This is a genomic window from Sediminicoccus sp. BL-A-41-H5 (genome assembly GCF_050632405.1).
Taxonomy (GTDB): domain Bacteria; phylum Pseudomonadota; class Alphaproteobacteria; order Acetobacterales; family Acetobacteraceae; genus Roseococcus.
In genome coordinates this window covers 2,338,544-2,392,317 of the sequence record NZ_CP192601.1, presented here as the reverse complement: position 1 = coordinate 2,392,317, position 53,774 = coordinate 2,338,544, and the positions used below count along the sequence as shown (strand labels likewise).

61 protein-coding genes and 1 other RNA gene (2 of these 62 running past the window's edge) are annotated in these 53,774 nt (G+C 69.3%); 28 read left to right on the top strand and 34 right to left on the bottom strand.

All coding sequences use genetic code 11. The annotated features are described in order from the left end of the window. The 3 genes in view from ACQ860_RS11745 to ACQ860_RS11735 are tightly spaced (at most 1 nt apart) and all read left to right on the top strand, a layout consistent with a single transcriptional unit that may run on beyond the window. A protein-coding gene (locus tag ACQ860_RS11745; RefSeq protein WP_431303544.1) for an MFS transporter crosses the window boundary here: on the top strand, positions 1-1,040 show its 3' portion. 172 nt of this gene lie to the left of the window's left edge; only the last 1,040 of its 1,212 coding nucleotides appear in the window; its start codon lies beyond the left edge, outside the window; it ends in the stop codon at positions 1,038-1,040. Between the two features lies 1 nt (position 1,041). Further along, entirely contained in the window at positions 1,042-2,373 is a 1,332-nt protein-coding gene (locus ACQ860_RS11740) for a TrkH family potassium uptake protein (RefSeq protein ID WP_431303543.1), read from the top strand. Further along, entirely contained in the window at positions 2,366-3,031 is a 666-nt protein-coding gene (locus ACQ860_RS11735) for a potassium channel family protein (protein WP_431303542.1), read from the top strand. The genes ACQ860_RS11740 and ACQ860_RS11735 overlap by 8 nt, the downstream gene beginning before the upstream one ends. A gap of 116 nt (positions 3,032-3,147) precedes the next feature. Here ACQ860_RS11735 and ACQ860_RS11730 read toward each other — a convergent pair whose 3' ends face one another. Then, positions 3,148-4,116, bottom strand: coding sequence for a sialic acid TRAP transporter substrate-binding protein SiaP (locus tag ACQ860_RS11730; RefSeq protein WP_431303541.1), 969 nt, complete (start codon positions 4,114-4,116; stop codon positions 3,148-3,150). A gap of 111 nt (positions 4,117-4,227) precedes the next feature. Between ACQ860_RS11730 and ACQ860_RS11725 the strand changes: the two genes are divergently transcribed. Together ACQ860_RS11725 and ACQ860_RS11720 are read left to right on the top strand one after the other, a co-directional pair. Continuing rightward, entirely contained in the window at positions 4,228-5,751 is a 1,524-nt protein-coding gene (locus ACQ860_RS11725) for a UxaA family hydrolase (RefSeq protein ID WP_431303540.1), read from the top strand. 58 nt (positions 5,752-5,809) lie between these two features. Then, positions 5,810-6,634, top strand: a complete 825-nt coding sequence (locus ACQ860_RS11720) for a hypothetical protein (RefSeq protein WP_431303539.1) — start codon at positions 5,810-5,812, stop codon at positions 6,632-6,634. Here the strand turns inward: ACQ860_RS11720 and ACQ860_RS11715 are convergent. Then, a complete protein-coding gene (locus ACQ860_RS11715) occupies positions 6,631-7,170 on the bottom strand; it encodes a hypothetical protein (RefSeq protein WP_431303538.1) in 540 nt (179 codons plus the stop codon). The genes ACQ860_RS11720 and ACQ860_RS11715 overlap by 4 nt on opposite strands. A gap of 84 nt (positions 7,171-7,254) precedes the next feature. Between ACQ860_RS11715 and ACQ860_RS11710 the strand changes: the two genes are divergently transcribed. Genes ACQ860_RS11710 through ACQ860_RS11695 form a run of 4 tightly spaced genes read left to right on the top strand, consistent with a single transcriptional unit; the run spans position 7,255 to position 9,319 of the window. Next, positions 7,255-7,539 (top strand): hypothetical protein, encoded by a 285-nt coding sequence (locus ACQ860_RS11710; RefSeq protein ID WP_431303537.1) that lies wholly within the window; start codon positions 7,255-7,257, stop codon positions 7,537-7,539. After that, complete coding sequence (locus tag ACQ860_RS11705) at positions 7,487-8,122, top strand: hypothetical protein (RefSeq protein ID WP_431303536.1); 636 nt, start codon at positions 7,487-7,489, stop codon at positions 8,120-8,122. The genes ACQ860_RS11710 and ACQ860_RS11705 overlap by 53 nt, the downstream gene beginning before the upstream one ends. Continuing rightward, on the top strand, positions 8,097-8,273 hold the full coding sequence (locus ACQ860_RS11700) for a hypothetical protein (RefSeq protein ID WP_431303535.1): 177 nt from the start codon (positions 8,097-8,099) through the stop codon (positions 8,271-8,273). Before ACQ860_RS11705 ends, ACQ860_RS11700 begins: the two co-directional genes overlap by 26 nt. A gap of 32 nt (positions 8,274-8,305) precedes the next feature. Further along, positions 8,306-9,319, top strand: a complete 1,014-nt coding sequence (locus ACQ860_RS11695) for a C-terminal binding protein (RefSeq protein WP_431303534.1) — start codon at positions 8,306-8,308, stop codon at positions 9,317-9,319. Positions 9,320-9,373: 54 nt separating this feature from the next. Here ACQ860_RS11695 and ACQ860_RS11690 read toward each other — a convergent pair whose 3' ends face one another. The 6 genes from ACQ860_RS11690 to ffs form a co-directional block, all read right to left on the bottom strand. Next, positions 9,374-10,933 carry a DHA2 family efflux MFS transporter permease subunit gene (locus ACQ860_RS11690; RefSeq protein WP_431303533.1) on the bottom strand — a complete coding sequence of 520 codons (1,560 nt, stop codon included), beginning with the start codon at positions 10,931-10,933 and terminating at the stop codon, positions 9,374-9,376. Then, entirely contained in the window at positions 10,930-12,075 is a 1,146-nt protein-coding gene (locus ACQ860_RS11685) for an HlyD family secretion protein (protein ID WP_431303532.1), read from the bottom strand. The genes ACQ860_RS11690 and ACQ860_RS11685 overlap by 4 nt, the downstream gene beginning before the upstream one ends. 73 nt (positions 12,076-12,148) lie before the next feature. Continuing rightward, positions 12,149-12,739 (bottom strand): recombination mediator RecR, encoded by a 591-nt coding sequence (gene recR, locus ACQ860_RS11680; RefSeq protein ID WP_431303531.1) that lies wholly within the window; start codon positions 12,737-12,739, stop codon positions 12,149-12,151. A gap of 147 nt (positions 12,740-12,886) precedes the next feature. After that, positions 12,887-13,210, bottom strand: coding sequence for a YbaB/EbfC family nucleoid-associated protein (locus ACQ860_RS11675; protein WP_431303530.1), 324 nt, complete (start codon positions 13,208-13,210; stop codon positions 12,887-12,889). Then, positions 13,211-15,100 (bottom strand): DNA polymerase III subunit gamma/tau, encoded by a 1,890-nt coding sequence (locus tag ACQ860_RS11670; protein ID WP_431305749.1) that lies wholly within the window; start codon positions 15,098-15,100, stop codon positions 13,211-13,213. 25 nt (positions 15,101-15,125) lie between these two features. After that, an RNA gene (gene ffs, locus ACQ860_RS11665) (signal recognition particle sRNA small type) lies at positions 15,126-15,222 on the bottom strand. Positions 15,223-15,325: 103 nt separating this feature from the next. Here ffs and ACQ860_RS11660 point away from each other — a divergent pair. Then, positions 15,326-15,754 (top strand): YHS domain-containing (seleno)protein, encoded by a 429-nt coding sequence (locus tag ACQ860_RS11660; RefSeq protein ID WP_431303529.1) that lies wholly within the window; start codon positions 15,326-15,328, stop codon positions 15,752-15,754. 51 nt (positions 15,755-15,805) lie between these two features. Further along, complete coding sequence (locus tag ACQ860_RS11655) at positions 15,806-16,615, top strand: alpha/beta fold hydrolase (protein WP_431303528.1); 810 nt, start codon at positions 15,806-15,808, stop codon at positions 16,613-16,615. Between the two features lie 3 nt (positions 16,616-16,618). Here ACQ860_RS11655 and ACQ860_RS11650 read toward each other — a convergent pair whose 3' ends face one another. Then, positions 16,619-17,530, bottom strand: coding sequence for an ornithine cyclodeaminase family protein (locus ACQ860_RS11650; protein ID WP_431303527.1), 912 nt, complete (start codon positions 17,528-17,530; stop codon positions 16,619-16,621). Between the two features lie 110 nt (positions 17,531-17,640). Here ACQ860_RS11650 and ACQ860_RS11645 point away from each other — a divergent pair, with 110 nt between their 5' ends. The 6 genes from ACQ860_RS11645 (at position 17,641) to ACQ860_RS11620 (ending at position 25,049) form a co-directional block, all read left to right on the top strand. Beyond that, positions 17,641-18,711, top strand: coding sequence for an amino acid ABC transporter substrate-binding protein (locus ACQ860_RS11645; protein WP_431303526.1), 1,071 nt, complete (start codon positions 17,641-17,643; stop codon positions 18,709-18,711). Between the two features lie 217 nt (positions 18,712-18,928). Beyond that, positions 18,929-20,128, top strand: coding sequence for an amino acid ABC transporter permease (locus ACQ860_RS11640; protein ID WP_431303525.1), 1,200 nt, complete (start codon positions 18,929-18,931; stop codon positions 20,126-20,128). A gap of 115 nt (positions 20,129-20,243) precedes the next feature. Next, positions 20,244-21,386: an amino acid ABC transporter permease gene (locus ACQ860_RS11635; protein ID WP_431303524.1), complete on the top strand. Its 1,143-nt coding sequence runs from the start codon at positions 20,244-20,246 to the stop codon at positions 21,384-21,386. Positions 21,387-21,467: 81 nt separating this feature from the next. Further along, positions 21,468-22,250 (top strand): amino acid ABC transporter ATP-binding protein, encoded by a 783-nt coding sequence (locus tag ACQ860_RS11630; protein ID WP_431303523.1) that lies wholly within the window; start codon positions 21,468-21,470, stop codon positions 22,248-22,250. Positions 22,251-22,470: 220 nt separating this feature from the next. Beyond that, complete coding sequence (locus ACQ860_RS11625) at positions 22,471-24,345, top strand: potassium transporter Kup (RefSeq protein WP_431303522.1); 1,875 nt, start codon at positions 22,471-22,473, stop codon at positions 24,343-24,345. After that, positions 24,345-25,049, top strand: coding sequence for a lysophospholipid acyltransferase family protein (locus ACQ860_RS11620; protein ID WP_431303521.1), 705 nt, complete (start codon positions 24,345-24,347; stop codon positions 25,047-25,049). The genes ACQ860_RS11625 and ACQ860_RS11620 overlap by 1 nt, the downstream gene beginning before the upstream one ends. 3 nt (positions 25,050-25,052) lie before the next feature. On the opposite strand, the gene ACQ860_RS11615 is transcribed toward ACQ860_RS11620, so the two are convergent. The 13 genes from ACQ860_RS11615 to ACQ860_RS11555 all read right to left on the bottom strand — a co-directional run bounded on the left by ACQ860_RS11615 (position 25,053) and on the right by ACQ860_RS11555 (position 35,866). After that, a protein-coding gene (locus ACQ860_RS11615; protein ID WP_431302838.1) for an IS630 family transposase occupies positions 25,053-26,011 on the bottom strand; the annotation gives its coding sequence in 2 pieces (ribosomal slippage) (positions 25,053-25,660 and positions 25,660-26,011; 960 coding nt in all). 213 nt (positions 26,012-26,224) lie between these two features. Next, positions 26,225-26,899, bottom strand: a complete 675-nt coding sequence (purQ, locus tag ACQ860_RS11610; RefSeq protein ID WP_431303520.1) for a phosphoribosylformylglycinamidine synthase subunit PurQ — start codon at positions 26,897-26,899, stop codon at positions 26,225-26,227. Positions 26,900-26,968: 69 nt separating this feature from the next. Then, positions 26,969-27,313 carry a hypothetical protein gene (locus tag ACQ860_RS11605; RefSeq protein ID WP_431303519.1) on the bottom strand — a complete coding sequence of 115 codons (345 nt, stop codon included), beginning with the start codon at positions 27,311-27,313 and terminating at the stop codon, positions 26,969-26,971. Further along, entirely contained in the window at positions 27,310-27,543 is a 234-nt protein-coding gene (locus tag ACQ860_RS11600) for a hypothetical protein (protein ID WP_431303518.1), read from the bottom strand. Before ACQ860_RS11600 ends, ACQ860_RS11605 begins: the two co-directional genes overlap by 4 nt. After that, complete coding sequence (locus ACQ860_RS11595; protein WP_431303517.1) at positions 27,537-27,776, bottom strand: hypothetical protein; 240 nt, start codon at positions 27,774-27,776, stop codon at positions 27,537-27,539. The genes ACQ860_RS11600 and ACQ860_RS11595 overlap by 7 nt, the downstream gene beginning before the upstream one ends. 26 nt (positions 27,777-27,802) lie before the next feature. Continuing rightward, a complete protein-coding gene (gene purS / locus ACQ860_RS11590) occupies positions 27,803-28,045 on the bottom strand; it encodes a phosphoribosylformylglycinamidine synthase subunit PurS (RefSeq protein WP_431303516.1) in 243 nt (80 codons plus the stop codon). 159 nt (positions 28,046-28,204) lie between these two features. Next, positions 28,205-28,969: a phosphoribosylaminoimidazolesuccinocarboxamide synthase gene (gene purC / locus ACQ860_RS11585; RefSeq protein WP_431303515.1), complete on the bottom strand. Its 765-nt coding sequence runs from the start codon at positions 28,967-28,969 to the stop codon at positions 28,205-28,207. A 95-nt stretch (positions 28,970-29,064) separates the two neighbouring features. Further along, positions 29,065-29,775: an NRDE family protein gene (locus tag ACQ860_RS11580; protein WP_431303514.1), complete on the bottom strand. Its 711-nt coding sequence runs from the start codon at positions 29,773-29,775 to the stop codon at positions 29,065-29,067. Positions 29,776-30,156: 381 nt separating this feature from the next. Next, positions 30,157-31,668 carry a Do family serine endopeptidase gene (locus tag ACQ860_RS11575; protein WP_431303513.1) on the bottom strand — a complete coding sequence of 504 codons (1,512 nt, stop codon included), beginning with the start codon at positions 31,666-31,668 and terminating at the stop codon, positions 30,157-30,159. A 279-nt stretch (positions 31,669-31,947) separates the two neighbouring features. Further along, positions 31,948-33,273 carry an ATP-binding protein gene (locus ACQ860_RS11570; protein WP_431303512.1) on the bottom strand — a complete coding sequence of 442 codons (1,326 nt, stop codon included), beginning with the start codon at positions 33,271-33,273 and terminating at the stop codon, positions 31,948-31,950. Next, positions 33,270-33,953: a winged helix-turn-helix domain-containing protein gene (locus ACQ860_RS11565; protein WP_431303511.1), complete on the bottom strand. Its 684-nt coding sequence runs from the start codon at positions 33,951-33,953 to the stop codon at positions 33,270-33,272. The genes ACQ860_RS11570 and ACQ860_RS11565 overlap by 4 nt, the downstream gene beginning before the upstream one ends. Before the next feature lie 6 nt (positions 33,954-33,959). Further along, positions 33,960-34,700, bottom strand: a complete 741-nt coding sequence (locus ACQ860_RS11560; RefSeq protein WP_431303510.1) for an SDR family NAD(P)-dependent oxidoreductase — start codon at positions 34,698-34,700, stop codon at positions 33,960-33,962. Then, positions 34,697-35,866, bottom strand: a complete 1,170-nt coding sequence (locus ACQ860_RS11555; RefSeq protein ID WP_431303509.1) for a TMEM43 family protein — start codon at positions 35,864-35,866, stop codon at positions 34,697-34,699. The genes ACQ860_RS11560 and ACQ860_RS11555 overlap by 4 nt, the downstream gene beginning before the upstream one ends. A 94-nt stretch (positions 35,867-35,960) precedes the next feature. Here ACQ860_RS11555 and ACQ860_RS11550 point away from each other — a divergent pair, with 94 nt between their 5' ends. Then, positions 35,961-37,772, top strand: coding sequence for an ABC-F family ATP-binding cassette domain-containing protein (locus ACQ860_RS11550; protein WP_431303508.1), 1,812 nt, complete (start codon positions 35,961-35,963; stop codon positions 37,770-37,772). A 63-nt stretch (positions 37,773-37,835) separates the two neighbouring features. Here ACQ860_RS11550 and ACQ860_RS11545 read toward each other — a convergent pair whose 3' ends face one another. Beyond that, on the bottom strand, positions 37,836-38,237 hold the full coding sequence (locus ACQ860_RS11545) for a general stress protein (protein WP_431303507.1): 402 nt from the start codon (positions 38,235-38,237) through the stop codon (positions 37,836-37,838). Positions 38,238-38,427: 190 nt separating this feature from the next. Here ACQ860_RS11545 and ACQ860_RS11540 point away from each other — a divergent pair, with 190 nt between their 5' ends. Beyond that, the gene (locus ACQ860_RS11540; protein ID WP_431303506.1) at positions 38,428-38,643 is read left to right on the top strand and encodes a hypothetical protein; all 216 of its coding nucleotides are present in this window, start codon (positions 38,428-38,430) and stop codon (positions 38,641-38,643) included. Positions 38,644-38,813: 170 nt separating this feature from the next. Here the strand turns inward: ACQ860_RS11540 and ribA are convergent, their stop codons facing one another. Next, positions 38,814-39,980, bottom strand: a complete 1,167-nt coding sequence (gene ribA, locus ACQ860_RS11535; protein ID WP_431303505.1) for a GTP cyclohydrolase II — start codon at positions 39,978-39,980, stop codon at positions 38,814-38,816. 196 nt (positions 39,981-40,176) lie between these two features. On the opposite strand from ribA, the gene ACQ860_RS11530 reads away from it, so the two are divergent. Beyond that, positions 40,177-40,860 carry a response regulator transcription factor gene (locus ACQ860_RS11530; protein ID WP_431303504.1) on the top strand — a complete coding sequence of 228 codons (684 nt, stop codon included), beginning with the start codon at positions 40,177-40,179 and terminating at the stop codon, positions 40,858-40,860. Between the two features lies 1 nt (position 40,861). On the opposite strand, the gene ACQ860_RS11525 is transcribed toward ACQ860_RS11530, so the two are convergent. Genes ACQ860_RS11525 through ACQ860_RS11515 form a run of 3 tightly spaced genes read right to left on the bottom strand, consistent with a single transcriptional unit; the run spans position 40,862 to position 43,321 of the window. Beyond that, entirely contained in the window at positions 40,862-42,220 is a 1,359-nt protein-coding gene (locus ACQ860_RS11525) for a sensor histidine kinase (protein WP_431303503.1), read from the bottom strand. Beyond that, entirely contained in the window at positions 42,217-42,903 is a 687-nt protein-coding gene (locus ACQ860_RS11520; RefSeq protein ID WP_431303502.1) for a response regulator transcription factor, read from the bottom strand. The genes ACQ860_RS11525 and ACQ860_RS11520 overlap by 4 nt, the downstream gene beginning before the upstream one ends. A 55-nt stretch (positions 42,904-42,958) precedes the next feature. Continuing rightward, positions 42,959-43,321 carry a PepSY domain-containing protein gene (locus ACQ860_RS11515; protein WP_431303501.1) on the bottom strand — a complete coding sequence of 121 codons (363 nt, stop codon included), beginning with the start codon at positions 43,319-43,321 and terminating at the stop codon, positions 42,959-42,961. 198 nt (positions 43,322-43,519) lie between these two features. Here ACQ860_RS11515 and ACQ860_RS11510 point away from each other — a divergent pair, with 198 nt between their 5' ends. Next, positions 43,520-43,747, top strand: coding sequence for a hypothetical protein (locus ACQ860_RS11510; RefSeq protein ID WP_431303500.1), 228 nt, complete (start codon positions 43,520-43,522; stop codon positions 43,745-43,747). A gap of 22 nt (positions 43,748-43,769) precedes the next feature. On the opposite strand, the gene ACQ860_RS11505 is transcribed toward ACQ860_RS11510, so the two are convergent. Continuing rightward, complete coding sequence (locus ACQ860_RS11505; RefSeq protein WP_431303499.1) at positions 43,770-44,360, bottom strand: malonic semialdehyde reductase; 591 nt, start codon at positions 44,358-44,360, stop codon at positions 43,770-43,772. Next, positions 44,361-44,921, bottom strand: coding sequence for a NifU family protein (locus tag ACQ860_RS11500; RefSeq protein ID WP_213615342.1), 561 nt, complete (start codon positions 44,919-44,921; stop codon positions 44,361-44,363). Positions 44,922-45,059: 138 nt separating this feature from the next. Between ACQ860_RS11500 and ACQ860_RS11495 the strand changes: the two genes are divergently transcribed. Continuing rightward, positions 45,060-45,527, top strand: coding sequence for a hypothetical protein (locus tag ACQ860_RS11495; RefSeq protein ID WP_431303498.1), 468 nt, complete (start codon positions 45,060-45,062; stop codon positions 45,525-45,527). A gap of 133 nt (positions 45,528-45,660) precedes the next feature. On the opposite strand, the gene ACQ860_RS11490 is transcribed toward ACQ860_RS11495, so the two are convergent. Then, positions 45,661-46,329, bottom strand: coding sequence for a YggS family pyridoxal phosphate-dependent enzyme (locus ACQ860_RS11490; RefSeq protein ID WP_431303497.1), 669 nt, complete (start codon positions 46,327-46,329; stop codon positions 45,661-45,663). A gap of 61 nt (positions 46,330-46,390) precedes the next feature. On the opposite strand from ACQ860_RS11490, the gene ACQ860_RS11485 reads away from it, so the two are divergent. From ACQ860_RS11485 to ACQ860_RS11475, 3 genes are all read left to right on the top strand, one after another. After that, the gene (locus ACQ860_RS11485; RefSeq protein WP_431303496.1) at positions 46,391-46,951 is read left to right on the top strand and encodes a thiamine phosphate synthase; all 561 of its coding nucleotides are present in this window, start codon (positions 46,391-46,393) and stop codon (positions 46,949-46,951) included. 188 nt (positions 46,952-47,139) lie between these two features. Then, positions 47,140-48,588 (top strand): porin, encoded by a 1,449-nt coding sequence (locus ACQ860_RS11480; protein ID WP_431303495.1) that lies wholly within the window; start codon positions 47,140-47,142, stop codon positions 48,586-48,588. A gap of 99 nt (positions 48,589-48,687) precedes the next feature. Next, positions 48,688-49,230 carry a DUF3576 domain-containing protein gene (locus ACQ860_RS11475; RefSeq protein WP_431303494.1) on the top strand — a complete coding sequence of 181 codons (543 nt, stop codon included), beginning with the start codon at positions 48,688-48,690 and terminating at the stop codon, positions 49,228-49,230. A gap of 3 nt (positions 49,231-49,233) precedes the next feature. Here ACQ860_RS11475 and ACQ860_RS11470 read toward each other — a convergent pair whose 3' ends face one another. Both ACQ860_RS11470 and ACQ860_RS11465 read right to left on the bottom strand, forming a co-directional pair. Continuing rightward, a complete protein-coding gene (locus ACQ860_RS11470) occupies positions 49,234-49,719 on the bottom strand; it encodes a DUF1003 domain-containing protein (protein ID WP_431303493.1) in 486 nt (161 codons plus the stop codon). A 182-nt stretch (positions 49,720-49,901) separates the two neighbouring features. Next, entirely contained in the window at positions 49,902-50,384 is a 483-nt protein-coding gene (locus ACQ860_RS11465) for a peroxiredoxin (protein ID WP_431303492.1), read from the bottom strand. A gap of 101 nt (positions 50,385-50,485) precedes the next feature. Between ACQ860_RS11465 and ACQ860_RS11460 the strand changes: the two genes are divergently transcribed. Then, positions 50,486-51,088, top strand: coding sequence for a YqgE/AlgH family protein (locus tag ACQ860_RS11460; protein ID WP_431303491.1), 603 nt, complete (start codon positions 50,486-50,488; stop codon positions 51,086-51,088). 4 nt (positions 51,089-51,092) lie between these two features. Here ACQ860_RS11460 and ACQ860_RS11455 read toward each other — a convergent pair whose 3' ends face one another. After that, positions 51,093-51,743 carry a TIGR04283 family arsenosugar biosynthesis glycosyltransferase gene (locus tag ACQ860_RS11455; protein ID WP_431303490.1) on the bottom strand — a complete coding sequence of 217 codons (651 nt, stop codon included), beginning with the start codon at positions 51,741-51,743 and terminating at the stop codon, positions 51,093-51,095. Between the two features lie 72 nt (positions 51,744-51,815). On the opposite strand from ACQ860_RS11455, the gene ACQ860_RS11450 reads away from it, so the two are divergent. Continuing rightward, entirely contained in the window at positions 51,816-52,922 is a 1,107-nt protein-coding gene (locus ACQ860_RS11450; protein ID WP_431303489.1) for a PA0069 family radical SAM protein, read from the top strand. A gap of 142 nt (positions 52,923-53,064) precedes the next feature. On the opposite strand, the gene ACQ860_RS11445 is transcribed toward ACQ860_RS11450, so the two are convergent. Continuing rightward, on the bottom strand, positions 53,065-53,406 hold the full coding sequence (locus tag ACQ860_RS11445; RefSeq protein ID WP_431303488.1) for a hypothetical protein: 342 nt from the start codon (positions 53,404-53,406) through the stop codon (positions 53,065-53,067). A 159-nt stretch (positions 53,407-53,565) separates the two neighbouring features. On the opposite strand from ACQ860_RS11445, the gene ACQ860_RS11440 reads away from it, so the two are divergent. Then, positions 53,566-53,774 carry the 5' end (the start) of a LysR family transcriptional regulator gene (locus ACQ860_RS11440; RefSeq protein ID WP_431303487.1) on the top strand. The gene runs 688 nt beyond the window's last position, so only the first 209 of its 897 coding nucleotides appear in the window; it begins with the start codon at positions 53,566-53,568; the stop codon falls past the right edge of the window.

Genomic DNA, 53,774 nt, shown 5'->3' with positions numbered 1-53,774 from the left:
CCTATTTCGGCACAGGCATCGGCGGCGTGCTCTGCGGGCTGCTGGCCGGCCGCTTCGGGCAGCGCTTCGTGGCCATGATGGGCGGTGTCGCGATCCTGGCGGGCCTGGCGCTGGCCTCCATGGCCGAGCCCTGGTCCCTGCTGCTGGGCATCGGCCTCGGCGTCGGCCTCTTCGGCAATGGCGCGCTGTTCCCGCCGATGCTGGCCTATGTCTCGCTCTGGTTCGACAAGCGGCGCGGCACGGCGCTGGCGCTCGTCTCCTCCGGCCAATACATCGCGGGCTTCGTCTGGCCGAGCGTCTTCGAGCGCAGCATCGCGATCTTCGGCTGGCAGCGCACCATGCTGGTCTATGGCGTGCTGGCCTCGGCCGTCATCGTGGCGACGGCCGCGCTCCTGCTGCGCCCGCCCCCGGTGCAACCGAGCGGCCCGGGCACCCTGCGCGCCGTGCCGGGCGCGAAGGTGCTGGGGATGTCGCCCAACCTGGCGCTGGGGCTGATCGCCTTCGCCAGCTTCCTCTGCTGCATTCCGATGGCCATGCCGGCGGCGCATCTTGTCGCCTTCTGCGGCGATCTCGGCATCGCCACGTCGCGCGGTGCGGCCATGCTCTCCGTGCTGCTGCTGGCGGCCTTCCTCTCGCGGCAATTCTGGGGCTGGCTGTCGGACCGGCTGGGCGGGCTCTGGACCGTGTTGCTGGGCGGGCTGGCGCAGACCATCGGCATGATGGGCTTCCTGGTGACCCAGGACGAGGCCGGGCTGTTCTTCGCCGCTGCCGCCTATGGCCTGGGCTTCGCTGGCCTGGTGCCCGCCTATGTGCTGGCGGTGCGCGAGCTGTTCCCCGCGTTGGAGGTGACGTGGCGCGTGCCGGCGCTGCTGCTGTGCAGCCTCTCCGGCATGGCCTTCGGGGCCTGGCTGGCGGGCGTGATCTATGACGCGGTGGGCTTCTACGCCGCCGCCTGGTGGGCGGGCATCGGCTTCAACATCGTGCAGCTCGCGCTGGTGGGCTGGCTGATCGCGCGGATGCGGCGCGTTGCGGAAGCGTGAAATGCCGGCCGCCCTGAAGCACCCCGCGCGCCTTGTTCCCCTGGCCTTCCTGCTGGTCATCGCGCTCGGCACCACGCTGCTCATGCTGCCCATCGCGCGCGCGGGCGATGGCGGCGCGCCCTTCGTCATCGCGCTGTTCACCGCCACCTCGGCGCTCTGCGTCACCGGCCTCATCGTCACCGACACCGCGACCTACTGGACCGCCTTCGGGCATGTCGTGATCCTCGTGCTGGTGCAGGTGGGCGGCTTCGGCATCATGAGCGCGGCCACGCTGCTCAGCATGCTGGTCACGCGGCGCCTGCGCCTCAGCACGCGGCTGACCGCCCAGGCGGAGAGCCGCGCGCTGGCACTCGGCGACGTGGCCGCCGTCCTGCGCCTCGTGGCCGCCGTGGCCATCGTCGCGCAGGCCGCGATCGCCGCGACGCTCGCCCTCCGGCTGCGCCTCACCCATGGCGAGCCCTGGGACGACGCGCTCTGGAACGGCCTCTTCCACGCCATCTCGGCCTTCAACAATGCCGGCTTCTCGACCTGGTCCGAGGGCATGGCCCGCTTCGCGCTCGACCCCATCATGCTCCTGCCGGTCATGCTGGGCGTGCTGCTGGGCGGCACCGGCATGCCCGTCATCTACGATATCCGCCGTGCGCCACGGCAGCCCCGGCGCTGGTCGCTGCACACCAAGCTGACGCTGGTCGGCACCGCCCTGCTGCTGCCGCTCGGCTGGGCGGCGACGCTGCTCTACGAATGGGGCAACCCCGCGACGCTGGGCGCGCTCGACCCCGCGATGCGGGTGCTGCATGCGGGCTTCCATGCGGTGATGATGCGCTCGGGCGGCTTCAATACGGTGGATGTCGGTCAGATGACCGACCAGACGCTGGGCGTCAGCTCCGCCCTGATGCTGATCGGCGGGGGCAGCGCGGGCACGGCGGGCGGCATCAAGATCACCACCTTCGTCATCATGCTGTTGCTCATCCTGGCCGAGGTGAGGGGCGAGCCTGACAGCGTCGCCTTCGGCCGCCGCGTCTCGCCCGAGGTGCAGCGCCAGGCGGTCACCGTCGTTCTGCTGGCGGTCGGCATGGTCGGCCTCGGCACGCTGCTGCTGCTGAGCCTGGCGGAGGTTCACCTGCGCGACGCGATGTTCGAGGTGATCTCCGCCTTCGCCACCGTGGGGCTTTCCACCGGCATCACGGGGCAATTGCCGCCATCGGGCCAGCTGCTGCTCGTCGTGTTGATGTTCGTGGGCCGCGTCGGCACCATCACGGTGGCGACAGCCCTGGCCCTGCGCGGCCGCCGCAATCCCTTCCGCTATCCAGAGGAGCGCCCCATCGTTGGCTGAGGATCATTCGGACAACGGCGTCGTCGTCATCGGCCTCGGGCGCTTCGGCGGCGCGGTGGCGGAATCCCTGGTGCGCCTCGGCCATGAGGTGCTGGCGATCGACCAGAACGGGGAGCTGGTGCAGGCCTGGTCGGAGCGGCTGACGCATGTGGTGCAGGCCGACACGACGGACAGCGAGACGCTGCGCCGGCTGGGCGTGCAGGAATTCGGCCGCGCCGTCGTCGGCATCGGCACCGACCTCGAGGCGAGCGTGCTGACGGTGCTGGCCCTGGCCGAACTGGGTGTGCGGGACATCTGGGCCAAGGCGCTCGGCCCCAAGCATGGCCGCATCCTGGAGCGCACGGGCGCGCATCACGTCATCTACCCTGAAGCCGAGATGGGCGAGCGCGTGGCCCACCTCGTCACCGGGCGCATGATGGACTTCATCGAATTCGATGACGGCTTCGCCATCGTGAAGACGCGCGCCCCGCGCGAGGCGGTGGGGCGCACCTTGGAGGAATGCCGGCTGCGCTCGAAATACGGCGTCACCGTCGTCGGCGTGAAGAGCCCGCGGATGGACTTCGCCCATGCCCAGCCCGGCACCATCATCGCCCGCGACGACCTGCTGATCGTCTGCGGGCCGACGAAGCTGGTGGAGACCTTCGCGGCGCAGACCTGAGGGGCCCGAGCCTGATCGCCTCTGGCCACCTGGCATAGGCGTGAATCAGCCTCGCAGTGCCGAGCCTGATCGCCCTTGGCCCTTCGCCAAGGGCGTGAATCAGCCTCGCAACACGCTTACAGCGCCTGCAGGCGGTCGTATTGCGCGCGCGTCCAGCCCACATTCTCGTTGTGCAGCGGCACGCAGGCGGCGCGGAAGGCGGCGCGGTCGGGCTGCTGCACCGTCTTGCCCTGGGCGCGGAACCAGGCGGCCAGCTCCTGCTCCTGCGTGCGGATCGCCGCGCCGCAGCGATCGGCGGCCTGGGCCAGCACCTCGCGGAAGATGCCGCGCTCATTCTCGTTCAGGCGCCGCATGGTGCCGCCGCCGATGATGGTCAGCAGGCTGTCCGTGATGTGGCCGGTGAGCGAGATATGGCTCTGCACCTCGAAGAACTTCTTGGCCTGGATGGTGGGCAGCGGGTTCTCCTGCGCGTCCACCGTGCCGTTCTGCAGGGCCAGATAGACCTCGGCGAAGGCGATGGGCGTGGCGTTGGCGCCGACCGCGCGCGCGAACATGAGGAAGGAGGGCGCCTGGGGGACGCGCAGCTTGAGGCCGCGCATGTCGCCGGGCTGCATGACGCTGCGGTTCGCCGTCACCATGCGGTCCCCGTAATAGGTGAGTGCCACGGCGTGATGGTTGGTCTGCCGGTCATAGCCGGCCACCAGCTCGCGATGCAGGTCGCTCGCGCGATAGGCCTGGAAATGCGCGTAGTCCCTGAGCGCATAGGGCGCGTGGCTGATGGCGATGGGGCGGAAGCTGGCGCCGGCGAAGGCGACGCCGGTGTAGATCATGTCCACCGTGCCCAGCGTCAGCGCCTGGTTGATCTGCGGCTCATTGCCCAGCGCCGAGGCGGCGAAGACCTCGATGTTCCAGCGGCCATTGGTGCGTTGCTGGATCTGCTGCGCGGCCCAGAGCGCCTCGGTGTGGTAGGGCTCGTTCACCTCATAGACATGCGCCCAGCGCAGGCGCGTGCCCTGGGCCAGGGCGGCATTGGCGATGAAGGGGGCGGTGAGGGCGGAGAGCCCCAGCGAGCGGCGGCTGATCATGGAAACTTCCTCGGTATGGTTTTTTCTGGACGGGATGCTGCGCGTTTTCATGCACCTTTCGCAACGGGAAATCGCGGGGCAGGATGCCCGGAACCAAAGGAGGAAGCTGCCATGGATGCCCCCGTGATCCGCCTGCATGAGGAAGACGGCGTTGTGATCGCCCGCCGCGCGCTGCCCGAGGGCACGCCCGTCGCGCCCAATGTGGTGGCGCGTGCGCGCATCCCGGCCGGGCACAAGGTGGCGGTGCGCGGCCATGCGCCGGGGCAGGAGATCCGCCGCTACGGGCAGATCATCGGCTTCGCGACCCAGCCCATCGCGCCCGGGGAATGGGTGCACACGCAGAACTGCGCCATGGGCGATTTCGCGCGCGACTATGCCTGGGGCGTGGATGCGAAGCCGACCGAACCCGCCGCCGTGCCCGAGCATTTCATGGGCATCCGCCGCGCCGACGGGAAGATCGCCACGCGCAACTACATCGGCATCATCACCAGCGTGAACTGCTCGGCCCATGTGGCGGACCTGATCGCGCGCAGCTTCACGCGGAACCCCTTCACCGACGGGCCGGACCCGCTGGCGGAGTTCGGCGCGGTGGATGGCGTGGTGGCGCTGACGCACAAGACCGGCTGCGGCATGACGGAGGGCGAGCCGCTGCGCGTGCTGCGCCGCGTGCTGGCCGGCTTCGCGCGCCACCCGAATTTCTCCCACGTCATCGCCATCGGGCTGGGCTGCGAGGTGAACCAGCTGGGCGGGTTGCTGGAGGAGCAGCGCCTGGCCGGCCGGCTGCGCACGCTGAACATCCAGGAGAGCGGCGGCACGCGGCGCACGGTGGAGGCCGGGATTTCCTTCGTGAAGGAGGTGCTGGGCGAGGCCAATGCCGTGAAGCGTGAGCCGGTGCCGGCCAGCGCGCTGAAGGTGGCGCTGCAATGCGGCGGCTCGGACGGGTATTCGGGCATCACCGCCAACCCGGCGCTGGGGGCGGCGAGCGACCTGGTGGTGCGGCATGGGGGGACGGTGATCCTCTCCGAAAGCCCCGAGACCTATGGGGCGGAACACCTGCTGACGCGCCGCGCCGTCTCGCCCGAGGTGGGGCAGAAGCTGGTGGATGTGATGCATTGGTGGGAGGAGTACACGGCGCGCGAAGGGGCGGAGATGAACGCCAACCCCTCGCCCGGGAACAAGGCGGGCGGGCTGACCACCATCCTGGAAAAGTCGCTCGGCGCCATGGCCAAGGCGGGGACGACGAATCTGGTGGATGTGGTGCGCTATGCCGAGCCGGTGACGGCGCCGGGCTTCGTCTTCATGGACACGCCGGGCTACGACCCGGTGGGGGCGACGGGCCAGGTGGCCGGCGGGGCGAATTTGATGTGCTTCACCACCGGGCGCGGCAGCGTCTTCGGCTGCAAGCCCGCGCCCTCGCTCAAGCTCGCCACCAACACCGCCATGTTCCAGCACATGGAGGAGGACATGGACATCAATTGCGGGACGGTGCTGGACGGGAGCGAGAGCGTTTCCGAGTGCGGCGAACGCATCTTCCGGCATATGCTGGCGACGGCCAGCGGGGCGCCGACCAAGAGCGAGGCGCTGGGGTTTGGCGATGCGGAGTTCGCGCCTTGGGTGTTGGGGGCGACGATGTAAGCAGAGTCACAACAAAAAATATATTGACGAATATAAATTCTTCTCCTTTCATCCCTTGATGAGCCAGATCGAATTTACTTACTCTTATAAGCCTATCGACGGCAGTCACGAATTGAGTGCCTACGATGCATCGCAAGCTCTTTACGGTATTGCGCGTAGTCTTGCTATAACTTCGCACTATGTCATTCACAATAAAGTTATAAAACAGGCTCCATCCTTGCGTGGAGCGCAAGTTTTTATTCGGCCGCCTAAGGCAGGTAGCTTTGAATTCGTGGCGCCTGTCGTAGAGTTAATTGCAGGTGGGCAGGCCGCGGGTGCAGTAGGTGCCTCGACATTTTCTATAAATTACCTGTCTGATCTGACTCGCTATCTCTATCGCCGAGCAACCGGTTTAGCAGAGATTATTGAAACGCAGCAGCTGAGAGATTTGCTTAGAAGAAGACCTGGCGATGTCGATGCTCTTTCAGAGGCAATTATTGAAGATGTTGTTAGGCTTCATCGCCCAGTAGGTCGCAAAGTACCATCCTTCAATGTATACGATCCAACTCGACAGATTGGAAATTTTGACAAAGAAACGCAGGATTACGCAAACACAAAGGTCGTTGATAATAACATTGAAGAATATTCAGGAAATGTGTCTTCCTTTAATGTGAACGAGACTACAGGTCGATTTTATATAACAAAAGAAGAGAGAACTGTAGCATTTCAAATAAGTAAAAAAGTTCAGATTCCTCGCGAGCAGCGTCAGTTATTGTCTTGGAGTCTTTCTGAGTATGACAATGCGCGTAATGGATACATTATCTTACGCGGAAGGAGCTTAAAATCAAGGCAGGGCCTTCTAAAGACTATCTTTGTTACAGAAATTTTGGAGCCTCCTGATTAGTGTAAACGTTTTGTTTTTTCCCATTCACTCTTCAGAAGAATTAATGATAAATCTTCTATATCAAAGCGATATGTGTTCGCAATATCTATGTTTTCTTTGGTGTACCTGTTCGTGTTAGATGTTATTTTTATCATTTCGTCGATCTTTTCAAGCAGCTCTGATACGATTTTTTCTTTCGGATTTAACTTCAGTCTAATCAGTGTTGCTGCTAAATTTGCCTTTCCAACATCAGATTTATAGATTTTCTTTAATTCTTCTATTTCTTCGTTTTTTGCGTCATTTTTAATGGCCTCAGCAATTTCTATTCTTTGATGGATTAATGAGTATTGGGTTTCGCTAAATGTGGCAATGTCTTTTCTCAATTCTTCGATCCATTTCACCCTATTTTGCGAAACAAGAGTGGATTTAATTTGATTTTTGGCAATCCTGTATGCTACAAATGGGCCAACAATGCCTGAAATTAGCGCTGTTAATGCTGATACGATACCTGTGAATGCTAGTAGTAAATCTTTATGTTCCATCAGTTGTTTCAGCATCGTTTGATCTTCCAGTTTCAAGGCCGTACATCTATTGCTTAGATATATCTTATTGACATCGAGCGCACACATAAAATGAGTAGTATGCTCACCGTCCTCGAACCCGAATCCCTCTACCCCGACACGCTACTGGAGCAGCGCGTGATGGGCTCCACCATCCGCATCCTCCAGGGCCAGGCCAAGAAGGCGCTGATGGAGCTGCCGGATGAGCTTTGCGCCCAGGCCGATGGCCTTACGACGCTGCGCCTGGCCATGCCGAAGGAGGCACTGGCGCGTTTCCCCAAGCTCAAGGTTGTGATCCGCATGAGCGTGGGCTATGGCCGCCAGCAACTGTCGGATACGGCCGTCACCCGCTCGCTTGCCGCCTGATGCGAGTGCCGCCTTGTACCGCCCCGAATACGCCGCCGCTCTGAACCTCCTGGCCCGTGCCTGCGCCATGTTGAAGCGGCGCGGCCTGGCACTTCCCATCCTCGTCGGCGGCGCGGTGGTGGAATTTGACACAGCCGGCCAAATCCACTCCGGCGATTTCGATCTGGTCAGCGTGGCCGATGGGGAACTCAGCGAAGCCCTCCTCGCTGTCGGCTTCCTCACGGAGGACCGCCCCGGCATCAAGCGCGGCGGCTTCTACCACCCCACCCTGCCCATCGGCGTCGAATTCGTTTCCGGCGGATATTTCGAGGGCCAGGCCGACCGTCAGCGCATCCGCGTCATTCCCTTTGCCGAGGGCGAAGTGCTCATGGCCGCGACAGAGGATCTGATCGCGGACCGCCTCGGCCAATGGATCGCCTCCGACCGCCGGGACACCGAATTGCTGATCCAGGCCCAGACGATGTTTCATATCGCGGAGAGCATCGCGACCGATTATCTTGACCAGCGCATCCGGCAGGATACCGCCGGAAACCTGACGCTGGCGGAGTTCCTGAGCCTTGGCCCTGAAGCGCATCACCCTTGAGGAGCGCGCCGCGCAGATCGCGGCCAAGCTCGCTTCCGGCGTGCGCCTCCCGCCGCCCGAACTCATGCGCAACAGCGGCCGCCGCCGCACGCCCGAGAAGAAGGCCCTGCTCGAACGCATCGCCAAGAACCGCGAGAACCAGCCCGGCTAGGCACCCAGCCCCCCGCTGGCTAGCCTCGCCGGATGCAAGAACAACTCACCGTCCTCGAACCCGAATCCCTCTACCCCGACACGCTGCTGGAGCAGCGCGTGATGGGTCCCACCGTTCGCATCCTCCAGGGCCAAGCCAAAAAGGCGCTGATGGAGCTGCCGGATGAGCTTTGCGCCCAGGCCGATGGCCTGATGACGCTGCGCCTGGCCGTCCCGAAGGAGGCGCTGGCGCGTTTCCCTAAGCTCAAGGTCGTGATCCGCATGGGCGTGGGCTATGACCGCGTGGACCGTGCCTACTGCGCCGAGCGCGGCATCACCGTCTGCAACGTGCCCGACTATGGCACGCAGGAGGTGGCGGATACGGCGGTGACGCTCGCCGCCACGCTGCGCCGGGGCATTCCGCTCTATCATGACGCGATGCGCGGGCCCTCGCCCTGCGCCTGGGGCGTGATCCAGAACCCCATCGTCCGCCGCTTCGATGTGCAGACCTTCGGCGTGCTGGGCCTGGGCCGCATCGGCACCGCGGCGGCGCTGCGGGCCAAGGCGCTGGGCTTCCGCGTGGTGTTCTACGACCCCCATCTGCCGAACGGCGCCGACCGCGCGATCGGCGTGACGCGGCTGGAGAGCCTGGAGGCGCTGATGGAGGCGAGCGACGTGCTCTCCATCCACACGCCGCTCACGCGCAACACGCGCGGCCTGGTGGGGGCCGCGCAGCTCGCCCGGCTGAAGGAGGGGGCGGTGGTGATCAACACCGCGCGCGGCCCGATCCTCGACCTCGATGCGCTGGAGGCCGGGCTGCGTTCCGGCCGCATCGCCGCGGCGGGGCTGGACGTGCTGCCGGTGGAGCCTCCCGTGCCGGAGCCGCCCTTGCTGCAGGCCTATCGCGCTGGCGAGGATTGGCTGCGCGGCCGCCTGATCATCCTGCCCCACATCGCCTTCCACAGCCCCGAGGCCTGGGATGATATCCGCCTGAAGAGTGCGGAGACGATGCGCGACGTGTTGGTGCGCGGCCTCCGCACGAACGTGATCCCGCCCGAGAGTGATTGAATGAAGGTGCAGGAAACGAGTTTCCTGCCGGGGTGAAGGGGCAGAGCCCCTTCCTTACTGCCGATACCCCGGCGGTTTCTGCCGCAGCGTCAGCCCCGGCAGCACCGCGACCAGGCAGAGGATGCCCACGATCAGGAAGGCGTCCCGGAAGCCCAGCATCTGCGCCTGGGCTTCCACCATCCGCATCATGAAGTCATGCGCCGCGTCGCGCCGGATCACTTCCGACAATCCGCCCTGGGCGTAGAGGTTTTCCAGCAGGCGGCGGGTTTCGAGGGTGGTGCTGCCGCCATCCACCAGCGGGCCCAGGGTTTCGGCGTGGAACTGCGTCTGCCGTTCGAGATGGACGGCGATGAGGTTGGTCCCGAAGGCCCCACCCAGCATGCGGCAGAAATTGATCGTCCCCGCCCCCTGGCCAAAGAGGGCGGGCGGGAGGGCCCGCATGGCGCCGACATTCATGTTGGGCATGGTGAGGCCGAGGCCCACGCGCCCGATCAGGATCCAGATGGCCAGTTCCCAGAAGGGCGTATCGGTGCCGACCAGGCGCATCAGCCAGCAGGAGAGGGCGAAGATGCCAAGCCCGAGGCAGACCGGAATCCAGGGCGGGATGAAGTCGGCCATGCGCCCGGCCATGAGGAAGACGAAGGCGACGACCAGGCCGCCCGGCATCATGATCAGGCCCGAGCGGGTCGGCGTGTAGCCCTGCACGATCTGGACCAGGAGAGGCAGCAGGTAGGTCGAGCCGAAGATGGCGCCGCCATAGATGAAGGCGACCAGCGCGGCCGCCGTGAAGCCGCCATGGCGGAAGACGCCCAGGTTCATCAGCGGCGCCGGCGTGATCCCCTGCCAGATCAGGAAGGCGAGGGTGGCGACAAGGGCGACGGCAAGCTGGCCCACCACGCGGTCGGAGTTCCAGCCATCATGCTGCCCGTCGGTGAGGCCGGAGAGCAGCGTGCCGATGGCGATGGCCAGCAGCGCGCAGCCCAGCCAGTCGAATTGCCGCGCGGCGCCGGTGGCCAGCCGCCCCGGCATGAAGAAGAAGCTCATCAGCAGGCCAAGGGCGGCCGTGGGCAGGCTCAGGAAGAAGACGGCGTGCCAGGAGAATTCATCCACCAGGAAGCCGCCCAGCGCCGGGCCGATGGCGGGCGCCATGACGACGCCGAAGCTGAACAGCCCCATGGCGGTGCCCCGCCGCTCGGGCGGGAAGACCAGGAAGATCACCTGCATGGAGAGGGGTTGCAGGAGCCCGGCCGCCGCCCCCTGCGCCACGCGGCAGGTGACCATCACGGCGGTGGAGGTGGCCACGCCTGCGAGGATGGAGGAGAGGATGAAGACGCTGATGGCGAAGCCATAGGTGCGGCGAAAGCCGAAGCGCTCCACGGCCCAGGCGTTCAGCAGCATGAAGCCGGTATTGGCGGCGAGGAAGCCGGTGGAGAGAAGCTGGCCCTCTTCGTGCCCCATGCCGAGCGCGCCCACGATGTCCGGCAGGGCCACGACGACGATGGTGGAGGAGAGGATGGTGGAGATGGTGCCGGTCAGCGCCGTCAGCGTCACCCACCAGCGGTAGTTCGGCCCGAAGCGGGCGAAGAGCGCCTCGACGGTCGGGCCGTCCTTCACCCGCCGGTCGCACCCGTCACGCGCACCAGCATTCCGGGGCGGAGAAGGCCGGGCGGGGGCGGCGGGTCGAGCCGCACGCGCAAAGGCAGGCGCTGGGTGATGCGGGTGAAGTTGCCCGAGGGGTTGGCGCTGGGCAGCAGGGCGAATTCGCTGGTCGCGGCCTCCACCATGCGGTCCACCACGCCGGTGAAGACCTGGCCCGGCCAGGCATCCACGGTGACGGTCACGGCCGAGCCCGGGCGGAAATGCCGGACGTCGGTTTCCTTCACGTTCGCCTCGATGCGGATCTGCGCCGGGCTGTGCACCATGATGATGCGCTGCCCGGCCAGCACATATTCGCCCGGGTCCATGAAGATGCGGTCCACCACGCCGTCGAAGGGCATGCGGATGGTGCGGTCGGCCAGGTCCAGCGCGGCGCGGTCGCGCGCGGCGGTGAGTTCGCGCTCCTGGGGCCCGAGGGATTCGAGCTGGCGGGCGATGACCTGCATCTCCTCCCGCGCGGCCTGGGCGAGGGCCATCAGCGCCTCGGCGTTGCGGATCTCGGCGGCGGCGGCGATGGCGCGCTGGCGGGAGGCGTGGAGGGCGGCGCTGAGCATCTCCACCCGCTGGCGGGTGCCGGCGCCGGTCTGGATCAGGCGCTCGGCGCGGCCGAGTTCGGCCTCCGCGAAGTCGCGCTCGGCCTCGGCGGCGGGCAGGGTGGTGCGGGCGGCATCGAGCCTGGCCTCGGCCGCGGCGCGCTGGCTGGCGGATTGGCGGTCCACCATCGCGAGGCGCGCCTCAAGCTCGCCGCGGCGGGCGGCGATGCCGGCGAGGCGGGCGTTGAGCTCCTCCACGGCGAGGGTGGCCTCGCGCGCGTCAATCTGGACGAGGAGCTCGCCCTCGCGGAGCGAATCGCCGGCGGTGACGGGGAGCGCCTGGACCCAACCGGGGACGCGGCTGGCCAGGATCACCATGTCGGAGGCGACTCGGGCATCGTCGAGGACGACATGGGTGAACTGGAAGTGAAGCCAGCGCGCGCCGAAGCCGAGGGCAACGAGGAGGGCGAGGGCCGCGCCCGCGAGCCGCGCCCGCTGGCGCAGCGTCATCCCCCTGACCTGCCGGACGCCGTCGCGTGTTCCGCGATCGGCCGGCGCGATATCCATTGCCGCATCCTTCCTGGCGCGCGCGTGGCGCGACCATTCAGCAGCATAGGCACGCTTTGGTTGTCAGGACAATTCAGCGCCGCGCCTTGAAGGCGGCGGCGAGGGTGCCGTCATCCAGCACATCCAGCGCGCCGCCCATGGGCACGCCCTGGGCCAGGCGCGTGACGGGAACGCCGAGGGGCCGTAGCCGGTCCGCCAGGTAATGCGCGGTGCTGGCGCCCTCGACCGTGGCGGGGAGCGCCAGGATTACCTCGCGGATGCCGGCTGCGCTGGCGCGCTCCAGCAGCGGGGTGATGGAGAGCTCCTCCGGCCCGACGCCGGCCAGCGGCGAGAGCGTGCCGCCCAGCACGTGATAGAGGCCGTGATGCGCATGCGCGCGTTCCAGCGCCCAGAGTTCGCCGACACCTTCCACGACGCAGATCAGCCCCTGGTCCCGGTCGGGCTCGGTGCAGATGCGGCAGGGGTCCGAGGCGTCGAGATTGCCGCAGACCGAGCAGGGTTTCACCGCCTCGGCCGCCGCGCGCAGCGCATCGGCCAGCGGCAGCATGCGCGTCTCCGGCGCCATCAGCATCCGCAGCGCCGCCCGCCGCGCGCTGCGCCGGCCAAGGCCGGGCAGCTTGGCGAGAAGCTGGATCAGATGCTCAACAGGATCATTCGGCCGCACAAAACCCCCGAATCCTTACTGCGGGCGCAGCCCGCCTTCCGCCCCCCGGTGCCCCGAAGCGGCTCCGCCGCGAGGGCAGAGCCACGCTCCCAGGACCAATCCCAACCCGGGGCCCCCGGAAAATCGCGCAGCGATTTTTGGGGAGTATCAGAACGGAAGCTTGAGGCCGGCGGGCAGGCTCATGCCGGCGGTGGCCTTCTGCATCTCCTCCGCCATCATCGCCTCGACCTTCTGCTTGGCGTCGCCATGCGCGGCCACGATCAGGTCTTCCAGCACCTCGCGGTCATCGGCGGTCATCAGCGAGGGATCGATCGCGATGCGGCGCAGTTCGCCCTTGCCGGTCAGCTTCACCTTCACCATCCCGGCGCCCGCCTGGCCCTCGACCTCGGTGGATTCGAGCTTGGCCTGCATCTCCGCCATGCGGGTCTGCATCTGCTGGGCCTGCTTCAACATATTGCCGAGATTCTTCACTCAATCCTCCTCTGGAAAATCAAACCCCGCGGCTTCGGCCTCGGGCGGCGCGAATTCGGGGAAATCGGGTTCTTCGTCGCGGATGATGGGCTTCAGCCCGTATTCATCCACGGTCTCGTCGCGCACGGCGTCGAGCTGCGCGCCGGGGAAGGCGAGCAGGATGGCTTGCACGATGGGGTGGCTCTGCGCCGCGCTGCGCCGGTCGGTCTCGGCGGCGCGGGATTGTTCGGCGAGCGTGGGTTCGCCCTCGGCATTGCTGAGCGCGACCGTCCAGCGCGCGCCGGTCTTCTCCTCCAGCAGCGCCTTGAGCTGCGCGCCCAGGTCGCGCGGCGCCTGGGGGCGGACGCGGATCTCGACCTGGCCAGGTGCCACGCGGACGGGATGCACGTCATGCAGCAGGTGCGCGTGCAGCAGCGCCTGGTTGGCGGCCGACGCCATGGCCGCGATCTCGCGCCATTGCGTCGGCAGGGGGGCGGTCGCCACGGCGGCCACCGCGCCACCGCCTGCCACCATCCGCATATTGCCGCCGCCATTGGGCCCGGGCGCGGGCGCGCCGCCGCCGGCCGGCACGGCGCCGCCCGATTCGAGGCGCTTCAGGATTTCGCCCGGCGTCGGCTGCTCGGCCACATGGGCGAGGCGGATCAGCACCATCTCGGCCGCGGCGCGGCGATCAGGGGCGGCCATCACCTCTTCCAGGCCCTTCAGCAGCATCTGCCAGGCACGCGTCAGCATGGGCACGGAGAGGCGCGCGGCGAGCGCCGCGCCGCGCACGCGCTCATTCTCCGGCAGGCCCATATCCTCGGCCAGCGCCGGGATGGCGGCGAAGCGCGTGAGCATGTGGGTCTGCTCGAGCAGATCCTGCATGATGGTCAGCGGCTCGGCCCCGCGCTCATGCCCCTCGGCCATGCGCTGCATGGCGTGCGGCAGGTCCGCGTTCATCACCGCTTCCAGGATGTCGAAGACCAGCGCGCGGTCGGCCAGGCCCAGCATGTCGCGCACCGATTCGGTGGTGACGGCGCCGCCATCGCCGGCAAGCGCGATCGCCTGGTCGAGCAGGGACAGCCCGTCGCGCACCGAGCCATCGGCGGCGCGGGCCAGCATGGCGACCGCGCCCTCCTCCAGGCTCGCCTGCTCCTTCGCGGCGATGTTCTGAAAATGCCCGCGCAGGCGCTCTTCCGGGACGCGCTTCAGCGAGAAGGTCTGGCAGCGGCTGCGGATGGTGATGGGCACCTTGCGCAGCTCGGTGGTGGCGAGGATGAAGGTGATGTTGGGCGGCGGCTCCTCGAGCGACTTGAGCAGGGCGTTGAAGGCCTGCTCCGTCAGCATATGGACCTCGTCCAGGATGAAGACCTTCTGGCGGCCCTGGGCGGGGCGGAAGCGCAGCGCCTCGCGCAGCTCGCGCACGTCATCAATGCCGCGGTTGGAGGCGGCGTCCATCTCCACCACGTCCGGGTGGCGGTCGGCCAGGATGGCGACGCATTCGGGGCAGACCCCGCAGGGGTCGGCGGTGGGCCCGCCCTTGCCGTCCACGCCCACGCAGTTCAGCGCGCGGGCGATGATGCGGGCGGTGGTGGTCTTGCCCACGCCGCGCACGCCGGTCAGGAGGAAGGCATGGTGCACGCGGCCGCGCGCGAAGGCGTTGCGCAGCGTGCGGACCAGTGCCTCCTGCCCGATCAGGTCATCCAGCACCTGCGGGCGATACTTGCGCGCCAGCACGCGATAGGGCGTGGGCTTCGCGGGCGCTGGGGCGGGCGCCACAGGCGGCGGCGCGGGCGCGGCGGCGGTTGCGGGCGGCGGATCATCGAAGCCGAAGAGGCCCGGCCCCTCGGGCGGGGGCGGTTCGGGCAGGCCCTCCTCGGGGCTGGGTTCGCCGTAGAGATCGCTGGGCATCATCCAACCGGGGGGTGCGAGAGAGGGTGGAAGGCCGGCGGCGACCCGAGCAAGAACCCGTTACGGCTGCTTCCTTCCGGACCTGACCGGGTTGGCGAGGAGCCCGTCCGCACCGACCTTCCGCGACAAGATATAGCACGCGCGGGCGCGCTTGCATCCCGGGGGTCGTAACCTTTGCGCCGGCCCCCCCGTAGTCCGGACATTCCCTTGCGAAGGCTGTCCTCCATGCTGATCCGCCGCGCCCTCTTTGGTCTTGTCCTCGCGTCCCCCGCCGCCGCGCGCAGCTTCGCCGAGCGCGGCGTGGCGGTCCGCGGGGTGGATGTGGTGGCCTATTTCACCGAGGGCCGGATGGTCCGCGGCCGGGCCGAGCATGCGGCCGAGTGGGACGGGGTGCGCTGGCTCTTCGCCGGTGCCGCGAATCGCGCCCGTTTCCTGGCGGACCCGGCCGCCCATGCGCCCGCCTATGGCGGCTTCTGCGCCTGGGCCGTGGCGCAAGGCTACACCGCGCCGACCGATCCCAGCGCCTGGCGCATCGTGGAAGGCCGCCTCTTCCTCAACTACGACCACGCGGTGAAGCGCCGCTGGGAGCGGGACATCCCCGGCCACATCGCGCAGGGCGACACCAACTGGCCGCGCCTCAGCCAGGCCGGGTAGTCAGCGGGTCCTCACCGCCGCAGGATGCCCCCGCTTCAGGGAGAGACATCCATGCCCAGCCTCGAGATCGACGGCTATCCGATTTCCTATGCCGAGGCCGGCGATCCCGCCGCCCCGCCGCTCCTGCTGGTGCATGGCACGCTGGGCGATCAACGCAGCTTCGCCCCGCAGATGGAGGCGCTGGGTGCGGCCTTCCATGTGATGTCGCTCAGCATGCGCCACGCCTGGCCCGGCAAGTGGGAGGAGGGCGGCGACTTCACCATTGATCGCCACGTGGCCGATGTCGCGGGTTTCATCGCGAAGCTCGGGCGTGGGCCGGTGCGGCTGCTCGGCCATTCGCGCGGCGGCCACATCGCCTTCCGCGTGGCGGAGCGGCACCCGGCGCTGGTGCGCGCCCTGGTCCTGGCCGAGCCGGGCGGCGAGTTGGATGAGACGCTCGGCGGCAAGCCGGCCAGCGGCAAGCAGGCCGGCGGATTCGCCGCCGCCGCCGCCCTGGTCGCCGCCGGCGACGAGGAGGGCGGGCTGCGCCTGGTGGCCGAGCAGACCGGCGGCCCCGGCGCCTGGGAGCGCCGGCCGGAGGTGCGCAAATATCTCGGCCGGGACAATGCCCGCACCCTGCTGGGCCAGCTGCATGAACGCCGCGCGCCCTATTCCCGCGCCGCCGCGCAAGCCGTCGGGGCCCCCACCCTGCTGCTGGGCGGCGCCGACAGCCAGCCGCATTTCGGCGTGATCATGGATGCGCTGGAAGGCGCCATGCCCAACACGCGGCGCGTCACCATCGCGCACGCCACGCATGGCCTGAACCACGACAATCCGGAGGATTTCAACGCGGCGGTGCTGGAATTCCTGGCGAAGACGTAAGCGTCACGCCCGCGTGGCGAGGATCGCCGCCGCCAGGTCCTCGCCCGCCCAGCCCACCGACTTGAACAGCGTGACCTGCGCCGGATCGGTCCGCCCCGGATGCACGCCGCGGCACAGCTCCGCCAGTTCCGCCGCCACATGCTCGCGCGTGATGTGCCCTTCCGCGATGGCCTGCACCACGTCGCCCGCCTCGTTGAGTCCGCCGGCATAGGTGTCCACCACCACCAGCGCGCGCGCCACCGCCGCGCCATCCACCTCACGCAGGTCGCGGCGATAGGCGCCGACCAGGTCGAGATGCGTGCCCGGCGAGAGATCGGCCCCATGCACCAGCGGCATGGCGGAGAGCGTGGCGGCGGCGATGATGTCGAAGCCGGCCGGCTCGGGCCGCGCGACCGCATGGGCCGGGACGCCATGCGCTGCGAGGCGCCGGGCCAGCGCCCCGGCATTCGCCGCGCGCGGGGACCAGATGGCGATCTCGGTCAGCGGGAAGCTCGCCGCATAGGCTTCGGCCAGCGCGGTGGCGACGCGGCCCGAGCCCAGCAGCAGCATGCGGCGGGAGTCGGGGCGCGCCAGATGCCGCGCGGCCAGGACGGAGGTGGCGGCGGTGCGCCGGTCGGTCAGCTCGCCGCCATCGAGCAGCGCCACCGGCTCGCCCGTCACGGCGTTGGAGAGGAGGTAGGCGGCATGCACCGCGGGCAGCCCGCGGGGGCCATTGCCCGGCGAGACATGCACGATCTTCACGCCGGAATGGGTGGCGTTGGTGGCCGGCATCAGCAGCAGCGTGCCCGATTCCGGGAGGGGGTGGGCGTGGCGCAGGGGCGCCTCGCAGCCGGTCCGGAAGATCTCGCGCAGCGCCTCGATCAGCGCGGGCCAGGGCAGGCGCGCGGCGATTTCGGTCTTGTCAAGATGCAGCACCGCATGGCTCCCGTCGAATGCGCGATTGATCCCGGACGCTTCCTAGCGCAGCATCGCCCCTGTAACGAGCCGCCCCCTGGAGGAGCGGCATGAGGTCTGGGAGTTTCCGAATGAAGCCGATGCGGCGCAGCCTTGCCACCCTGGTCGGTGTGGCATCCACCCTTTTCGCGGCGGCCCTGCCGGCCCAGGCCCAGGCGCCGGCCGCCCCCGCCGCCCCGGCCGCGGCCGCCCCCGCCAGCACGCTGGATGCGATCCGTGCCCGCGGCACGCTGGTCTGCGGCGTGAGCACCGGCCTCGCCGGCTTCGCGCTGCCCGACAGCCAGGGCAACTGGCGCGGCTTCGACGTGGATTACTGCCGCGCGCTGGCCATCGCGATCTTCAATGATCCGACGAAGGTGCGCTTCGTGCCCACCACGGCCCAGGTGCGCTTCACCGCCCTGCAGTCGGGCGAGGTGGACATCCTGAGCCGCAACACGACCTGGACGCTGAGCCGCGACACCTCGCTCGGCTTCGATTTCGCCGGGATCAACTTCTTCGACGGCCAGGGCTTCATGGTGAAGCGCAGCCTGAACGTGCAGAACGCCCGCCAGCTGGACGGCGCCACGGTCTGCGTGCAGCCCGGCACCACCACCGAGCAGAACCTGGCCGACTGGGCGCGCGGCGCGCGGGTGAACATCCGCCCCGTCGTCATCGAGCGGCTCGAGGACAATGTCGCCGCGTACAACGCCGGCCGCTGCGACGCCTATACGACCGACGTCTCCGGCCTCGCCGCCATCCGCGCCACGCAGCAGAACCCCAATGACCACGTCATCCTGCCCGACGTGATCAGCAAGGAGCCGCTGGGCCCGCTGTACCGCCATGGCGACCAGCGCTTCGGCGACCTGGTGCGCTGGATTCATTTCGGCCTGCTTGGCGCCGAGGAATTCGGCATCACGGCGGCCAACGCGCAGCAGATGCTGGCGAGCGACCCGCGCCCCGAGGTGCAGCGCATCCTGGGCCGCACGGGTGAGCTGGGCCGCATGCTCGGCGTGGACAATGCCTGGATGCTCAACATCATCCGCGGCGTGGGCAATTACGGCGAGATCTTCGAGCGCAACCTGACGCCGATCGGCCTGCAGCGCGGCCGCAACGCGCTCTGGACCACGCCGGGCGGCCTGCAATACGCGCCGCCCTTCCGGTGATCTGAAACCGGCCGTCCCGGAGGTGCGACTGCCTCCGGGGCGGGCAGTTCCGGTCCCACCCGCCCCGGGTGGAGACTCCTTCATGTTTCAGACGGCGCATGTTCTGAGACACTGGCTCTGAGAGATCGGGCCGCAGCGCCCCGGTCATGGCCGGGGCGCCTTCCACCCGCAAGGCGGAACACCGCCACGGGTTTCATTCTTGAGGGGTCAGGCAAACATGTCCGGCGCTACCGATCCACGCCTGCTTCGCAAGGCGCCGCCAAAGCCGATCCGCCTGTCCTGGGCGGATGAGCGTTTCCGCAACATCATCTGGCAGGTGCTGGTGGTGGGGGGCGTCTTCAGCGTCATCTATTGGCTCTGGTCCAACACCAGCTACAACCTGCAAGTCCGCCGGATCGCCACGGGCTGGGACTTCCTCTGGCGCGAGGCGGGGCTGCCGATCGGCGAGAGCCTGATCGAATACGACCCTTCCATGTCCTATTTCCGCGCGCTCCAGGTGGGCGTGCTGAACACGCTGAAGGTGGCGCTGATCGGCATCGTGCTGGCGACGATCCTGGGCACGCTGCTCGGCATCGCGCGGCTGTCGAAGAACTGGATGCTGAACAAGTTCGCCGCCGCCTATGTCGAGATCGTGCGGGACCTGCCGCTGCTGCTGCAGCTGCTCTTCTGGTACGCGCTGCTCCAGGGCCTGCCGGGCCCGCGCCAGGCGCTGAACCCGATGGATGGCGTGTTCCTCTCCAACCGCGGCCTGAAGCTGCCCTTCTTCGTCTGGGAAAGCGCCCATTCCTGGGCCCTGCTGACCATGGTGGCGGGCGTGGTGGCGACCGTTCTTTACCGCCGCTGGGCGCGGGCGGCGCAGGCGCGGGATGGCCAGGCGCGGGCGGTCTGGCCGGCGGCCGTCGCCTTCATCCTCGGCGCGCCGATCGCGGTCTGGGTGGCGATGGGCGCCCCCTTCACGCCGGACGTGCCGGCGCTGCGCGGCTTCAACTTCCGCGGCGGCATTGACGTCAGCCCCGAATTCTTCGCCCTCCTGCTGGGCCTGACGCTCTATACGGCGGGCTTCATCGCCGAGATCGTGCGCGCGGGCATCCAGGCGGTGAACCAGGGCCAGTGGGAGGCGGCGGAGGCGCTGGGCCTGCCGCGCGGCCGGGTGATGAGCCTGATCGTCCTGCCGCAGGCGCTGCGCGTGATCATCCCGCCGATGACCAGCCAGTTCCTGAACATCACCAAGAACTCCTCGCTGGCGGTCGCGATCGGCTACCAGGACATCGTCAGCATCGCGAACACGACGCTGAACCAGACCGGCCAGGCGATCGAGGGCATCGCCATCATCATGCTGGTCTATCTGACGATCAGCCTGAGCATCAGCCTCTTCATGAACTGGTACAACAAGCGCATCGCGCTGGTGGAGCGGTGACCATGCGGGCCTTCCCGAACCCATCCGGCCACCCGACCTCCTGGCCCGGCGCGCCCGCGCTGCGGCGAAGCCAAGGCCGCGGATGCGGCCGCCCGGCGCCTGAGGGCACAAGACAATGAGCGACATCACGGCGGGCACGACCCTGCATGCCTCGACCGCCGCGCGCACGGCGCCGGTGAACCTCGTCGGGCCCGTGGCCTGGATGCGGGCCAATCTCTTCGCCAACTGGTGGTCCACCGCGATCACCCTGGCGCTCGGCTACCTGCTGATCCGCTTCGCGGTCAGCTTCGTGGACTGGGCCTTCATCAACGCCATCTGGTCCGTCCCCGTCAGCCCGCAGGGGGTGGCGAACACCGAGGCCTGCCGCGAGGCCAAGGGGGTGGGCGCCTGCTGGGCCGTCATCACCGAGAAGCACCGCTTCATCCTCTTCGGCACCTACCCCTATGACGAGCACTGGCGGCCGCTGCTGGTCTGCTTCCTCTTCGTGGGCCTCTACATCGTCTCGGCCATGCGGCGCTTCTGGCGCTGGGAGCTGGCGCTGATCTGGGCGGCGGTGCTGACCGCCATCGGCATCCTGATGTGGGGCGGCGTCTTCGGGCTGAGCTATGTCCCGCAGGAGCGCTGGGGCGGGCTGCCCATCACGCTGATCCTCGCCACCTTCGGGCTCGCCTTCGCCTTCCCGCTGGCGATCCTGGTGGCGCTGGGCCGGCGTTCCTCGCTGCCGGCGATCAAGGTGCTCTGCGTGCTCTATGTCGAGCTGATCCGCGGCGTGCCGCTGATCTCGCTGCTCTTCATGGCGAGCGTGATGTTCCCGCTCTTCCTGCCGGAGGGGATGAACATCGACAAGCTGCTGCGCGCGCAGATCGCCATCATCCTCTTCGCCGGCGCCTACCTGGCGGAAGTGGTGCGCGCCGGCCTGCAGGCCCTGCCCAAGGGCCAGTACGAGGCGGCGGACGCGCTGGGGCTGAGCTACTGGAAGAAGACCGGCCTCATCATCCTGCCCCAGGCGCTGCGGCTGGTCATTCCGCCGCTGGTGAACACCTTCATCGGCTTCTTCAAGGACACCTCCCTGGTGCTGATCATCGGCATCTTCGACCTGCTGACGGCCGGCAAGACCGCCATCATCGAGCCCTCCTGGCAGGGCTTCGGCGTCGAGGTTTACATTACGCTCGGGCTTATCTACTTCATCTTCTGCTACGCCATGTCCAAGTATAGTGCCGGGCTCGAAACGGAACTGAACAAAGGGCGGCGTAGATGAGCAACACCAATGCCCACCGGCGGCAAGACCGGAATGCCAAGCGCAAGGCTTTCATCCACCTAGCCCGGAGACCGGACGTCCATGTCGGCTGCTGAAACCCTCGCCTCCTCCGTCCGCGCCGATGCGCCGCCGGCCATCTCGCTCAAGGGCGTGAACAAGTGGTTCGGCGCGCTGCATGTGCTGCGCGACGTGAACCTGGATGTCGCCATGGGCGAGCGCGTGGTGGTCTGCGGCCCCTCGGGCTCGGGCAAGTCCACCCTCATCCGCTGCATCAACCGCCTGGAGGAACACCAGGAGGGCCAGATCATCGTGGACGGCATCGAGCTGTCCAACGACCTCCGCAGCCTGGACGCCATCCGCCGCGAGGTCGGCATGGTGTTCCAGAGCTTCAACCTCTTCCCGCACCTCACCATCCTCGAGAACTGCACGCTGGCGCCCATCTGGGTGCGCAAGATGCCGAAGAAGGAGGCCGAGGAGCTGGCGATGGAATACCTGACCCGGGTGCGCATCCCGGAGCAGGCGAACAAGTATCCGGGCCAGCTCTCGGGCGGCCAGCAGCAGCGCGTGGCCATCGCCCGGGCGCTGTGCATGAAGCCCAAGATCATGCTCTTCGACGAGCCGACCAGCGCGCTCGACCCCGAGATGATCAAGGAGGTGCTGGACACCATGATCATGCTGGCCGAGACGGGCATGACCATGATCTGCGTGACGCATGAGATGGGCTTCGCCCGCACGGTCGCCGACCGGGTGATCTTCATGGACCGCGGCGAGATCGTGGAATCGGGCGAGCCACAGTCGCTCTTCGCCAATCCGAAGACCGAGCGGCTCCAGACCTTCCTGAGCCAGATCCTCAGGGGGCACTGAGCGGGGCGGCCACTGAGTGACCGGAGATGCAGGAACCTGAGGTTCTTGCCCGGGAGCGCGAGGGGCGGAGCCCCTCGCAAGAACCCGCTTTGCGCGAGGGGCGGAGCCCCTCCTTCCCTTCGATATTGATGCGCCGCAAGGCAGCCATGCGGCGCCCATGTTTGTTGTGGAACGGGCGCGGGCCTAACGCTGCGCGCCGTTCCATCACAAGGCCTTCCCCGTGAGCGCCCCCAGCAACAAACTCACCGCCGCCTCGCTGCTCGGTGTGCTCGGTATCGTCTATGGCGATATCGGCACCTCGCCGCTCTACGCCATGCGCGCCGCCCTCCTGCATTTCGACGAGGGCGGCATCGAGCGGTGGGAGATCCTCGGCATCCTCTCGCTCATCTTCTGGGCGCTGATGCTGACGGTCACGCTGAAATACGTGCTGATCATCCTGCGCGCCGACAACCGGGGCGAGGGCGGCATCATGTCGCTCATGGCGCTGGCCCAGCGCTCGGCCGAGACCGCGCGCGGGCGGCTCATCATCGCCATGATCGGCATCACGGGCGCGGCGCTCTTCTTCGGCGACGGCATGATCACGCCGGCCATCTCCGTGCTGTCGGCGGTGGAGGGGCTGAAGGTCATCAACCCCGCCTTCGAGGAGGTGGTGCTGCCCATCACCCTCGTCGTGCTGATCGCGCTCTTCCTCGTGCAGTATCGCGGCACGGGGAGCATCGGCGCCTTCTTCGGCCCGGTCTGCGCGTTGTGGTTCGCCGTGCTCGGCCTGCTCGGGCTGATCGAGGCGCTGCACAACCCCGAGGTCTTCGCGGCCATCAACCCCTGGTATGCGCTGCATTTCGCGGCGCACTATCATTTGGCCGCCTTCATCGCGATGGGCGCCGTGGTGCTGGCCGTGACGGGCGCCGAGGCGCTCTATGCCGACATGGGCCATTTCGGCCGCCGCCCGATCCAGGCGGCCTGGATCTTCTTCGTGCTGCCCGGGCTGGCGCTGAACTATTTCGGCCAGGGCGCGCTGCTGCTGCGCGACGCGTCGGCCATCGAGAACCCCTTCTACCTGCTCGCCCCCGAATGGTTCCGCCCCTTCCTGGTGGTGCTGGCGACGGCGGCGACCATCATCGCCTCCCAGGCCATGATCTCGGGCGCCTATTCCATCGCGCGGCAATGCGTGCAGCTGGGCTTCGCGCCACGCCTCGACGTGCGCCACACCAGCGCGACCGAGGAGGGGCAGATCTACATGCCGCAGGTGAACTTCATCCTGCTGATCGGCGTGCTGATCCTGGTGCTGGAGTTCAAGAACAGCGACAGCCTGGCCGCCGCCTATGGCCTCGCCGTCACCGGCACCTTCCTCTGCACCACCCTGCTCGCGCTGCTGGTCTTCCGCCGGCAATTCGGTTGGAATCCGATCCTGGTGGGGATGGTCTTCCTGCCCTTGCTGCTGCTCGACCTCGCCTATTTCTTCGCCACCGCGCTGAAGATCCCCGAGGGCGGCTATGTGCCCGTCATCATCGGCGGTGTCGCCTTCACGCTGATGTTCACCTGGTATCGCGGGCGCGAGCTTCTGTTCGCACGTTTCCGGCAGGACAGCCTGCCGCTGAAATCCTTCCTCGCCCGTCTGCCGCAGTCGCGCACCACGCGCGTGCCCGGGATGGCCGTCTTCATGACCGGCCAGGCCGACTACCTGCCCGGCGCGTTGCTGCACAACCTCAAGCACAACAAGGTGCTGCATGAGCGCGTGCTCTTCGTGACGGTGGCGAGCGCGGACATCCCGAGCGTCGGCGCCGATCGCCGGGCGGAGGTGACGGAGCTCGGCCCCGACATCCACCGCGTCATCCTGCGCTACGGCTTCCAGGAAAGCCCGAACATCCCGCGCGAGCTGGAGCGCCTGGCACAGCAGGGTCTGATCGGCTTCGAGCCGATGCAGACCAGCTATTTCCTGGGGCGCGAGACGATCGTGGCCGCCGCCGTGCCGAAGATGTCGCGCTGGCAGCAATGGCTCTTCACGCTGCTCAGCCGCAATTCGGTGCCCGCGACGGAATTCTTCAAGATCCCGTCCGACCGCGTGGTGGAGCTCGGCGTGCGCGTGGCGATCTGATGCTCCTCTTCCTCCGGTCGCTCGTCTTCAATGTGCTGTTCTTCGGCGTGGCCGGCAGCTTCGCCGTGCTCGGTTCGCCCCTGCTGCTGGGCCCCAAGCGCTTCCAGCGCCGCGCCATGGGCTGGCTCGCGCGGCTGCTCGTCTGGATCATGGAGAAGACCTGCGGCATCGAGGTGCGGGTCACGGGGCGCGAGCACCTGCCGGCCGAAGGCGCGGCGCTGATCGCGAGCAAGCACCAGTCGGCCTTCGACACGCTGGTCTGGTTCGCCATCGTCCCCGACGTCACCTATGTGATGAAGCAGGAGCTGTTCCGCATCCCCCTCTACGGCGCCTTCGCGCGGCGCGCGGGGATGATCGGCGTGGACCGCGAGGGCGGCGCCAAGGCGATGCGGCAGATGATGCGCGAGGCCCAGGTCTCGGCCAGCGAGGGGAGGCAGATCGTGATCTTCCCCGAGGGCACGCGCACCACCATCGGCGAGCGGAACGAGTGGCATCCGGGCATCGTGGCGCTGGCCTCGGCGACGAAGCTGCCCGTGATCCCGGTCGCCACGAATTCCGGGAGGTTCTGGGCGCGGCACCACTTCATCAAGCGGCCGGGCGTGCTGGTCATCAGCATCCTGCCGCCGCTCGTGGATGTGCCGCGCGACCGGCTGCTGGCCACCCTCGAAGAGGTGATCGAGGCTGAGCAGCGGTTGATTGATTAGAGCTTAATCCCATCCATCTGGATCATACCCTGCTGCGGCGAACATGCGCTGACACTCGCGCGGGGTGACGCGGTCGAGAATGCGCCCGATGGCGTTCCACAGGGTGTCGATGGTCCGCGCAGCCTCGCGGCGCAGCAGCGCCTTCAGCTTGGCGAACAGGTTCTCGATTGGATTGAAGTCCGGGCTGTAGGGCGGCAGGTAGAGCAGATGCGCACCCTTGGCCTCGATGAGGGCCCGCACGGCCGGGCCTTTGTGGCTGCTGAGGTTGTCCATCACCACGATGTCGCCGGCCCGCAGTTCCGGCACGAGCGCTTGCTCCACCCAGGCTTCGAAGATGAGCCGGTTGACTGGGCTGTCGATCACGAAGGGCGCGACCACGCCGCTGCTGCGCATCCCGGCGATCAGCGTGGTGGTTTTCCAATGGCCGTGGGGGATTGCCATGCGCAGGCGCTCGCCACGCGGGCAGCGGCCATGGCGTCGGGCCATGTTGGTGCTGGCCCAGCTCTCGTCGACGAAGATCAGGCGCTCAGGATCGAGGTCGAGCTGCGCCTCGAACCAGGCTTCGCGCCGGCTCAGGACGTCGGGGCGTTGCTGCTCGGCTGCGTGCGCGGTCTTTTTTTGCGCGTGTAGCCGCGACGGTCGAAGAAGCGCCAAAGCGTGCCGTAGCCGAAGCGCAGGCCCCGTTCGGCAAGGGCTACGCGCAGTTCCAGCAGCGTCATGTCGCGCTGCGCGTGAAACACTTCGAGGATCGTCTCAGCCTCGGCCTCCACAACATGGCTGCGCCGATCACCACCAAGCGGACCGTGCATCGGCACCGCACCCTCGGCGGCAAGGGTACGCCAGCGGCTGACGCTGGCTGCGCTGACCTTGAACCGCTCGGCCGCCTGGCGGTGCGTGAGGCCTTCTTCCAACACCGCAGCCAGCGTGCGCTGCCGTAGATCCAGTGAGAGCGCCTTCGACATCCAGCCCGGCCTCCACGCTCCGGAAGACAGCGTGAATCAGAAAACAGCCGTTCCGGGAATCCCCACGATTCAGTCAGACCGGATGACGCTCTAGCTTTTTTTGCCCTCAAGCGCCGGGCGCGCGCGTCCGCGCGCTTGGCTTCGCGGCATAGGCCGCGGGCCGCAGTCGCGGCCTCGGCCCGTCGGGCCGCTGGCTCTTGAGCGCCGCTGCGCTCAGGCCGGGGTCAGCGCCTCGGCGATCGAGGTGAACATGGGCAGGCCGTCGGTGCCGCCCACCAGCGGGTCCACGCAATTCTCGGGGTGCGGCATCAGCCCCATGACGCGCGCATTGGGCGAGCAGATGCCGGCGATGGCGTTGATCGAGCCGTTGCGGTTCTCGCCCTCGTAGCGCAGCACCACGCGGTTCTCGCCTTCCAGCTTCGCCAGGGTCTCGGCATCGCAGAAATAGTTGCCGTCGCCATGCGCCATGGTGGCGCGGAAGGTGGCGCCGCGCTGGAAATGGCGGGTGTAGGGCGTGTCCGTGCGCTCCACGCGCATCACGCAATCCATGGCGAGGAAGCGCAGCGAGGCGTTGCGCAGCAGCGCGCCGGGCAGCAGACCCGATTCGCAGAGCATCTGGAAGCCGTTGCACACGCCCAGCACATGGCCGCCGCGCTCCGCATGGGCGCGGATCGCGGCCATGATCGGCGATTGCGCGGCCATGGCGCCGCAGCGCAGGTAGTCGCCATAGGAGAAGCCGCCGGGCAGGACGACGAGGTCGGTGCCCGCGGGCAGCTCCGTGTCCCGGTGCCAGAGCATGGCGGGCTTCACGCCCGTCACGCGGTGGAGCGCGATGGCCATGTCCCGCTCGCGATTGGTGCCGGGGAACATCACGATGGCTGCCTTCATGCCGAATTCTCCAGAACTGCGATCCCTGGGCCCAGGCTATAGGCCAGGAGGCCCCGCGGGGCCATGGTTTCAATCCTCGGCCGCCGGGCCGGCGGCGCGGTTGGGCAGCAGGTGGCGGAACAGCGCCTGGCGCTCGCGCACCTGTTCCAGGCTGGGCTTTTCCATCTCCGGGATCTCGCGCTCGGGCCCCGTCAGCGCCACGCCCATCACGCCCGAGAGCAGCAGGATGGGGGCCACCAGCATGCAAGCGGGGAAGACGGTGCGCGGCGTCAGGTCCCGCATCCAGCCGGGCGGCAGCAGCCAATAGGCGATCCACATCAGCGGCAGGGCGGCGATGGCCATGGCGCAGAGCATGGCGGAGAGAACGGCGGCCGGGATCACCGGGAAGAACAGCAGGATGCTGCCGCCACTCATCCCAGCAGCATCCTCATCCAATGCAGCCCGCCCAGGATGACGGTGGTGCCGATGGCGGCGATGGCGGCGGCGGTGACCCAGCGGTTGGCCTTGGCCTTCTGCGCCGCGATCCAGCCCTGGCGGGGCTGGGGCTTGCCGCGGGTGAGCGGCAGCCGTTCCTCGCGCCAGCGCAGCCCCATCGCGACCAGCACGGTCAGGACCGCCATGATGATGAGCGAGGCCTTCACCATGGGTAGAAGAGCCAGCCGACCGGGTTGCGCCAACCGTCCAGCAGCAGGCTGATCGGCCAGAAGAGGCCGCCCAGGAAGCCTTTGGAGAGCAGGAAGAAGACCTCGGTCAGCCAGTAGTTCGAGACGATGGGCGGGCCGAAGAGAAGGTAGGCGGCCACGGTCAGCACCCGCCAGCCCGCGAAGCCGAGGGAGAAGAACACGAACCAGCGCAGTGAGGCCGCCCGAACGGTCACCTTGCCTCCGGTTGCCTCACCTCCGCTCACATCACCTCCACGGTGAAGCTCTCGATCACGGTGTTGGCGAGGAGCTTGCGCGCCATGTCCTCGCCGGTGGCCTTGGCCTTCGCGGCGTCCGTCTCGGCCAGTTCGACGATCATGACCTTGCCCACGCGCACCTCGCCCACGCCGGCGAAGTCGAGGCCCGCCAGCGCGCGCTCGATCGCCTTGCCCTGCGGGTCCAGCACGCCGGCCTTCGGAAACACCGTCACCTTCAATCGCGTCATCCAATCCTCCGGCCCGATGGCCCAACCAAAACCCACCGGAAGCTTCCGCCCCCCGGTGCCCTGGTGAAGCTTGGCTTCACCAGGATGAACCCACTCCCCCAGGATCAGCACCAATCCAGGGCCCCCGCGAAAACACCACTTCGGTGTTTTCGTGGGGAGCTACTGCACAGTCTCCGGCCCCTTCATGTCGCGCATGCCGGCCTCGGGCAGGATGCCGAGGCGGCGCGCCACTTCCTGGTAGCCTTCCTCGACCTTGCCGAGATCCCGCCGGAAGCGGTCCTTGTCCATCTTCTCGCCGGTCTTGCTGTCCCAGAGGCGGCAATTGTCGGGGCTGATCTCGTCCGCGACGACGATGCGCATCTCGTCATTGTCGTAGAGGCGGCCGAACTCCAGCTTGAAATCCACCAGCGTGATGCCGACGCCGAGCATGAGGCCCGTCAGGAAGTCGTTCACGCGGAGCGTGAGCTGCACCATGTCGTCCAGGTCATGCGTCGCGGCCCAGCCGAAGGCGGTGATGTGCTCCTCGCTCACCATCGGGTTCTGCAGCGCGTCGTTCTTATAATAGTATTCGATGATCGAGCGCGGCAGGCGCGTGCCCTCCGGGATGCCGAGGCGCGAGGCGAGCGAGCCCGCGGCCACGTTCCGCACCACGATCTCGAGCGGGATGATCTCCACCTCGCGCACCAGCTGTTCGCGCATGTTGAGGCGGCGGATGAAATGCGTGGGGATGCCGATCTCGCCCAGGCGCGTCATCAGGTATTCGCTGATGCGGTTGTTCAGCACCCCCTTGCCGGTGATGGTGCCCTTCTTCTGCGCATGGAAGGCGGAGGCGTCGTCCTTGAAATACTGGACAAGCGTGCCGGGCTCCGGGCCTTCGAACAGGATCTTGGCCTTGCCTTCATAGATCTGGCGGCGGCGAGCCATGGGGCGTGGTCCTTCTGGAATCCGGCAACCTATAGCAGCAATGCCCCCAAGCTGGCACCCGTGCGGGCGCCGGGCCTCCTTGCGCGGGGCGCGGGTTAGAGCGGGACGGGCGCGAATTCCGTCCGGTCCGGCGGGCCGGGGGCGAAGAGCCAATGCCGCGCGCCCTGGCGGCCCAAGGCCAGCAGCGAGGCGCAGACGGTCCCGAAGCCGCCGAGGGGAGGGACGTTCAGCGCCTCGGCCGTCGCACCCTCGGAATCGGCCAGCAGCTCGGGCCAGGCGCCCCAGTCGGGCGGGGAGGGAGGGGCCGCGGCCTGGAAGCGGGGCAGGTGCCGGGCGGTGCGCGGGCTGGTCACGTCATTGGGCGGATGCGCCGTGACCATGGAGATCCCCTCGGGCAGGGCGATGGGCTGCGCGTGGCCCGCACCCAGGCCGGGCAGGAACCAGGCGGTGGCCGCATCGGCCAGCACCAGGTTGAAGGGCCGCCAGAGCGCAGCATCCAGGGCAGCGATGCGTTCCGCGGCGGCGGCCGCACTGACGTCCTCCAGCGCGATCAGCGGCAGGTCGCCGCGCGAGCGCTTGGCCGGATCGGGCCCGAGGCTGCCCACGCGGTTCAGCACGGCGCAGACCACGCCATGGCGGTTCATCGCCATCCAGGTGCCGCCCGCGAGCGTGTCCCGCCCGCCGATGACCCCCGGCCAATGCTCGGCGGGGGGCTGCCAGGCGCGGTCCAGCCGTTCATCCCGGTTGGCGGCCAGCAGCAGCGGCCAATCGGTGCCGGGGCGGCGGAGGAGGATCACGGTGCACATGAGTGGCGTATAGCAAGGCCGGCGCCGCATGCCTCCCGGCCCTCCCGCGCCGGAGCACCCTCCCCAACCCCTTCGGCCGCACAGCGGCCGGCGCCGCCCATCCGCCCTGATGGCCCAGCGCGCCTCTCGGGCGGCGAAGCCAAGCCGCCGGCGGCGGCGCCCGGCGCCTGAGGGCGGCAAAAAAGCTTTTTCCCAACGAAAAAAGCAGGCTCCCGGGGGGGGAGAGCCTGCTCAAGAGGGATGCCCGCGGTTGGGGGGTAGTCGGCGGGTTCATCCCGGATCGGCCGGCCTTGTTCCCAGGCCTGGCCAGGCTGGCCCCGGCGGCCAGCCCCAAGTCACTCGGTATTCGGCTCGATCGGCCCGCCGGTTAGCCTTGCGGGCTCACCCCTGGGCCGGCATCTCCACCGCCACGAAGGCGCTGCGCCCTTCGCGCAGGATCCGCAACGCGATGGCCGCACCCGGGTTGCGCGCCGCCTCGCGGATCGCACCCACCGTGGCCTGCACGTCGGACACGTCGCGGCCGGCGACGCCCACGATCACGTCGCCCTCGCGCAGGCCGGCCTCGGCCGCCGGGCTGTCCGGGCGGATGCCCGCCACCACCGCGCCCGCCGCATTGGCCGGCAGGTTCAGCTGCTGGCGCGCCTGGGGGGTGATGGGGGCGAGCGCCACGCCCACCGGGCCACCGCGGCTCTCGGCCGCCGCGGCCGGCTTGCCGGAGGCGGCCTGGCCGTCCCGCAGCTCGGCCAGCGTCACGCGGACCTCCTGCGCCGTGCCGTCACGCTGCACCGAGAGCTTCACCTCGCTGCCCGGCCGGGCCTCGCCGATCAGGCGCGCCAGGTCCCGCGGGTTGGTCACCGCCGCGTCCCCCACCTTCGTCACCACGTCGCCGGGGCGCAGGCCGCCCTGGGCCGCCGGGCTCTCCGCCTCGACCTGCCCGACCAGCGCGCCTTCCGGCTTCGCAAGCCGCAGCGAGCGCGCCAGGGCGGGCGTCAGCGGCTGCGTGGAAGCGCCCAGAAAGCCACGCTCCACCCGTCCATTGGCCTGGATCTGGGCCACCACCTGGCGGACCATGTTGGACGGGATGGCGAAGCCGATGCCGACCGAGCCGCCGGAGGGCGAGAAGATCGCCGTGTTCACGCCGATCACGCTGCCATCCAGGCCGAAGAGCGGGCCGCCGGAGTTGCCGCTGTTGATGGGCGCGTCGATCTGGATGAAGTCGTCATAGGGGCCGACGCCGATGTCACGGCCGCGCGCCGAGACGATGCCCGCCGTCACCGTGCCACCCAGGCCGAAGGGGTTGCCCACGGCCACCACCCAGTCACCCGGGCGGGCGGCGTTGCTGTCGCCCAGCGCGAGGAAGGGCAGGGGCTGGCCGGCGTCGATCTTCAGCACGGCGATGTCGGTCCGCTCGTCACGGCCCACCACGCGGGCGTTCAGCTCGCGGCCGTCATCCAGCTTCACCTTCACGCTGCTGGCGTTGCGGACGACGTGGTTGTTGGTGATGACCGTGCCGTCCTGGCTCACGATGAAGCCCGAGCCGAGCGCATTGGCGGGGCGCTGCTGCGGCTGGCCGCGCATGCCGGGCTGCTCGCCGAAATGGCGGCGGAAGAGCTGGTCCTGCTCGCTGCCGGGCGGGAAGGGCGAGTTGGTGCTGGCCTGGGTCACGCGCTCGGTCGTCGTGATGGTGACGACGGCGGGGCGGACGCGGGCGGCGAGATCGGCGAAGCCGGGCAGCGCCACGGCGGGCTGGCTGATGGCGGGCACGCTGATCGCGCCGTTCTGGGCGCTGGCGGGGTGGCCCTGCCAGAGGATCATGCCGCTCAGCGCGGTGCCGGCCATGAGGGCGCCGGCGAGGCCGGCACGCAGGCGGCGGGTGTTGATCGGGCTCTTCATGGTGGTCTCCATTTCAGGCGCGGGGCGGAGGCCCCGCCGACGGAGGGAAACTGCCCGGCCGACGCTGGAGGCATTCGGGAAAGAGTGTGACAAGATTGTCAGAGTTCTTTGCCCTCAGGCGCCGGGCGCGATTTTTGCCGCCCTCAGGCGCCGAGCGCGCGCTCCGCGCGCTTGGCTTCGCCGCGCGTCGGTTGCACCGGGCCCACCGCGCGGTTGGGCGGCGCCGGCCGCTTTGCGGCTGGATTCTTCCTGGTTCGTGATGGCTTTGTTCGTCTGGCGCTAGCTCGTGGGCCGCAGGTCCAGCACGGCGCGCAGCCCTTTTCCTGCCGCGCCCGCTTCCAGCCGCAGCGTGCCCCCATGCGCCTTGGCGGCGGCGGAAACGAGCGCCAAGCCAAGCCCCGTGCCCGGTGTGGAGCGGCTGCGGTCCAGGCGGTGGAACCGGCGTGTCACGGCTTCGCGTTCGGCCTCCGGAATGCCCGGCCCGTCATCCTCCACCTCGATCACCGGGCCGGGCCTCAGGCGCAGCGTGATGCTGGGGCCGCCATGGGTGATGGCGTTCTCGATGAGGTTCACCACCGCCTGGCGCAGCAGCCCCGCATCGCCGGCCACGCTCACCCCCGGCGCGATCTCGCGCCTGAGGTTGCGCCCGGCCTCCTCGGCCACCGCTTCCATCACCTCGGCGCATTCGTTCAGCAGGGTTGAGAGATCCACACTCGAGAATCCCTCGCGCAGCACGCCGCTTTCGGCGCGGGCGATGCGCAGCAGCGCGGCGAAGCTCGCCAGCACGGAATCCAGCTCCTCCAGCGCGCGCTCCATCATCGCCGTGTCGCGGTCGGGATCGCGTGGCGAAGCGAGCGCGCCCTCCAGCAATTGACGCAGGCGCGAGAGCGGGCTGCGCAGATCATGCGCGATGTCGTCCGTCACCTGGCGCTGCGCCTGCATCAGCGCCTCGATGCGGCCGAGCAGCGCGTTGAAGGTGGCGGTCAGCCGGTCGAACTCATCGCCGCGCCCCGAGAGGGGCAGGCGGCGCGTCAGGTCGCCCTCCATGACGCCGAGTGCGGCGGTGCGCGCGCCGGCCAGCCGCTGCTCCATCCGCCCCGCCGCGATGAAGCCCAGCAGCAGCGCCACCACGGCGGCGACGCCGCCCGCGATCGGCGGGGTCCAGGCGAGCGCCGAGGCCGCGCGGTCCACCGGCGTCAGGTCGGCGGCCACCAGGAGCGTGGCGCCGCCGGGCAGGTTGCCGCCCAGCACGCGCAGGCTCGGCCGCTCGCCCGTGCCGGGGAGGTTGGCGAAGCCGCGCAAGGCGGGCAGGGCCTCCGGGATGCGGCCGGCGATGGGGCGGCCATCGGGCGCCAGCAGCACGACGAAGAGTGGCCCCCGCCGGCGCGTATAGGCCTCGACGGCCAGCGCCAGGCCGCGCAGGCCGAACTCCTCATATTCGCGCAGGAAGCCATCCGCCTCGGCGGCCAGGGCGAGGTCGAGCTGCTGGCGCAACGCCGCCTCCGCCCGCAGCCAGCCCCAGCCCGAACCCAGCAGCGACAGCACCAGCATGACCACGGCCGAGGCGGTGGCCGCGCGCAGCGCAAAGCTGCTCTTGCGAATCACGGCTCTGGCGCCTGCAAGGCGTAGCCCGCGCCGCGCACGGTGCGGATCATCGGCGCCTCGCCCGGCAGGTCGAGCTTGCGGCGCAGGCGGCTGACATGCACGTCCACCACATTGGTGGTGGGGTCGAAGCTGAAATCCCAGACCTTCTCCAGCAGCATGGTGCGCGTCACCACCTGGCCGGCATGGCGCAGCAGATATTCCAGCAGGCGCCATTCCGTGGGCATGAGGTCGAGCTTGCGTGCGCCGCGTGTCGCCACCCGCGTCAGCAGGTCCATCTTCAACTCGCCCAGCGTCAGCACCGATTGCTCGGCCGGCGGGCCGGCCGGGCGGCGCGCCAGCGCGCGGATGCGCGCGCGCAATTCGGCGAAGGCGAAGGGCTTGGCGAGGTAGTCATCCGCCCCCGCCTCCAGCCCCTCCACGCGCTTCTCCACCTCGCCGAGTGCGGTCAGCACCAGGATGGGCGTCGTGATCTCCGCCATGCGCAGCGCGCGGATGATGGAAAGCCCATCCGGACCGGGGAGCATGCGGTCCGTCACGATGATGTCGAAGGGCTCGCCCATCGCGAGGAAGAGGCCGTCGCGGCCATTGGCCGCGTGGTCCACCACATGCCCCTCCTCGCGCAGGCCCTTGGCGATATAGGCCGCGGTGCTCTCGTCATCCTCGATGAGGAGGATCCGCACGCGAGATCAGCTCAGCATCTGGCCGCCATCCACCACGATGGTGTGCCCCGTGACCCAGCCCGCGAGCGGCGAGGCGAGGAAGAGCACGACGTTGGCGACTTCCTCCGGCTTGCCCATGCGGCCGAAGAGAATCGAGGCCAGCGTCTTGTTGTAGAGGGCGGGATTCTCGGTCTTGCGCTTCTCCCAGCTGCCGCCGGGGAATTCGATGGAGCCGGGGGCCACGCCGTTCACGCGGATGCCGTCGGGCGCGTAGGTCGCGGCCTGGGACTGCGTGTAGTTGATCAGCAGCGCCTTCACGGCGGCATAGGCCGGGCCGCGCACCGAAGGCCCGAAGCCTGAGATGGAGGAGAGGTTGATGATGTTGCCGCGGCTTTCCTTCAGCGCAGGCAGGGCGGCGGCGGTGGCGCGGAAGGTGGCCAGCACGTCCACGTTCAGCGCCGCGGCCCAGCCTTCCTCGGTGTCGGTCATGCCGAAGCCGCTCGCGTTGTTCACCAGCACGTCGCAGCCGCCGAGCGCCTGGATGGCCTCCGCGATGTAGCGCTTCACCGCCGCGCCATCGCCCAGGTCGCAGCTCGCGGCATGGGCTTTGGCGCCCAGTTCGGCCTTGGTGGCGGCCAGCGCCTCGGCGCCGCGCGCGCAGATGGAGACGGCGGCGCCCGCTTGGGCAAAGCCCAGCGCCACGCTGCGGCCGATGCCCTTGCTGCCGCCACAGACGATGACGCGCTTGCCGGTGAAGTCGAAGCTCATGCGGGTTTTCCTTGAACAGCTGCCGGACGGTTCCGGCGGAGACGGGTGAGGCCGTAGGCGAGCGCGATCCCGACCGCGAGGATCGCGATGCCCACCAGCGGGCGGTAGAACAGCCAGGCGATGGCGATGGTGGCCGGCGCCAGGATGAGGGTGAGCACGGCCGCCAGCAAGCCGGTGCCGAAGCCCACGATGCTGCCGATGAAGGGGATCACGTCGGCCAGCACCTTCAGCGGGTTGAAGATGATCAGGAAGCCCAGGAACATCACCACCGTGCCGACCAGGCGCAGGATCCAGGTGAGCGTCACATTGTCCGCCTCGGCCTGCTGGAACATGGCGGCCGCCGGCACGCGGCCGGGCTCGATCATGAAGAGCCGGTCGCCCGCGCGCGTGGCATAGGGGCCGAAGCCATCCCCCACCTGCGCGCCGATGACGGAGAGCGCATCGGGCCGCGCCACCAGCCAGGTGATGCGCAGATCGCCCACGCGCGGGTTCTGCGGGTCCTGCCCGATATAGCGCCCGCCATCCGCATTCCCGCCCGGCACGGCGAGGGAGGTTGTGGCCGGGATCTGGTTCACCTGCGCGTCGGAGATGCGAAAGCCGCCCAGCATCGCCCGCTCGGCGTTGAAGGCGCGCGTCTGGTAGCGCGGCTCGGGATTCTGGTGGCCGTCGGGCTGGCGGAAACGGCTGGAATCGATGCGCCCCTCGGCCCAGACGCGGCGGTAGCTGTAGGTCGTCACCGTCTCCTGTCCGCCGCCCACGCGGGTGCGCGTCTCGCTGCTCGTCTGCTCCTGCCACTGGTACATCTCGACGCGGCGCAGGAGGCGCAGCGTGCCCGGTTCTGGCGTCACGTTGAGATCGGCATCGCGTGGCGCGCCCGTCACGCTGACCGCACCCGCGACATGGACGAGGCGCCCTTCCAAGGCGGGGTCCGGCCGCTCGGGCGAGGCGGATTGCACGAGCCCCGCGCCCTCGGCCAGTGAGCGCGCCGTCTGCACCGCGCGGCCCTCGTTCCAGAAGAGCAGGAAGCCCGCCACCGGCAGCAGGATCAGCCCGACCAGGATGCCCATGAAGGCGCTGCCCAGGCGCTGGAACCAGGATTGCGAGGTGGTCTCGGTGAAGCTGTCGCCGCCGAAGGACGGGCCATCATCGCCTGAACTGCCGGACATCGCGTCTCCCCTCGCGCCACCATGGGAAACAAGACGGCATATGCCGGCTTTGTCCAGCCTTGACCGCGCGCGGCAGGCGGGCCATCGCCCCCGCATGGCCGCCCCTCCGCTTCTCCTGCTCGATGGCATCCGATTCACGCTGGGCAATGCCCCGCTGCTGACCGGCGCCGGCCTCTCCGTCTCGCCGGGGGAACGCCTCGCCCTGGTGGGCCGCAATGGCAGCGGCAAATCCACCCTGCTGCGCATCGCCGCCGGCGAGCTGGAGCCCGAGGGCGGCACGCGCTTCCTCCAGCCCGGCGCTACGCTGCGCTATCTGCCGCAGGAGCCCGACCTTTCCGGCCACGCGACGGTGGAGGATTACGTGATGTCGGGCCTCGGCCCGGCCGATGATCCGCACCGCGCCCGCGCCCTGCTGGAGGGGCTCGGCCTGACGGGGCAGGAGGGCACCGCGCGCCTTTCGGGCGGCGAGGCGCGCCGCGCGGCGCTGGCCCGCGCCCTGGCCCCGCAGCCCGACATCCTGCTGCTGGACGAGCCCACCAACCATCTCGACCTCCCCGCCATCGAATGGCTGGAGGCGGAGTTGGCCAGCCTGCGCGGCGCGCTGGTGCTGATCAGCCATGACCGGCGCTTCCTCTCCCGCCTCTCGCGCGCCACGCTCTGGCTGGATCGGGGCATGACGCGGCGGGTGGATCGCGGCTTCGGCGAGTTCGAGGCCTGGCGCGAGGAGCAGCTCGAACTGGAGGAGCAGGCGGCGCACAAGCTCGGCCGCCAGATCGCCCGCGAGGAGCATTGGCTGCGCCACGGCGTCTCCGCCCGGCGCAAGCGAAACATGCGGCGCGTCGGCGAGCTGCACGCGCTGCGCCAGGCCCGGCGGGACCGCATCAAGCCCACCGGCACGGTGCAGATGCAGGCGGCCGAGGCCAGCGCCTCCGGCCAGCTCGTCATCACCGCCGAGGGCGTGAACAAATCCTGGGGCGAGCGGCATGTGGTGCGGGATTTCGCCACCCGCATCATCAAGGGGGACCGCATCGGCATCGTCGGCGCCAATGGCGCGGGCAAGACGACGCTGCTGAACATCCTGACCGGCGCGCTCAAGCCGGATGCGGGCACGGTGAAGCTCGGCAGCAACATCGCCATGGCGACGCTGGATCAGCTGCGCGCGGCGCTCGACCCGAACCGCACGCTGGCGGACACGCTGACCGAGGGGCGGGGCGACCAGGTCTGGGTCGGCGGCAAGCCGCGCCACGTCATCGGCTACATGCAGGATTTCCTGTTCATCCCGGACCAGGCGCGGACGCCGGTCGGCAAGCTGTCCGGTGGGGAACGGGGCCGCCTGCTGCTGGCCCGCGCGCTGGCCGCCCCCTCCAACCTGCTGGTGCTGGACGAGCCGACCAACGACCTCGACCTCGAGACGCTGGACCTCCTGGAGGAGATGCTGGCCGATTACGCCGGCACCGTGCTGCTGGTCAGCCATGACCGCGATTTCCTCGACCGCGTCTGCACCGGCATCATCATGTCCGAGGGGGATGGGCGCTGGCAGGACTATGCCGGCGGCTACAGCGACATGCTGGCCCAGCGCGGCGAGGGCGTCACGGCGCGCAGCGTGGCGAAGCCGGCGCGCGAGGCCCCAGCGCCCCGGCCGGCCGCCAGCGCGCCCCCCGTGCCCGCGAAAAAGATGAGCTTCAAGGATCAGCACGCGCTGGCCACCCTGCCGGCCACCATGGAGAAGCTGCAGAAGGAGATCGGCGTGCTGCGGAACTGGCTGGCCGACCCCGAGCTCTATGCGCGCGACCCCAAGGGGTTCACCCAACGCACCGCCGCTCTCGCCGAGCGTGAAGCGGCGCTGGCCGCCGCCGAGGAGGAGTGGCTGCGCCTCGAAATGCTGCGCGAGGAGCTGGAAGGCTGAACGCGGAACGGGCGGCCCCCTTTCGGAGCGCCGCCCGTCCTTTTCACTGCCCGGCGTGGCGCGTCAGGAACGCCCGCCACGGCTGGCCTCGCCGCCCTTCCGGCCGGCTTCCGAGGCGCGGTCGCGGTCCTGGGCGAAATTGCCCGAGCCGCCGCGCTGGCCGCTCTCGCCGCCGCCACCGCCGCTGCCACCGGCATCACGGCCACGGCCGCCATGGCTTGCCTCGCCGCCCTTGCGCCCGGCCTCGGCGGCCAGCTCATGGTCGCGCGAGAAGCTGCGATCCTCGGGGGCGACGGCCTTGCCGCCCTTGCGGCCCGCCTCGGCGGCGAGTTCGGGGTCCTTCGAGAAGCTGCGATCCTCGGGCGCAACGCTCTGCCCGCCCTTGGAGGCGATCTCCTGCTGCCTCTTCTCGTCCATCGCGGCGAAGCCACGCTCGCTGCGGCCCTGCTTCTGCTTGTCTGACATGTGCTCGGTTCCCTGATGATTGGGTCTCTCGCCCCACCGGGGTGGTTGCGAGCCGGTAGAACCGCGCCGAAAGCCGAAGGTTACTTGGCTTGACTTCTTAAATCGAAGTCACTGGCAGGGGTAATTCTTGCCGCCTGTAACCTTTCCTCCGCCTATGGGTTCATTGCCTGCATCCAGCAGGAGCAAGATGATGGCGAAGTCCCCCAGCCAGCCCCCAGGACCGGCGCCCGACGCGCCCCCGGCGCCCGCCAGCCCGCATCGCTTGCAGAAGCCCGATGAGCGGAAGGAGGGCGGCCCCGATTTCGGCAAGGCGGAAGGCCAGGCGGAGAAGCAGCACCGTGACGCCGCGGCGGGCGGCCAGGAGCAGCATCCCCGCCTGCGCCGCAAGCCGGGCCGCGCGCCGTGAGCGGCGCCGGCGGGGCCGAAAGACAGTTTCACCGCCGCGTCTTCGCCACGACGGATCGGGCCAGCCTCGTTGAGAGACCGATTCACCGCCGCGCCTTCGCCACGACGGATCGGGCCAGCCTCGCTGAGAGACCGATTCACCGCCGCGTCTTCGCCGCGACGGATCGGGCTCTACTCCTCCAGCATATGTCCGAAGCGTTCGGCCTTGGTGGCGAGGTAGCGGTCATTCACGCCATTGCCGGCGAAGGCGTGCTGCTCGCGCGTCACCACCTCGATCCCGCAGGCGGTGAGGCCGGCCAGCTTGTCCGGGTTGTTGGTCAGCAGCCGCACGCGCGGCACTTCCAGCAGGCGCAGCATGGTGGCGGCGACCAGGAAGTTGCGCTCATCCGCGCCGTAGCCGAGCGCACGATTGGCATCCAGCGTGTCCAGCCCCTGGTCCTGCAGCGTATAGGCGCGCAGCTTGTTGACCAGGCCGATGCCGCGCCCCTCCTGCGCCAGATAGAGCAGGATGCCCGCGCCATCCTCGGCCATGCGGCGCAGCGCGCCCTTCAACTGCGGGCCGCAATCGCAGCGCAGCGAGCCGAGCAGGTCGCCCGTGAAGCATTCGGAATGCAGCCGCGCCAGCGGCGCGCCGCCCTGCGCCAGCACCGCCTCGGGCTCGCCCACCAGCATGGCCAGGTGCTCGATCCCGCCATCGGCGGCGCGGAAGGCCACGATGCGCGTCTCCGGCGCGTCTTCCAGCGGCACCCGCGCCTCGCCCACCCGGCGCAGCGAGGTGGCGGCGGAAGCCGGATAGGCCTGCACTTCGCTGGCCGTGACGCGGAGCAGCCCGGGCGCCTCCGCCGTGGCGGGCAGCGGGCAGGCCACCAGCGCGGGCAGCAGCCGGCCGAGCTTTGCCAGCGCGAGCGCGGGGGCGGCGAGCGCGGGCAGGGCGGCGCGCTCCAGCGCCTGGCCATCGCCCAGCAGCAATTCGGCGGTCGGGTCGGCGAAGGCGCGCAGCCGCTCGGGCGCCGTCAGTCCGGCCGGCAGGCGCAGCGCCACCGCGCCCTCATCCGGGGCGTTCAGCGGCACCGGGCGCTGCAGCACCGCCGCAGCCCGCACCGGGGAGAGCAGCAGAACCGGCGCGGCGCCCGAGAGCGCGGCCATTTCGGCCAGGCCCTGGGCGCCCACGGTCTCCGCCGCGGCCACCAGCAGGCCCGCGCCCTCGCCCTGGATGAGGACGGGCGTGCCGCGCCGCAGCTCGGAGACCGCGCGATGCACGGCGCGCAGTGCGACGGTCTCGGCCGAGGGCGGCCGCGGGGCCGCGAGGCCGGAAGGAAGAAGAGCGGTGTTTCGCATTCAGCGTTTATCCTGCATCGCGCCAAGTCTGCGCTTGCCAATCTACGGTGGAATGTGGCGATTGGATGCCAACTGGCAGGGGGGCGCCACGAAACTTTCTTAACCCCCCGGCCATGCCTAAGGTTGCGCGTCGCGTTTCCCCCGCCCGACGGGAGGTGCTACGCTGTTCAGGAACCGTTCAAGTGATGGCCCCGCCATGCCTGGCAATCGCCGGATCCTTCTGCTGACCGAGGACGCGACCCTGGCCGCCCTCCTGCCGCAGCGGCTGGAGCAGGAATCCGCCAGCGGCCGGCGTTTCGACGTGGAGGCGATCGCCCCCGAGGCGGGGCTGGCCCAGCTCGCCGAGGCCGCGGGCCGCATTGACGCCACCCTGCTGGACGCCGCCGCCGGCCCGGGCCCCGCCCATTGGGGCCCGCCGCTGCGGGCGGCGGGCGGTGGCCGCCCCGTCCTGCTGCTGGGCGGCGAGGCCGAGGCCCCGCTTCCCGAGGGCATCACCGAACGCATCGCCAAGCCGGTCCGCGCGCCGGAGCTGCTGGCCCGGCTGCACGCCGTGCTGGCCACCTTCGAAGCCTCGCCCGAGGCGGCCATCGCGCTCGCCGGCTATGCCTTCCACCCCGCCGCCAAGCTGCTGGAGGGCAAGGGTGGCACCCGCATCCGCCTGACCGAGAAGGAAGCCGCCATCCTGCTCTACCTGCACCGGGCGGGCGGGCGCCCCGTGCCGCGCGCCGAATTGCTGGGCGAGGTCTGGGGCTATTCCAACGCCGTCACCACCCACACGCTGGAGACGCATGTCTATCGGCTGCGCCGCAAGATCGAGCCCGATCCCCAGCAGGCCCGCCTGCTGCTGACCGATGAGGGTGGCTACCGCCTCGGCGCCTGATTCAATCCGGCCCGCGATAGGATTCGGTCGCCAACCGCCCCGGCAGGTCGAGCCGCGCCGCCAGCCCGCCCAGGCGGGTGGACCTGTCCAGCGTCAGATGCCCGTCATAGAGCGCCGCCAGGTCCGAGACGATGGCGAGGCCGAGGCCCGATCCCGGCTTGGCCTCGTCCAGCCGCACGCCCCGCATCAGCGCCGCGCCGTCCTCCCCCTCCGGCAGGCCGGGCCCGTCATCCGCCACCTCGATCGTGATCCGTCCCGGACCCGAGGGCGTGACCCGCACCGCCACCTGGCTGTTCCCGTATTTGCAGGCATTCTCCATCAGGTTGCCCAGCATCTCGGTCAGGTCCTGGCTGTCGGCGCGGATCCGGGCGTCGGCCTCCCCCGTCACGCGGATGGTGATGCCGCGCGCGGCGGTCAGCCGGCGCAGGGCGGTGGCCAGCGCCTCGGCGAGCGCCAGCGGCATGCATTCCGCCCCCGCGCTGCCGGCCAGCGCGCCGGCGCGGGCGCGGCGGAGATGGTGCTGCACCAGGCGCTCCAGCGTCGCCGACTGCGCCCGGGCGCCTGGCAGATCCCCGGCGTCGAGCGCGTTGCGCAGCACGGCGATCGGCGTCTTCATCGCATGGGCGAGGTTGCCCACATGGTTGCGCGCGCGGTCCACCGTCGCGCGGTTCTGCTCGATCAGCGCCTCGATCTCGGCCACCAGCGGCGCGATTTCGGAGGGTGCCACCACATCCATGTGCTGCCGACGCCCCTCGCGCACCTCGGCCAGTTCCTCCTGGGTGCGGCGGAGCGGGCGCAACCCCCAGAGCACCAGCAGCGCCACCACGGCGACGAGGCCGGTGCCCAGCAGCGCGAAGGCGAGGATCACATTCTGCCGGAGCGAGGCGATCTCCTCATCCGTGCCCTCGCGCGCGACGGCGACCTGCACGGTGATGGGCACCAGGCCGAAGCGCCCCTCCAGCTGCACATCGCGCTCCAGCAGGCGCAGCCGCTCGCCGCGCGGCCCTTCCACGTCGCGCGCGCGCACGCCCTCGGGCTCGCGCAGCGGTGGCAGCAGCCGCGAATCCCAGAGCGAGCGGGATGTGGCCTGGCTGCCGCCCGGCCCCGTGATCTGCCAGTAATGGCCGGAGAGGGGGCGCTCGAACTCCGGATCGGTGAGGGGGCGGGTCAGGATCGGCCCGGCCGAGGGGTCGAAGGCCGCGCCGGCCACCACGGCGTCGAGCAGGCTGCCCAGCCGCGCATCGGCCGTGGTCTCGATCTGCCGCTGGTCGGTCTGCACCACGAACCAGCCCATCAGGCCGAGCCCGCTCGCCACCCAGAGGGTGGTCAGCAGCAGCAGCCTCCGGGTGAGGGACTTCAATCGGCCCCGGCGCCGGCGGCCGGCGAGGCGGGAATCAGGCGGTAGCCCTGGCCGCGCACCGTCTCGATCAGCTGATCCCCGAGCTTGCGGCGGAGGCGGGCGACGATGACCTCCAGCGTGTTGGAATCGCGGTCGAAATCCTGGGCATACAGATGCTCGGTCAGCTCGGTCTTGGAGATCGGCCGGCCGGCATGCAGCGCGAGATAGGCGAGCATGCCGTATTCCAGCGCCGTCAGCCGCACCGCCTGCCCCTGGCGCGAAACGGCGCGGGCGGCGGTATCGAGCCGAACCTCGCCGAAGACCAGCTCGGTCTTCGCGACGCCGTTGGAGCGGCGGATCAGCGCATTCAGCCGGGCCACCAGCTCCGCCATGGCGAAGGGCTTGGCCAGGTAGTCGTCGGCACCCGCATTCAGCCCCTCGACCTTTTCGGTCCAGGAATCGCGGGCGGTGAGGATGAGCACGGGCATGGCACGCTCCGCCGCGCGCCAGCGGCGCAGCACGGTCAGGCCATCCACCCGCGGCAGGCCCAGATCGAGTACGACGGCGTCATAGGGCTCGGTTTCGCCGAGGTAGAAGGCCTCCTCGCCATCCATCGCGCCATCCACCGCGAAGCCCGCCTCGGTCAGGCCGGTGCGGAGCTGCTGGTGCAGTTCGGGGCTGTCTTCGACGATCAGGAGGCGCATGGGGCGGAAGATGCGCGGCGGCGGGGCTGGCGTCCAGCAGCGTTCAGGAAGGGCGTCAGCGCAAGGGCTGCCGGGGCTGCGCCTCGCCGGGCACGCGCTCCTGCACCGGGCCGCGCGAACGGACCAGCGCGCCCGTGGCGGCGTCGAGTTCGACGATGAAGATGCGCCCGTTCGGCGGCAGGATCTTCAGCTCATAGAGCCATTGCGTGTCGTCGCGCTCCAGGTCGGCCTCGATGACGCGGCCGCGGAAGCGGCGCTCCACCTCGGCCAGCAGGTCGGAGAGGGGGCGGATCTGCCCGGCTTCCAGCGCGGCGCGGGCCCGCTCATGGTCCCGCCGCTCCTGCGCCGAGGCCTGGGCCGGGACGCCCATCGCCATCGGCGCCAGCACGAGAAGAAGCAGGAGGGAGCGGAAAATCATGCCCGCCACCCTTGGGAGGCGCTGCCTGAATGAAGGCTGAATCATGGCATCAGGGGCGGTTCAGGATGCGAGGCATACAAATGCTCTACCTTGGGTTGTCCAGGCGGCACGAACACCGCCCGAGGCACCACCAGGGCCAGGGGTTACAGTGTTGTCAGCGGTGTCCACGGTGTGGGCGGCAAGGGTTCGGAGTGGGTCATGATGCTCAGCAGTTTCGCGCATATCTCGCCACATCTCCTGGGCCTTTTCATGCTCGCCCTGGCCTGCGTGCCCCTCGTCTTCGTCGTGCAGGACCGCAAGCGCCGCGCCGTGGAACAGAAGCGCATGGCGCAGCTGCGGCGTGAGGCGCGGCTCACGGCGGAACTGCATGGCCGCGGGCCGCAGAAGCCGCTCGTCGAGGGCTGGGTGAGCCAGGCGCCGCGCTGAGCGCCTGGGCCCGGGGCCGGCCTCAGAGAATCCGGCAGGCCTCGTCGAACTCCAGGCGCGGGCCGCGCTCGAAGATGCCGGCCGGGTCGCCATGGCCGAGATTGACCAGGAAGTTCGACTTCCACCCCGTATCGGCGAAGAACAGGTCATCCACCTTCATGTTGTCGAAGCCGCTCATCGGCCCGACATCCAGGCCGAGTGAACGCGCGGCCAGCATCAGATAGGCGCCCTGCAAGGTGCCGTTGCGCATCGCCGTCGTATCCGCGAGCGACCAGTTGCCGGCGAACCAGCTTCGCGCATCCGCGTGGGGAAACAGCTTGGGCAGCTGGTCGTAGAACTTGGGGTCATGCGCCACGATCACCGTCACCGGCGCCGTCATCGTCTTCTCGACATTGCCGGGCGAGAGCGCCTCCTTCAGCTTGGCCTTCGCCGAATCGCTCGTCAGGAAGGCGAAGCGCGCGGGCGAGGAATTCGCGCTGGTCGGGCCCCATTTCAGCAGGTCGTAGAGGGCGCGGAGCGTCTCCTCCGCCACCGGCCTGTCCTGCCACTTGTTCTGCGTGCGGGCCGTGCGGAAGAGCTGGTCCAGCGCGGTCTCGTTCAGCGCCTCGGCCATTTACGCCTCGACCTGCTCGACGCCCATCACCTCGGGCACGTAGTGGCGCAGCATGTTCTCCACGCCATGCTTCAGCGTGGCGCGCGAGGAGGGGCAGCCCGAACAGGCGCCCTGCATCTTCAGCTTCACGATGCCGTCGCGGAAGCCGCGGAAGACGATGTCCCCTCCATCGCCGGCCACCGCCGGGCGGACGCGCTGGTCCAGCAGCTCCTTGATCTGGGCCACCGCCTCGGCATCGGCGGGGTCGAAATCCTCGGCCGCATCCTCGCCCACGCCCTCGATCACGGGCAGCTCGGCCAGGAAATGCTCCATCACCGCGCCCAGCACCTGCGGACGCAGCGCCTGCCATTCCGTCGTGTCGAACTTCGTGACGGTGATGAAATCCGCGCCGAAGAACACCCGCGCCACGCCTTCCAGCGCCAGCAGGCGCGTGGCCAGCGGCGAACGCGAGGCGTCATCGCCTACCACGAAATCGGCTGTGCCCGCCGTGCCCATCACGTCGCGGCCGGGCAGGAATTTCAGCGTGGCGGGGTTGGGCGTGCTTTCGGTCTCGATGAACATGGCGTGTTCCTGGGCGGGTTCCTGGGGCGGGAAATTTTTGACAGGACCTATGTGGTCCTGTTTGCAACCCCGTGCAAGCTGGAGATCTGGCACGAGGCTTGCCCCTTCCGGGGGGCAGACCCGCCCCCGGAGCCCGCGATGCAAGACCCGATCCGCCTGGCCTTCCGCCCCGCCGGCAGCCTCAGCGTCCCCCCGCCCCCCGACCGCGGGCCGGAACTCGGCCCCGACGAGGCCATCCCCATCCCGGGCGAGATGACCTTCGACGAATTCCTCGAAGGGTTGAACCCCCTGCACCATGTGCCGGGGGTGGGCATGATCTACCGGGCCGCCACCGGCACCGAGATCCACCCCACCATGCGCGCCCTCGGCGCCGGCCTCACCGGAGGCGCGCTCGGCATGGCGCTCGCCGGCGTGATGTCCGCCATCGAGATGACCCAGCCGCTCGCGCGCATCCGCGCGGCGCTGAACAATGAACCCGATCCGCTGACGCTGGCCCGCCACCCCGCCAACCCCATGGACGTGGCCCAGGCCTACCAGCGCTGGTCCACCCTCGCGAACCCCACCCAGCTCGCCGCCGCCACCAGCGCCGCCCGCGCGACAGGGTGAGGGCGCGCCTTGGGGAGGACGCTGTCCTCCCCCAACCCCTCCCGCCGAGGGCCCACTCTCGACGGGTCCAGGGAGCTCTGCTCCCTGGCGGTGAGGGTCTGGGAGAGGCAGCGCCTCTCCCAGACCGCCAACCTTACCCGCGTGCGCCGAAGATGGCGGAGCCGACGCGGACATGGGTGGCGCCGTGCCGGATGGCGGTTTCGAAATCGCCGCTCATGCCCATGGAGAGGGTGGTCAGGCCGTGGCGGGCGGCGATGGTGGCGAGCAGGTCGAAATGCGGCGCGGGGTCGTCCTCGGCGGGGGGGATGCACATCAGGCCGGCGACGGGCAGGGCGTGCGTCTGGCGGCACAGCGTGATGAAGGCGTCCGCCTCGTCCGGCAGGATGCCGGCCTTCTGCGGTTCGGCGCCGGTGTTCACCTGGATGAGGAGGTCCGGCCGGCGCCCTTCCTTCTGCATGGCCTCGGCGAGCGCGAGGGCGAGCTTCGGGCGGTCCAGGGTCTCGATCACATCGGCCAGGCGCACGGCGTCGCGCGCCTTGTTGGTCTGCAAGGGCCCGATGATGTGCAGCCGCAGATCGGGATGCGCCGCGCGGAGCTGGGGGAATTTGGCGGCCGCCTCCTGCACGCGGTTCTCGCCGAAGACGCGCTGCCCGGCGGCGAGCGCGGCCTCGACCGCCTCGACCGGATTGGTCTTGGACACGGCGACGAGCCGTGCCGCGCCGGGCGGGCGCCCTGCGGCGGCGGTGGCGGCCTCGATTCGGGCGCGGATTCGGGTCAGGTTGGCGGCGATGTTGTCGAGCATGCGCCATAGAATAGGGAGAGCCCGCCGCGGCGCCATCCCGCCCCGCTGCCCGGCGGTCTGGTTGCTGAGCGACCCCGCGCGCCTGCCGGACCCGTCGCCGCTGCTGGCCGGCCTGCCCCGGGGGGCGGCGGTGCTGCTGCGGGGGGTGGCACCGGAGGTGGCGGCGCGGGTGGCGCGCTTGTGCCGGCAGCGGGGGGTGCTGCCGCTGGTCTCGGGCGAGGGCCGGCTGGCCCTGCGAATCGGCGCGGGCCTGCATGTGCCGGACCGCGCGCCAACGCATGGACTACTCGCCTTCTTGTCGAGCCGGCGGGGCGCGCTGCTCTCGGCGGCGGTGCATGGCCGGGCCGGCGTCGCGCGGGCCCGGCGGATCGGGGCGGATGCGGTGCTCGTCTCGCCCGTGTTTCCGACGGCCAGCCACCCTGGGGCGCCGACCCTGGGGCCCTTGCGCTGGGCGGCCCTGGCGCGCGCGGCGGGGCGGCCGGCGGTGGCGCTGGGGGGCATGTCGGCCCGGGCGATGCGGCGGCTGCCGCGCGGGTTGGCGGCCGGCTGGGCCGGGATCGGAGTGTGGAGGGTTGTGTCTTGCGGGACACAGTGTCTCAGGGAAGTCGCGTTTGGCCGTTAATGGCGGTTGCCGGGCCGCAATGCGCCAACGCATAGTCGGCCCCGGACCCAGTGATCATTGGGTTGTGGGGGTATTGCCGGTTTCGGTCGGTTCCTTTGCAACCCGGAGGGTTACGGCCTCTTCCAGAGATGGAGGGGGAGGGTCAGGGGAACCAGCCGGCTCCGGCCGGCACGTGAGGAGAGTAAAACATGCGCAAGATTTTGCTGGGCACGACGGCAGTCGTCTCGGCGGTCGTGGGCGCTGCCGTTATGGCACCCCAGGCCTCCGCTCAGGAAGCGCCGACCGTTCGTCTCGGTGGCTTCTTCCGGGCCTACTACGGCTATTCGAACCAGACCAGCCAGCAGTCCCAGTCCACGACGGGCCAGCTGAACAATGGTTCGTCCTCGGGCCTGCCGACCAATGTCGGTTCCGGCACGCAGAACGTTCCGCCCGACGGCGTGAACAACGCCCGCATCGGCAAGAACGACATCTCGACCGACGCCGGCATCGACGTCATCGTGAACGGCAAGCTGGCCAACGGCCTGACCTACGGCGCCCAGATCTCGCTGAACAGCAGCGGTCTCGAAGGGCGTCAGGTCGTCGGTGGTCGTTCGTCCGCCGGCAAGACCACGGTCGCCGTTGACGAGATGTACGCCTTCATCGCCCACCCGCGCTTCGGTCAGGTTCGCTTCGGTGACGAAGACGGCGTCATGGGCGGCCTGATGAACTCGGGCTGGGTGCAGGGCTTCGGCACGGGTGGCGTGCACGGCTCCTGGGAGTCCTTCGTGACCCGCCAGGCCGGTGGCCGCACGACGACCGCTCCGGGTGGTCTGGGTGACAACTCCAAGATCGTCTACATGACGCCGCAGTGGGCCGGTTTCGACTTCGGTGCGTCCTTCGCTCCGAACGCGAACATCGGTGAGGACGTCGGCTGCCCGAACAACGCCAACTCCGGCTACTGCGACCGCGCCTATGCCTTCACCGGCGCCCGCAACTTCGGCATCTACGCCGCCGGCCCCGAGCAGGCTGCTCGCCGCAACGAGTGGCAGCTGGCCGCCCGTTGGCGCGGTAACGTCGGTGGCGTCGGCATCGCCGGCACCGTCGGCTACATCGGCGCCGGCGCGGCCCGCGACATGACCACGGGTGGCCAGCAGGCCCGCGTGTTCAACAACATGAACATCTGGCAGGCGGGCCTTCAGGCCAGCTACGCCGGCTTCACGGTTGGCGCGGCCTACACCTACGGCGACTACAACTTCTTCTGGGGCAACACCACGCGTGGTGACCGTCCCGGCGAGCAGCTGGTCGTTGGTGGTCAGTACGTCGTCGGCCCCGTCACGGTGGGTGCGAACTTCGTGACCGGCCTGTTCGAGGGCGGCACGCGCACGACCTTCACCGAGAATGCCTCCGGCACGGCCTTCAACCTGACCTCGAACGCCTATCCGGCGAACGTGAACACCAGCACCAACGCCGCGATGATGCGTCGCTGGGGTATGGGTGCGGGTGCGAACTACCGTCTGGCCCCCGGCATGGACCTGATCGCCGAGTACATCTACTACTCCGTGCGTGAGCAGGGCCGTGACCTGGACCCGAACCGCCAGGGCATCCAGAGCCGCGCGTTCAGCAACGTCTTCCTGACGGGCGTGCGCCTGGCCTTCTGAGCCAGACTCACCGCGTCACAGAACGTGACCTGGGAGGGGGCGACGGGACATCCCGTCGCCCCTTTTCTTTTGACTTCCGCTCCAGTAAGTCATCCGGCCATGACCAAGATCGCACGCCCGATTCTCCCGCTCTGCCTCGGTCTCGCCCTGCTGGCCGGTTGCTCCGGCGGGCGCCAGGTCGGCAATGAGGAATACGGCACGGACAACCGGCGCGAGCTCGCGCTCCGTCAGACCGGCGCTGCCACGGATTCGGGTCTCGTCGTCTTCGGCGTGGACCGCTCGCGCCAGGCGCGGGAAGCGGCGGCAGGCGCCGGCGCTGGGATGACGGTGAACGCCTTCCTCTGGCGCGCCACGCTCGACACGCTCTCCTTCATGCCGCTCGCCAGCGCCGACCCCTTCGGCGGCGTGATCATCACCGACTGGTATTCGCCGCCCCAGGCCGAGGGCGAGCGCTTCAAGGCGACGGCCTATGTCATCGGCCGGCAGCTCCGTTCGGATGGTGTGCGCGTGCAGGTCTTCCGCCAGGTGCAGCGCGGCAACCAGTGGGTGGATGCCCCGGCCTCGACGGCCACGAATTCGGAAATGGAGGACCGCGTCCTCGCCCGCGCGCGCGAGCTGCGCAGCCAGTCCGCCGGGCGCTGAGCCTCATGGGGCCGGGGTCTCAGCCCCCCGGTCGGCGGCCAGCTTTTCGATGATCTGAAGCATCTTCAGGATCTCCTGCTCGCGCAGCGCGTCGATCTTCGCGTGCAGCGCCTCGATCTCCAGCTCCGCCTTCACATTGATCCGATAGTCGAATTCCGCGTGCCGCCGGTCGAGCTCGGAGGCGCGGTTCTGGCTCATCATGATGATGGGCGCCGTATAGGCCGCCTGGAAGGACAGCACGAGGTTCAGCAGGATGAAGGGATAGGGATCCCACCGCTCGATGAAGGCGGTGATGTTGAGCCCGATCCAGACCAGCAGCAGCGCCGACTGGATCAGGATGAAGCGCCAGGAACCGACATTGCGCGCCACCAAGTCCGCGACGCGCTGGCCGAATCCCCGCGGCGGTGGGATGAGGCTGCGCGCCGGGCGCTCGGCCCGCAACGCGCGCAGCATCGACTCTTCCTCGGGGGTGATCTCGAAGCGCGGCATGGGCGGCCTCCTGGCATCCTGCCAGGATAACGCCGCCCACCGTCGCGCGAAGGCCCTGCGCCCAGAGCATGATGCGTTGAGGCGGAATCGCCGAAACGCTGGATCATCCTCTCAGCAAAACCTGGAGCGAGCGAAGTGAACGCATGTGAACGCAGCACGCTCCAGGCGCAGGGCCGGGAGGCTCAGAGGGCGCCGAGAACCGTCTCGGCCTTGCTGACTTCGAAGGCGCCCGGCTCTTCCACGGCGACATGCGTCACCACGCCGTTCTTCGCGACCAGCGCGAAGCGCTGGCAGCGCATGCCGAGGCCGCGGGCCGTGAGGTCGAATTCCAGGCCCATCGCCTGGGTGAAGGCGGCACTGCCATCGGCCAGCATGGCGACGCTGCCGATCGCGTTCTGGTCCTTGCCCCAGGCGCCCATCACGAAGACGTCGTTCACCGCCATGCAGGCGATGGCGTCCACGCCCTTCGCCTTGAACTCGGCAGCGTGGTTCACGAAGCCGGGCAGGTGCTTGGCCGAGCAGGTCGGCGTGAAGGCGCCGGGCACGCCGAAGAGGACGACGGTCTTGCCGCCGAAGAACTCCTCGGTCGTCACTTCCTGCGGGCCATCGGCCGTGGCCTGCATGAGCTTGGCCGAGGGGATCTTGTCGCCGACCTTGATCGTCATGGGGGGGTGCCTCCAAAAGGGGTTTTGCGGAACGTCGTTTAGGCGGTTCCGGCGAGGGTGTCACGCTTGCGATGGCGGGCTGGTCGCCCCACATCCTGCACATGTCCCCTCGTGAAGCCACATCGGGGCGGCCGGGCGGTGCGCCCAAGGCCAGCCCCCTCGCAGGGCAGTTGCTCATCGCGATGCCCCACATGCAGGACCCCAACTTCGCCGGGAGTCTCATCCTGCTCTGCGCCCATTCGCCGGACGGCGCGATGGGCCTGATCCTCAACCAGCCCATCCCCAAGCTGAGCTTCGAGGGGCTGCTGCGGCAGATCGGCGTGGAGCCGCTGCCGCCCGCGCGCAGCATCCGCCTCGTCAATGGCGGCCCGGTCGAGGAGGGGCGCGGCTTCGTGCTGCACAGCGTCGATTGGCGCGCCCAGGGCTCGATGGAGGTGACGGGTGAAGTCGCCCTGACCGCGAGCCTCGACGTGCTGCAGGCCATCGCCAGCGGCGGCGGGCCGCGCCAAGGCTTGCTGGCGCTCGGCTATGCCGGCTGGGGCGCCGGGCAGCTCGAGCAGGAGATCGCGCGGAATGACTGGCTGCATGTCGACCCGGATGAGGACCTCATCTTCGGGGGCGCGGATGAGACGCGCTGGCGCCGCGCACTGGCCAAGCTGAAGGTGGACCCGCTGCTGCTCTCTGGCGCCGCCGGGCACGGTTGACGCCCTATCTGTAGAAGCGCGCCAGCCGCTCCGGTGGGACGCCGGCGAAATACAGGCTGAGCGTGGCCAGGTTGCGCGCCGAGCGCCGCCACCAGCCATCCCGCCGCCATCGCAGGGCGGAGGTGACGGCGCGGGCTGGCATTTCCGCGAGCCGAGCGCGGCCAAGGCGGCGGACCAGGGCCACATCCTCCATGAGCGGAATCGGCTGGTAGCCGCCCACCGCGTCGTACAGCGCCCGGCTGATCAGCAGCCCCTGGTCGCCATAGGGCAGGCCGAGGCGGCGGCAGCGCCAGGCCACGGCCGCCTCCAGCCGCCTGGCCTGGGGTGACGGGTCATCCAGGGCGAAGCGGAAGAAATGCGCCAAGTCCGGCCGCGCGAGGGCGGCCTGCACCGCCGCCTCCCAGCCGGGTTCCAGCCGCGTGTCGGCATGCAGGAAGAGCAGCCAGTCGCCCTGGGCCAGCGCCGCCCCCGCCGCGAGCTGCGTGCCGCGCCCGCGCGGTGCCTGGATGAGGCGCGCGCCGTGCGGCTGGGCGACGCCATCCGTGCTGCCGCCATCGGCCAGGATCACCTCGCCGAGGCCCTTGAGCTGTTCCAGCAGGGGGGGCAGCAGATGGGCCGCGTTCAGCACCGGGATGACCACGGAAATCCGTTCCACTTTCCCTTTTTGTTCTTGACACCCATCCGGCATTTCCGCACCTTCCGCCGTGAACATTAAGGGAACTTGGCTATGCCCGATGGTGGCGGACATTCCTGGGTCCATAAAGGGCTTTCGCCCCAGCGCGGCCGCGCGGCGCTCTCCAACCCCACCCCGCGCTTCGAGCGCCAGCTGGCCGAGGCCTTCGATGATGGCTGGGGCAGCCTGACCGAAGACATGCCGAGCCTGAGGACGACGCTGACCCGCGAGGCGGCGAAGTCGGCCCTCACCTATAATGACAGCCCCGATCTCGGCTTTGACCGCTCCATCAATCCCTATCGCGGCTGCGAGCATGGCTGCGTCTATTGCTATGCCCGGCCGAGCCACGCGTATCTGGGCCTCTCGCCCGGCCTGGATTTCGAGACGCGGCTGCTGTTCAAGCCCGACCTGCCGGAAATCCTGGAGCGCGAGCTCTCCCGCCCCGGCTATCAGCCGCGCCCGGTGGCGCTGGGCGCCAACACCGATCCCTATCAGCCGGTTGAGCGCGAGCAGGGGCTGACCCGCCGCGTGCTGGAGGTGCTGGAGCGCTTCGGCCACCCGGTGACGATCGTCACCAAATCGGCCGGCGTGCTGCGCGATGCCGATATCCTGGCGCGGATGGCGCAGCGCAACCTGGTGCGGGTCTGCATCTCCATCACCACACTGGACCCGAAGCTGGCCCGGGCGATGGAGCCCCGCGCGGCGAGCCCGCTGCGGCGCCTGGAGGCGGTGCGCGCGCTGGCGGCGCAGGGCATTCCGGTGGCGGTGCTGGCCGCGCCGATGATCCCGGGCATCAACGATGCCGAGCTGGAGCGCATCCTGGAGGCCAGCGCCCATGCCGGCGCCAGCAGCGCGGGCTACGTCCTGCTGCGCCTGCCCCTGGAGGTGCGCCAGATCTTCGAGGAATGGCTGAACGCCCACTACCCCGAGCGTGCGGCCCGGGTGCTGGCCCTGGTGCGGCAGACGCGCGGCGGCAAGCTCTATGACACCCGCTTCGGGCAGCGCCAGACCGGCGAGGGCGCCTATGCCGAGCTGCTGGCCCGGCGCTTCGACGTGGCGCTGCGCCGCCTGGGCCTCGACCGGCGGGAAGGGGGCACGAGCCGCCTGGATTGCACCCAGTTCAATCACCGGGCGGCGTCGCGGCAGCTGGAATTGCTGTGAGGGCGTGAAGCCCGGGGGGCGGGGAGGCGCGCATCCCCGCCCCGCCTGGAGCATGATGCGCCGAGGCGGTGAATCATGCTCCCAGCCAAGGCCAGACCGCGCGGCGTGAATGCGGCACGGCCCGGACCGGACCGGACCGTATTCAGCCCTTGGGGCGGGACGGCGCCACCCAGGTGACGGTGCGATCATCCTCGCCGCCGAGCAGGACGGGCACGCGCCCATCCTTCCGGATCTGGGCGAAGCCGGCGCCGTCATGCGAGACCGCGAGGCGGCCCTCCTCCTCGACGGTGATCCGGACGCCGCCGCCGCCCAGGATGTTGTTCAGCGGACCCGGTCCGTACTCCACGCGATAATCATCGGCGCTGCCGACGATGCGGGGGTAGCTGTTCTGACCCGCGTGCTGGGCCTCGTTCTGGGCCAGGGCGGGCGTCGCCAGGGCGACCAGAAGGGCAGCGGACAGGATGGCGTTCAACGAAGTCTTCACGGTTTCTTGTCTTTCGATCACTGGCGTGGCCCCCATGGCCTCCGCCGACCCCCCGCAGATGTGTGCGGGCGCGGCTGCGAAGGATTCCGGATGCGTGTTCATGGGGTATGCATTCATGCATGTCTTGAACATCAAGGCCGCTAACCCAAGCATGGGTGCATGTCCGAAGCCGATCGCCAGCCCGACTGGGCGGAGCTGCGCGCCCTTGTCGCGGTGATGCGCCATGGCAGCCTTTCCGCCGCCGCCCGTCATCTGGGCCTGACCCAACCCACGCTGGGCCGCCAGATCCGCGCCCTGGAACGCCGCGTGGGAGAGGCCTTGTTCGACCGGCTGCCGAGCGGCCTGCGCCCCACCCAGCGCGCCCTCGC

Excerpts from the sequence above, each read along its gene's own strand:
- ACQ860_RS11730 (WP_431303541.1), bottom strand. The coding sequence starts at position 4,116 with ATGATCAGCCGCCGCTCGCTGGGGCTCTCCGCCCTCACCGCCCCCTTC.
- ACQ860_RS11630 (WP_431303523.1), top strand. The coding sequence starts at position 21,468 with ATGTCGGCTGCTGAAACCCTCGCCTCCTCCGTCCGCGCCGATGCGCCG.
- ACQ860_RS11715 (WP_431303538.1), bottom strand. The coding sequence starts at position 7,170 with ATGCTGAAACAACTGATGGAACATAAAGATTTACTACTAGCATTCACA.
- ACQ860_RS11510 (WP_431303500.1), top strand. The coding sequence starts at position 43,520 with ATGATGCTCAGCAGTTTCGCGCATATCTCGCCACATCTCCTGGGCCTT.
- ACQ860_RS11660 (WP_431303529.1), top strand. The coding sequence starts at position 15,326 with ATGCTGATCCGCCGCGCCCTCTTTGGTCTTGTCCTCGCGTCCCCCGCC.
- ACQ860_RS11505 (WP_431303499.1), bottom strand. The coding sequence starts at position 44,360 with ATGGCCGAGGCGCTGAACGAGACCGCGCTGGACCAGCTCTTCCGCACG.
- ACQ860_RS11710 (WP_431303537.1), top strand. The coding sequence starts at position 7,255 with ATGCTCACCGTCCTCGAACCCGAATCCCTCTACCCCGACACGCTACTG.
- ACQ860_RS11685 (WP_431303532.1), bottom strand. The coding sequence starts at position 12,075 with ATGGATATCGCGCCGGCCGATCGCGGAACACGCGACGGCGTCCGGCAG.
- ACQ860_RS11645 (WP_431303526.1), top strand. The coding sequence starts at position 17,641 with ATGAAGCCGATGCGGCGCAGCCTTGCCACCCTGGTCGGTGTGGCATCC.
- ACQ860_RS11550 (WP_431303508.1), top strand. The coding sequence starts at position 35,961 with ATGGCCGCCCCTCCGCTTCTCCTGCTCGATGGCATCCGATTCACGCTG.
- ACQ860_RS11670 (WP_431305749.1), bottom strand. The coding sequence starts at position 15,100 with ATGCCCAGCGATCTCTACGGCGAACCCAGCCCCGAGGAGGGCCTGCCC.
- ACQ860_RS11620 (WP_431303521.1), top strand. The coding sequence starts at position 24,345 with ATGCTCCTCTTCCTCCGGTCGCTCGTCTTCAATGTGCTGTTCTTCGGC.
- ACQ860_RS11475 (WP_431303494.1), top strand. The coding sequence starts at position 48,688 with ATGACCAAGATCGCACGCCCGATTCTCCCGCTCTGCCTCGGTCTCGCC.
- ACQ860_RS11600 (WP_431303518.1), bottom strand. The coding sequence starts at position 27,543 with ATGGTGAAGGCCTCGCTCATCATCATGGCGGTCCTGACCGTGCTGGTC.
- ACQ860_RS11500 (WP_213615342.1), bottom strand. The coding sequence starts at position 44,921 with ATGTTCATCGAGACCGAAAGCACGCCCAACCCCGCCACGCTGAAATTC.
- ACQ860_RS11545 (WP_431303507.1), bottom strand. The coding sequence starts at position 38,237 with ATGTCAGACAAGCAGAAGCAGGGCCGCAGCGAGCGTGGCTTCGCCGCG.
- ACQ860_RS11705 (WP_431303536.1), top strand. The coding sequence starts at position 7,487 with ATGGCCGCCAGCAACTGTCGGATACGGCCGTCACCCGCTCGCTTGCCG.
- ACQ860_RS11555 (WP_431303509.1), bottom strand. The coding sequence starts at position 35,866 with ATGTCCGGCAGTTCAGGCGATGATGGCCCGTCCTTCGGCGGCGACAGC.
- ACQ860_RS11640 (WP_431303525.1), top strand. The coding sequence starts at position 18,929 with ATGTCCGGCGCTACCGATCCACGCCTGCTTCGCAAGGCGCCGCCAAAG.
- ACQ860_RS11460 (WP_431303491.1), top strand. The coding sequence starts at position 50,486 with ATGTCCCCTCGTGAAGCCACATCGGGGCGGCCGGGCGGTGCGCCCAAG.
- ACQ860_RS11520 (WP_431303502.1), bottom strand. The coding sequence starts at position 42,903 with ATGCGCCTCCTGATCGTCGAAGACAGCCCCGAACTGCACCAGCAGCTC.
- ACQ860_RS11695 (WP_431303534.1), top strand. The coding sequence starts at position 8,306 with ATGCAAGAACAACTCACCGTCCTCGAACCCGAATCCCTCTACCCCGAC.
- ACQ860_RS11480 (WP_431303495.1), top strand. The coding sequence starts at position 47,140 with ATGCGCAAGATTTTGCTGGGCACGACGGCAGTCGTCTCGGCGGTCGTG.
- purC (WP_431303515.1), bottom strand. The coding sequence starts at position 28,969 with ATGGCTCGCCGCCGCCAGATCTATGAAGGCAAGGCCAAGATCCTGTTC.
- ACQ860_RS11490 (WP_431303497.1), bottom strand. The coding sequence starts at position 46,329 with ATGCTCGACAACATCGCCGCCAACCTGACCCGAATCCGCGCCCGAATC.
- ACQ860_RS11530 (WP_431303504.1), top strand. The coding sequence starts at position 40,177 with ATGCCTGGCAATCGCCGGATCCTTCTGCTGACCGAGGACGCGACCCTG.
- ACQ860_RS11725 (WP_431303540.1), top strand. The coding sequence starts at position 4,228 with ATGGATGCCCCCGTGATCCGCCTGCATGAGGAAGACGGCGTTGTGATC.
- ACQ860_RS11495 (WP_431303498.1), top strand. The coding sequence starts at position 45,060 with ATGCAAGACCCGATCCGCCTGGCCTTCCGCCCCGCCGGCAGCCTCAGC.
- ACQ860_RS11450 (WP_431303489.1), top strand. The coding sequence starts at position 51,816 with ATGCCCGATGGTGGCGGACATTCCTGGGTCCATAAAGGGCTTTCGCCC.
- ACQ860_RS11635 (WP_431303524.1), top strand. The coding sequence starts at position 20,244 with ATGAGCGACATCACGGCGGGCACGACCCTGCATGCCTCGACCGCCGCG.
- purQ (WP_431303520.1), bottom strand. The coding sequence starts at position 26,899 with ATGAAGGCAGCCATCGTGATGTTCCCCGGCACCAATCGCGAGCGGGAC.
- ACQ860_RS11540 (WP_431303506.1), top strand. The coding sequence starts at position 38,428 with ATGGCGAAGTCCCCCAGCCAGCCCCCAGGACCGGCGCCCGACGCGCCC.
- ACQ860_RS11605 (WP_431303519.1), bottom strand. The coding sequence starts at position 27,313 with ATGAGTGGCGGCAGCATCCTGCTGTTCTTCCCGGTGATCCCGGCCGCC.
- ACQ860_RS11580 (WP_431303514.1), bottom strand. The coding sequence starts at position 29,775 with ATGTGCACCGTGATCCTCCTCCGCCGCCCCGGCACCGATTGGCCGCTG.
- ACQ860_RS11515 (WP_431303501.1), bottom strand. The coding sequence starts at position 43,321 with ATGATTTTCCGCTCCCTCCTGCTTCTTCTCGTGCTGGCGCCGATGGCG.
- ACQ860_RS11655 (WP_431303528.1), top strand. The coding sequence starts at position 15,806 with ATGCCCAGCCTCGAGATCGACGGCTATCCGATTTCCTATGCCGAGGCC.
- ACQ860_RS11740 (WP_431303543.1), top strand. The coding sequence starts at position 1,042 with ATGCCGGCCGCCCTGAAGCACCCCGCGCGCCTTGTTCCCCTGGCCTTC.
- ACQ860_RS11575 (WP_431303513.1), bottom strand. The coding sequence starts at position 31,668 with ATGAAGAGCCCGATCAACACCCGCCGCCTGCGTGCCGGCCTCGCCGGC.
- ACQ860_RS11560 (WP_431303510.1), bottom strand. The coding sequence starts at position 34,700 with ATGAGCTTCGACTTCACCGGCAAGCGCGTCATCGTCTGTGGCGGCAGC.
- ACQ860_RS11470 (WP_431303493.1), bottom strand. The coding sequence starts at position 49,719 with ATGCCGCGCTTCGAGATCACCCCCGAGGAAGAGTCGATGCTGCGCGCG.
- ACQ860_RS11720 (WP_431303539.1), top strand. The coding sequence starts at position 5,810 with ATGAGCCAGATCGAATTTACTTACTCTTATAAGCCTATCGACGGCAGT.
- purS (WP_431303516.1), bottom strand. The coding sequence starts at position 28,045 with ATGACGCGATTGAAGGTGACGGTGTTTCCGAAGGCCGGCGTGCTGGAC.
- ribA (WP_431303505.1), bottom strand. The coding sequence starts at position 39,980 with ATGCGAAACACCGCTCTTCTTCCTTCCGGCCTCGCGGCCCCGCGGCCG.
- ACQ860_RS11465 (WP_431303492.1), bottom strand. The coding sequence starts at position 50,384 with ATGACGATCAAGGTCGGCGACAAGATCCCCTCGGCCAAGCTCATGCAG.